The organism is Sphingobacterium sp. UBA7038 (assembly GCF_002494055.1).
Lineage (GTDB): Bacteria > Bacteroidota > Bacteroidia > Sphingobacteriales > Sphingobacteriaceae > Sphingobacterium > Sphingobacterium multivorum.
The window spans coordinates 1-57,671 of sequence record NZ_DLAV01000009.1; the positions used below are offsets into that span (position 1 = coordinate 1).

Below are 57,671 nucleotides of genomic sequence, written 5' to 3' on the forward strand. Positions count from 1 at the left end.
AAATCTATCGCATAGCCATATTTAATAAAAAAGCTGCCTCAATAAAATTTGAGACAGCTTCATTTATTACAACAGAAGCGTTAAGGCTTAAGCCTTCTCGAAACTCCACTTCACATAGTTAATGTTCTTGTCATGCGCCAAATACTTCCGCTCGTAGTATGTTTTAATAGATAAAACGTTATCAACCAAGTCTGAATGGTAAAGATCTGTCGTTTCCTTATATTTTTTCAAACCCTGTAAATCGATCTGCTCTAGTGTGTAAGCATAAAAACCGTCATTGTCTGTTTTCAAATTCATCATCCCTTCAGGCTTCATAATGATTTTATAACGATCCAAAAACTTTGGCCCGGTCAATCGTTTCTTTTCTCGGCTATCTTGCGGTTGCGGATCCGGAAAGGTAATCCAGATCTCATCAATTTCATTTTCAGCAAAATGTTCAAGGATAGTCTCAATTTGTATCCGAAGAAAAGCAACATTCCGAATTCCATCCTCCAAAGCTGTTTTGGCTCCTCGCCAAATACGATTACCTTTAAAATCGATACCGATGAAATTTTTCTCCGGAAACAATCTCGCTAGATTAACAGTATACTCACCTTTACCACAAGCAAGCTCCAAAACAACCGGATTATTGTTACCAAATTGCTTCTCAGCCCATTTTCCTTTATATTCTTTGCCTGCGTCGAGTTGGATTACATTTTCAAAAGTAGCAACTTCAGCAAATTTACGTAGTTTGTCCTTTCCCATTTTTTAATAAATATCCCGCAAAAATAACCTTATATTCCCGCTAAAAAAAATAAATCTGAGAGACAGCACGAATACCGGTAATTACAGAACAATCCGAAGTCCTATAGCATACACCGTAACGCATAAATTGTATCCACAATGGCGAATTATATTGCATATAAAAAGCAATTTATCTAAGTTTGCAGGAATCAATAACTTATCGTGGAGAAAGACGCTAAAATTTATATAGCAGGCCATCGTGGAATGGTCGGATCGGCAATTCATCGCAAATTATCGGAGCTTGGGTACAACAACATTGTCACACGCACATCTTCCGAATTAGATCTGCGCAATCAGCAAGCAGTGGCTGATTTTTTCGATCAGGAAAAACCGGACTATGTTTTCTTAGCCGCAGCCAAAGTTGGCGGGATCATGGCGAACAACACCTATCGCGCTGATTATATCTACGAGAATATGGCTATACAGAATAACGTCATCAAATCTTCCTACGATAATAAGGTTAAAAAATTAATGTTCTTAGGCTCAAGCTGTATCTATCCAAAAATGGCCCCACAGCCTTTAAAAGAAGACATGTTGTTAACAGGCACCCTAGAGCCGACGAATGAGCCTTACGCAATCGCCAAAATTGCCGGTATAAAAATGACAGAAGCCTTCCGGGATCAATATGGCTGCAATTATATATCCGTAATGCCAACAAATCTTTACGGAATTAACGACAATTACCATCCGCAAAACTCACATGTATTACCGGCGTTGATTAGAAGATTCCATGAAGCTAAGATCAATCAGATCGCTGAAGTTATTATATGGGGAACAGGAAGCCCGTTACGGGAATTTCTATTTTCCGATGACTTGGCAGATGCCTGTATTTTTTTAATGAATCATTATAACGACAAGCAATTTGTCAATATCGGTATAGGTGAAGATCTAAGCATCAAAGATCTCGCAGAGTTGATTAAAGATGTAATTGGTTACACAGGTAATATCGCTTTCGACAGTTCCAAACCGGATGGCACACCACGTAAACTCATGGATGTATCAAAGATACATGCACTCGGATGGAAGCACAAAGTCGACCTTCGGGAGGGCATTCAACTAGCTTATGCGGATTTTTTGAAGAAAGAAGCAAATGCTTCTGAATAAATCCAACGCGATCGCATTAGTAGGTCTCGCTATATGAAGGAATTCCGTACTCGTTAACCTCATCCTTGATCACTGCATTTTCAGCTTCCGCAGCTTTATTTTTCTTCTTTTTCTTGGGACGAATAAAGCTCGTTAATTTACCGATGAGACCGGTGATTTTATCTTGATTGATCTGGCCGACAGCACGCTCTGATAACAGCAACATCAGCGCTTTCTTTAAAACGCCCGTATTTTTTAGGAACAACCTATTCATAACAAAGGGCACGCCGATACGTAAGGTCTTCGTTAGCCAATCGGAATCTGGATTATTACTTTTGGCAAACATCTGCTGTATAATATTCGCACCCGGGATATTATTTTTTAAGGAATTAAAAAAACGGATGGGGGCCTCTATTTTATTGTTAAGCAATGTAAATTGAGCCTTTAGATATAGCTCCTGCTCATTCTTTAATGTCTTTAAGCGCAATATTTCAGCTTTAAGTTCCTGTAAATTACGTATTTTGGTCTGTTTATTGTTCATTTGTAGCCCTTTCTCTATCAAGTTTTTCTTTATGCAGTTCTTCCTCTTCTTGCTCAATTTCATCGTTCCATTTAGCCAAAAAACGTCGAATGGAGAGATCCATAAATTTTGATTCCAGCATAGGCTCAAAAACGCGGATTAGGATAATGATCACTAAGAAGATACCTGCTGTTGCCAAAAAACCTAATGAATAACTACCCAATAACTCTCCCAGCCAAAAACCTAGTGCTAAGCATAAGAAAAACAGAACAAATAAAGTAAAAATAAGCTTAGTTGCATCTACCACTAAGCTTGCAATTAAACGAGATGATCGTTCAATTGTTTTTAATTTAACAAGTTTAAATTGGGAGTCAATATACTCCTTGGTCTTTTGAAACGTACCACTTAGTGAAAATTTTTCTTCTTCCATGCATCTAAAATTTATTCAGGCTATTTCAGCCCATAACTAAAAAAACGAAAACGCTGTATCTTATAACCGCAACACAGCACTACTCTATACCCATGAAGAGCGCGCAGCTATCGTAAAAACAGCTATCTCGCGAAATAGCCTGATAATATGTACTCTACACCAATTATTCTTTTGAATAATCTGCGAACTATGCATGTTCGATGATATCATCATCCAGCACTTCTTCTGCCTGATTTAACTTCCCTTTTAACGTAGAAACAATCTTCTCTTTGAAATCATTCAACTGATCAAATTGCTCCTCTGCTCTTTCCCGAATAGCATCACTCAAATCGCTTAATGAATCATTTATTTTATCTCTTGTATCCGACCCTTTGTCTGGAGCAAATAAAACTCCCAAAGCTGCACCCGCGGCAAGACCGGCTAATAACGCCAAAGCTACTTTACTTGTGTCATTCATTTCTTTTTCTTTTAAAGTTCTAAATCTATTACGAAGAATCTAGTCCTCGTTAATAATACAATTAACAAAGCAAATCGTTTGCCAAACAATGCTTTTTATCCGTTATTAATAAGGAACTATATTAACAATATAATCATTTTTTTCGGTAATCTTGGATCCTCCATCAATATTTCACCCGACAATTATTAACTTACTCAATTTTTTAGTATCTTTAAATCAGTCGATTATGAAAATTATGCTAAATAAAACCTATTGCAGCGCCGTCTATGGGATAAATGCCTGCACTATTACCGTCGAGGTAATCGTATCTACTGGCCTCCATTATTATATCGTTGGCCTGCCTGACAATGCCGTTAAAGAAAGCTTAAGACGTATCGAAAGTGCCATTAATTCCTGTCAACTTCACATGCCACGCCAAAAGATCGTTGTCAACTTGGCACCCGCAGATATTCGTAAAGAAGGTTCAAGTTACGACCTATCAATTGCAATAGGCATATTAGCATCTTCCGGCCAAATCACAAATATCCGTCTGGAAGACTATCTTATTTTAGGCGAGCTATCATTAGACGGAAGTATTAAGCCCATACGTGGTGTTCTACCAATTGCATTACAGGCGCGCAAAGAAGGGTTTAAAGGAATAATATTACCTAAAGCCAATGCAAAAGAGGCAGCTATCGTCACTGAAATCGATGTTATTGGTGTAGAAAATCTGACCCAAGTAGTGGAATTTCTCAATCATACTGTAACAATCGAGCCTACAAAAGTTAACATACAAACATTTTTTCAGGATGATACGGCCATTTATGACGTCGATTTCTCTGATGTACAAGGACAGGAGAATATCAAACGAGCGCTGGAAATCGCAGCATCTGGTGGACATAACCTTATTTTAATAGGTCCACCAGGAGCAGGAAAAACCATGTTGGCAAAAAGACTACCAACGATCCTTCCCCCACTCAATATGACCGAATCGCTGGAAACGACCAAAATACACTCTGTGTCTGGAAATCTAAAGGCGAAAGACTCCCTCGTCACTGCACGGCCCTTTCGTTCTCCACATCATACAATATCCGATGTGGCCATGGTAGGGGGCGGCTCAAATCCATTGCCGGGTGAAATTTCTTTATCCCACCATGGCGTATTATTCCTTGACGAATTGCCAGAATTCAAACGGAGCGTCCTCGAAGTCATGCGTCAGCCACTTGAATCGCGTCAAATTACGATATCAAGAGCTAAACTTACCGTCGAGTACCCCGCAAGTTTTATGCTCATTGCTGCCATGAATCCCTGCCCCTGTGGTTATTTCAATCACCCCGAGAAAGAATGCATCTGCGGCACTAACACCGTTCAGCGTTATCTAAGCAAAATATCAGGACCACTTTTAGACCGTATAGACCTCCACATCGAAGTCACCCCCGTGCTATTTGATGAATTGAATACAACACGTTCTATAGATGATAGCCGCACGGTACGCCGTCGAGTCATTCAAACACGCGAAATTCAAAAGGAACGGTTCGATTCTTTTCCAGACATCCATTGTAATGCCCAGATGAGTACACAATTGACCCGAGAAATATGTCAGATTGATGAGCCCGGAAGGAAGTTACTTAAAACGGCTATTGAACGTCTGAGCCTATCTGCAAGAGCATACGATAGAATACTGAAAGTTGCACGCACGATCGCCGATATGGAGCGGAGTAAAGTGATCGAAAACCATCATCTCGCAGAAGCAATCCAATATAGAAGTTTAGACCGGGAGAACTGGGGCGCGAGGTTTTAGAACGTGTGGGATATGTACTTGCAGGCCGAAGAGATACAGGCACTTTTTCCTCGCATATACTGCTATAAGTCTGTCATGGTTTTGACCCGAACACCATGTTGTTTTTGATAAACGACGATAAGTTCAGATTCAATTGATAACAGTTTGCGGCAAAGTGCGAGTAGAATGGGATAGCGAGTAGAATGGGATAGACTGCTGTCTGTTACAGCTCAACTATTAGACAGTTGGAGGGTATGAGGGTGAACTAAGGACAAAGTACAGGAAGTTTATATTAAACAGCGTGCAGTCTGTTGCAGATGCATGGTAAAAGCTTGCAGGTTTCATGCAGCTTAGCATATTCTGTCTGGAGCTTGTGATAAAATATAAGGAGTCTGTGTTGGCCTGCTTAGAGTCTGAGACAAGCTGCTACCTGTTTATACCGGGTGATGTCCAGACCAGCTGTCATAAACAGCTGATCATCCAGGCCTGGAGCTCCTTCAGCTCTTACTGAACATCGTCAAATCTATATTGCTTCTTCACGTTGTTACCTACATCCAAATAACATTTATATAATATTTGTGTATTATAGGCTATTGAGGACATTCTAAGAATATTTCGTGGAAATCCCAATAATTTCGGTTTGGCATCCTTTCATAATAATCGATTTGGGCTTAATGGCTAGTAAGCTACAAATAAGCATATTATAAAAGGAATAATTTCGACCAACTCCATTTTGACCTATACCTAATACCACTTTCTCTCGACAAGGAATCCTGTTGCGCTTAAAGCACGACATCCGCTATCGCCAGACAAAGTTCCCAACGATAGTCATACCAAGCCCACTGGAATTTGATGTTCCTTTTTCGCTGGGATGGATCACGCGCTTATCTTCCCCTGGGTAAACCTTGTAAACCTGACCATCCGCTGGTATCAGGCATAGATGGAATGTATTTTCAGAGCTACCTGGTATTTCCGGAGACCTGGGATTAGCTGCTATGGCTATAAATTTACTGTCTGGACTAAAGCTTGGCATAATTTCTTTCTGATTGCTCTCAGTTATAGCATGAAAATCACTGCCGTCACTATTCATAAGCCAGATATGATTTCCCGCTGGTATAGCGATCTTTTTACCATCAGGGCTTGCTGTGGCCTCACCGTTCCAGTCTGAAAATGGTATCTCGCGTACTTTTGTTGCCCTAGAAAAATCGGACAAAGTACGCCATAGGCCACCATATTTCTTAAAGAGAATACTGCCCGAAGGCTCCCAGGCAATGGGATCCAGATACTCAAAATTATGACTGGAGCCATATCCGGATATATTTCTGAGGACTTTACCTTCCATATTAAGGACAACCAGACCTTCATTTAGTGTGGGGCTTAACGCAAGCAGAGTTCCGTCCGGCGACAAATATGGGAGACCTCCGCGGTAACCCGCCGGTTCATACTTGATCTCACGAATTGTAGCACCATTCGCTACGTCAAAAATGATATATCGCGTATCATAACTTGCCGGTTCCTCTTTTTTTACACCCGTTTTACCACTCCAACCAATATCCCAGCCTGCGCTAGGCCAGGCAGGCAAAACATCTGAAATCTCTCCATTAGAAAGGTTGAGCTTCCTGATGCCCTGAAGGCCTAGCTTATTGAAAATATATCCGACTCCATAGTTTTTGCCACCTCCATCCGGATTAGGTTCGTTGTTTTTGCTGCATCCACTCAAAAGAAGTACAATTGCAATTACGATATAGAATAGCTTATTCATGCTTATAGATTTTAACTGTTCGAGTTCTTACCTGTTAGTCTATTTGCCGGGATGGTCATATTAAGCAGATCCCACTTTACCTGCTATGATCATCAATAAGACAATAAATAATTTCTTTCCATAACTATGCTATAAAGGTTTATGCTCTGAAAATATCTATTAACCAAAATTATCCCCAATTTGTCCTTGAGGCAATACTCCTTAGGGAGTATTTTCCAATTGCATACGAAAGGATATTGGATATTTTATTTCTACAAAATCACTTCAATTTCCGCGTATGTCATTTAGATGCTTCTTCTGCAAAATGGGCAATTCCGCGCTGTAAATGGCCGGTTCCGCACAGTAAAATTGCGTTGCAGTCCCATGGAACATTCGCGAAGTCTTATGACTGCTACAAACAAACCAATGGAATTTTAATTTCCCCACGTGGAAAAATGAATCAGACGGGTGTTTGCCTCATTTTTCCGGGTAACTGCATGAAAAACTCCCCTGACTACTTGGTTCTGCCGGGAGAGTTTTTCGTTCAGTCGACTGACTGTTCGATTTCCCTACGTGGAAAAACCGAGCAGTCATGGCGCAGTTTCATACTTTTAGGTTGGTAAACTGCAAAGATACTGCGCGGATTGACAAATCCATCCCGCACCATCCATCCGAAGAAGACGTTCTGATCAATTTGACCCCTAATTAACGGTTATCGAGACGACCTGTTTAACGAGTCTTTTCCATCTGTCTTAATTTAGGTGCTCCACCACTATTAGCGCTTCGTCAACATCATCCCGTAGTGCCTCTTTAAAATAAGCGCAATATAAAAGATAAATAATGCACGGGCTTTAGAGTTTTCCCAACAACTGATTCCGGTATTGCCTCGGAGTATAGCCAGTATTTCGTTTAAAAAAATGATAAAGGCTCTGGCTGTCTGCAAATCCTAAATTATCAGCGATATACGCAATGGTGTTATCTGTATCAGCAAGAAGTGTCATCGTTTCTTTGATAAGAAATTCGTTGATAATCTGCAATGAGGTTTTTCCCATTGTTTTTTTTACTACGAATGAAAGGTGTCGTACTGTAACACATTGACGCGATGCGTAAAATGCGACATCTTTTTGTTGCCTGAAATAGGTTTCTACATTTTTCAGAAATGTTAAAGTGAAAAGCTCTTCTCTTGAGGTAATAATTTCGATTTCATCAGTGCGATATAAATAATCTGATATCGCCAGTATAATGCAGTAGAAGAGATGTTCTGTAAGCTCATTTCGCTGAGGCTGATGCGTATCATTTTTAATAATGCGGTGGAGAGCACTTACGAGAAACATAATTTCCTCCAGCTGTTTTTCCGGTAAATGATAAGCCTTACCAACACTATTTTTTAAGTATATGATTAGCTTAAGAATATTAAACTTATTTGAAAACAGCTTGAAAAAGTTTAAAGGAATCGATATTACATATCCGTCCAGATCATCACTGATTTCCAGATACTCATAAACAGAAGTTGCATTAAAAAAAGCAATTAAAGGTGTAGACAGTTCTATTTGCTGTAACGCCTTTCTAAAAACAACCCTACCGCTTTTGAGAATAAATATCGAATAATGTTGTGGAAAAAAGGGCCTGTTGAACACGATCTGCTGTTTATATTCCAAACCACTAAAAACTTTTATAGCCTCTGTCTGTTGCATAGATACGTTCATTTCAGAAGTCTAAATTAGGCAATAATATAATACGGTAACAGTACAATTTAGTAAAACACCAGCGCGGGAACATTTGCATTTCTAAACACAAATTGAATACATTGAGACAAAAAACTTGTTATTGTGATTGGGTAAATTTGTAATAAGATTAATACACTATGAATCAGTTATTTGAAAAATCAACAAATGAGCGTCCTATGGTAGTTTTGGGCGCAGGGACTTTAGGCAGGCGTATTGCCCTGATGTTATGTACACAAGGTGCTGAAGTTAGAATATATGATTAAAGCACCAATGCGCTGAACGAAGCAAAAGAATTTATCGAACAAAACATTCAGGAACTTTTAAAAACAATACCTTCCGGCAGGAAAGGGGTAATTACAACTTCAACCGATTTGCAGGAATCTTTAGAAAATGTGTGGTTGGCCATTGAAAGTTTACCTGAAATTCCTGAACTGAAGATAGAAGTTCTTGGTCAGGTAGATCGTATGCTTCCAGCTGACGCTATAATGGCAACAAACTCTTCATCTTACCGCTCTAGCCAACTTTCCGGTAATGTAAAACACAAAAACAGGCTGCTTAGTATGCATTTTATGATGCCTCCTGTGGCCAGAGCCGTTGAACTGATGACATGTGGGGAAACCGACAAGGCCATTTTAGAATTTCTCACGGTTAAGTTAAGAGAATATGGGCTTTCCCCCTATTTGGTAGAACGTGAAAGTACTGGATTTATTTACAACCGAATTTGGGCAGCTATAAAAAGAGAGTCATTATATGTGGTCGCTCAAGGGGTAGCTTCACCAGAAACAGTAGACAATATATATAAGGAAACAATGGGTACCCAGCATGGACCGTTCCGCCTTATGGATCAGGTAGGTCTGGATGTGGTTTTAGATATAGAGGAACATTACGCAAAAGAACGTGAAGGAATTCCAGAAGAACCTCGTGAACTTTTAAGAAAAATGGTTGCCCAAGGCAAGCTTGGCAGAAAATCCGGAGAAGGATTCTATAATGATTACAACAAGTAAGGCCATGAAGTTTTTATTGTGTCTGCAGATAGATCCTCCACAAATCATAAAAATTTCATTGGAGGACAATAGAAAAGAAACCCTTTTGGAGATTACAAATGGTATTCCTGATGGTATTTCTATTGATTATCAAACACAGAAAATATTTTGGATCGTTATGGGTAGATTAACGGATCTGCCAGAAGGTTTTTCCGCAAAAGATGGATCGGTAGAATCTTGTAATTTTGATGGCACCGGGCACACTGTACTTCTGGGAAACGGACTAATCACTACCCCGAAGCAGCTTATTTATCATCATGAAACAGATCGTTTATATTGGTGTGATAGAGAAGGAATGGCTGTCATGACTGCTGAAAAGGACGGATCAAATCTAAAGGTTCTGGTACAACATCACAACGATGGTTTAGCTGACATTGAAAAACAATGCGTTGGAATTGCAATAGATCCTAAAAATGAATCTTTATACTGGACGCAAAAAGGCCCCTCAAAAGGGGGTAAAGGAAGAATTTTCCGTATCCCATTGCCCCAGGGAGATTCAGCAGACCTGTCCCGGATAGCATGTATTGCAGAAAACCTTCCTGAGCCCATCGATCTTGAATTTGGCGCAAAGACAGGATTGCTTTATTGGACAGATCGTGGAGCCGCCCCCGAAGGAAACAGTCTTAACAGTGCTATAATTGCTGTAGACGGAAAACTTTCCAACCATAGAATTATAGCCAGAGGCTTAAAGGAAGCAATCGGATTAGCAGTTGATGAAGATGAAAATGTTGTTTACACATCTGATCTGGGTGGATATATCAGGAAAATTAATCTTACAGACGGTTCCGAAAATATTATTTTACAGCTTGGGCCTACCACCGGTATTGCACTTTTAAAAGATTGAATAAGACGTGATGATCTTTAATTTATAGTGACTGCCCGCTTGAATTCAGATGGTGACATACCTTTTAACTTTTTGAACTGTCTATTGAAATTCGCTATACTGTTAAACCCACAGATATAAGCTGCTTCAAGTATAGATTTGTCTTTTTCTGAAATCAGTTTGCAAAAATGTCCGACTCTGATCTGGTTGACGTACTCAACGAAAGTCATTCTATACTGTTCCTTAAAGAAGTTGCAAAAGGTAGTTGTCGCCATATGGGCCTCCTCAGCAACTTCCTTTAATGTAATTTGCTTGTGGAAGTTACGAAGTATATAATCATTGATCCGGCTATGTCTATTTGTTTCTTTACTGCTACTATATATAAAATTTGGGCTTGCTAATACTTCATATTCATTCATAGAACATATGAGATCAAAAATTTCGAAAATTGAACTCAGACGTTTTAATCCATTTTCATCTATCATTTTATTCATAATGTCCGCTATCTTGCATGCTATTGATTCGTGGATGTGAATCCCTCTGGAAGATAAGTTCAGAATTTCACAAAATGTCGAGAACTCTGGGATGTTAAATATATCCTGGCCTATAAAATCTGGTGTAAAATGTATCACCGTTGCATCTGAAGCTGTAGGATCTTTCATTTCGAGAAATCTATTATCACTTACCCATACGTGTGGTAAATTTGGTCCCATTAATACTAGATCCCCCTCGTTGTAATAACCAATGTGGTCGCCTACCATTCTTTTTCCGGAACTTTTATTAACTAGTACAAGTTCAAATTCTGGATGATAATGCCAGGGACATGGAAAATGGGTACCCTTCTCATTGAAAACAATAAATGATTTATCAAACTCTTTAGGTAGTCTAAATTCAATGGCTTTCATAAGTATATATTTTGGTTGTTAATAGGAAATTACGATTTTTAATGACAACTGCCAAGTAAAGTTGCTAAAAGTGAAGAATAGTATCAATAAAATAGAAAATTGGCGCTTATGAAATGAAAGTAAAAAATGCGAGTACTCGGTGAGTAGGAAAATGTGTAGAAGTCAAGAATTGGCTGCTTTTTTATTATTTCAATGACCGAGGGGCAACGATCAAAATTTAATCATGTCCGGTCCAAATACTGGTGGAGCATAAAAGCAGGATTCCTTTAAGCAGCCGCTTGTTAATAAGGTCACAATGGAGTGAAGTATTACTGACACATCCAAATGGGGCAAATAACGAATCGACCTAAAGGTTATAAATTGTTTGTTTTTGATTTATGCATTCAGCCCACCGTCCATTAAGATATTCTCACCATTGACATATGCTCCTGCCTGTGAAGACAATAGCACAATCAACCCTTTAATATCATCCTTATTAGCGAGTCTTCCCAATGGAACTTTAGCACAATAATTCTCAAGAAACTTCTCATTCTGATGATTAAATAAACCACCGGGGCTGATGCAGTTAAACCGGATATTTTTACCCGTATATTTTTTGGCCATAAAACGATTCAAATTGATCAGACCCGCATTATGGAAGAAATAATCCGCAGAGAGGTCGCCCATTGCCGTACCGTCATAATTGGAATAATCAGGTCCTTTCATCCCCATCATGGATGCGATATTAATCACCGAACCTCCTCCGGTAGCGGCCATATGCTCCGCCACCAACCGCAGCAGGTAAAACATTCCGGTAGCATTTACTTCCATCGATTCACTGAACCGGCTTATATCGTCTGCGTAACCATTCATAGGTCTTGATACCGCATTATTTACAAATATATTCAATCGCGGAACCACGGCTAATATTTCTTTCATTCCTGAATCCAAAGAGGTTAAATCTTGTTGATCCATTTGGACTACAGACCATTTAGCATCAGAAAAATGCTTCTGAAGTTCAAGTTCCGCAGCTTTTTTATCTCTGGAACTCACGATTACTCTTGCTCCGGCTTCCAACAAGGCCTCCACGATGCACTTCCCATAGTTACCTGCACCACCAGTCACTAACGCATTTTTTCCCTGTAAACTGAATAACTCTTTAATATGCATACCTAAAAATATATTCGTTCATTATTTCTTTCCTTACTACGCAAAGCCGCTGCAATAATCTTAATTACATTTTGCGTTCTATCAAAATCTAACGTAGGCCGCCCCTGCTGTACAGACTTGACGAACTCCAGTATATTTTCCTTAAACATGCTATAGAAATTCCGGATATCGATCAGCGCCCAGTCTTTTTCTCCATATATTGATAATTGAAATGTGGGCACGATATCCGCTATCAGATGGATACTCGCAAAACAGTTTGGATTAATTTCCAGTAAAACAAGATCGTAATCTGATTTCCCTAAGTACTGTACCGATATAGGTTTAGGATCATCGAGCACACTCATTAACGCTTCAACCATATGCACTCCGTATTTCCTCCAGTCTTTTTTTCCTACAACTGTAAGTAAATGAATTGGTCCCAGTTTACTTATACTCGCCTTTGCAGCCAAAACTTCTGCAGCATAACGCATGGAGGAGCATGACATTAAAAACTTGCCCTGATCCACGTAAGCCTCATATCGATCCAGTTCATCCATACGGACTGTTAATGGTTTATCTACAAAAATTGGAATTCCAGCATCCAAAAACGGAACAGCCATCTCCCAATGCCGATCTGGGTCGTCTCTCGCTAGGATTACAGCATCTACTTTTCCGACCATGTCGGACAGATTATCTACCACGGTCCCGATTTGTCCCGATCGGGCAATTGACTCCGCCTGATCCTTGTCTTCACACCAGATATGGGTGACCTCAGCCCCCATCACCCCAAGTGTTGACTTGTTGGCATTCAGATATTCAGAAACAGCCGGAAATCCAGCGTTATCTATTTCTTTAGAATCAAAAGCGCCATTGATAATTGCAGTCCATGAGTAAGGATGTGCATTGCCGGCACTCATTCCAATTATTCCTATCTTAATCATAACCAGCCATTTTTATCCCATTTCGCCAAATTTAAAAATTCCTGATCTGGAAAAGATAGCTGTCTTGCTCTATCGAGCTCGCTTGAAGTCAGGTATCTATCCCTAAAATAACATAATGCCTCTTCCAGATACGACTGTTTATCTATCCCGATCAACACCGATGACACAGCTTCATGGGACGCTACAAATTGCATCGCCAGAGCGGACAGGCTATCTCTTCCATCAATGAACAAATCTTTAAACAAATGAATATGATCCTGTACATCTTTCAACGCGGGGTGCAGCTGAAATGATTTATCTGTCAACAAACCGCGCATCAGCACCGACCTTGCCACGATAGCCACCCCCGCTGCCTTGGCCTTTTCAAAGTATGCAGATTGCCTTTGATCCATGAGATTAAAAGGTAACTGTATGACTTTCCAAAAACCTTTATTGAGTGCAAGGGCTGTTTCAGCAGGTTCGTAAACCGAAATGCCGGGGACACGAATCAAGCCGGAATTTACCATCTCCTCAAAAACTTCATACAATACTTCTATATTCAATATTTCCGCATCTGCATAATGCAACAAAAAAACATCAATGTAATCCGTTTTAAGGGCCTTAAGAGACTCCCGGATAGATTCCCGGACAATTGCTTTCAATACGTTTGAGGCAGGTAAAGTGCCATCAGGCAATCTGAGGTGCCGGCATTTAGAAGCTAAGGTCACTCTACTCCTCATTCCCATGAAAGCATCTCCCATAATTTCTTCACTCCGGCCATACAGACGTGCTGTATCAAAAAAATTAATACCCTTATCCAGTGCGCTATGTAATAGCTTTATGGCATCCCGCTCCTGCATGGGTTCATGTGCCCCCTGCATGCTCAATCCATAGGGCATTCCTATTTCGACGCCCCCAAAAGCAATTTCAGACACTTGGATTCCAGAATTCCCCAGTTCTTTGTATTTCATACTTTCTATACGATTTAAACGATATACTTATGCGTTCTTTTCTAAATAGCCGGAGGTTGTTTCTTTCGTATCTTTCCGGCCAAAAGCTCGGACGATAGAAAGACAATAATTCTTTATTCCGATAACATCAGCCCCCACACTTACAAAATGATAGCCCATATCGTACAGTTCATGAAGACTATCCGGAGTTCCCACTGTTGCGGCGTACTTTCCGTATTTATTTGCAAGTTCTGCAATCTGTTTTCTGGTTTGTATAAGTAGCGGATTTTCCCAATCGCCGGGAGCGCCTATGCCCTGACTGAAATCACCTGGTCCAAAAAAAAGCATATCATAACCAGGTAATGCTGCTATCTCCTCCAGCTCCGACAAGGGTTCGGGGTCTTCAATCTGCAACACGACAAACCGTTCACTGTTGGCGGTCTCTATATAGCTATTAAAATCAACCGTAGTATATCCACCATCTGAGTTACCACCATCTACGGGCCGCCGTCCCAGCGGATGAAACCGGGTCATATGGACCACATCTTTGGCATCTTGGAGGCCCATAATATGCGGCACCAGAATCCCTGTTGCATCCATTTCTAAAGCTCTGATATAATTGCTGTAAGAACCTCTTGACACGCGAACCATCAGATCCACATCCTGACTTTTGGTGGCCCATACATGCGCCTGCAAAGTTGTCCAATCCTGGCCAATGTGTTCCTGATCGACCCAGATACAGTCAAAACCACACATTGCGGCCAATTCAGCAACTTGCGCATCTTTTAAATTTACCTTGAAACAGCTTGGCTTCTGGCCAGTTTTAAGCATTTGTAAAACTTTACTTCTTCTCATATTGGCTTAATTTGATCAAATACTATCTACCGGAATTCGCTTTTAGACGAAACAATAACAATGCACAGACTACCATTGTCAATGCAGCAACTTGAAATACAAGACTAAGTTTTACCTGTTCATCTCTAAGTATCCCAGCCACATAAATGCCTATCCCACCTATTATACAACTAAATAAATTCAAAAATCCGTATCCTGTGGCTAAATATCTCTTATCTGTAATCATCCCGAGAATAGGCATCATGTTGGCGTCAATAAAAGGTCTTGTAACCGCGTAGACCAAAAAACCGGCTACCGTTGCCCATAATGTGACTGTATAACTTGCTATAAAAACCCCCGGAACGGCAATCAAAAATCCGATGGCAGGAACCCACATGCGAGCTCTAGATTGTATCTTTGACCACCTATCTGCCAGCGCGCCTCCCAATATTACGCCAAATAAAACTGCCGGAAAGAAATATGCTGTTGAATAAAGACCTGCTTCTGTCTGGGAGAGACCAAATGTCTCTTTATAATACGTAGGTAGCCAGCTATTTACCATCCAGCTTACTGCTCCGGCAAGCCCCCAGATAACAAGTACCCATAAAAAGGCTGTATTTTTGAATAAACTTAAAAGGGCATCCTGAAAGCTTATGCTGTCATTTGAATAGCTGTCTTCCTTTTTTTGAGAAGAAGGAAGTTTATTTTTATCCTTTAGGAAAAACAGCACTATTACAGCGTAGCAAACACCAATTACCCCAAACAGACTAAAGGCATAATGCCAGGTATGTGATTCTGCTATCCATGCACCGAGAAAGCCGAGACTCTGACCAACGGTAACACCAGCGACATGAATCCCCACGGCAGTGGATTTTGTCCTTTCAGAATGCCAGTCCATAATTAGCGCCATGGCAGCCGGAATATAAAATGCCTCACTGAGCCCCATTAATGCCCGAGCGGTCAATAACTGTTCAAAGTTACTGGCTCTAGAAGTCAACCAAGTTACTATAGACCAGATAAATAGACTCGCAATAATCACTTTACTTCGCCTAAATCTGTCCGCAATATAGCCCGCTAAAGGACTTGAAAAGCCGTATACCCACAGGAAAACGGAAGTCAATAATCCGAATTGGGCGTCTGACATCGGAATTTCATCCACAATACTGCTCCGCATGGTCACGATCATCATACGGTCCAGGTAATTCAGGCAGCCAACAATGCAGAGCATTGCAACCAATAGCCAAGGATAAAGCATACGGTTCGTCATAAATTTAAAATCTTTAGGCCCTCAACCAAAGGTAACGGAAAGGTTTACATTGTTTATATCCGATCTAACAAATTTTTAGTATTATTTTACAGCAATTTTGACTACTGCTCTCCAAGTCTACTTAGTACTTTCCATAGCATGTAGGCAGCTGATACGTGCAGGTTGCTATCGTACGCCAAGCTATTTTTATTGCTGCATAGATCATATAACTGTCGCACCTGTGCTAAATCTTTATGCACAGCTTTTTCTGCAAATCCCAATAGAATATTATTCAAGCATCCATCCTCATCTATTAAGGCTAATAGGCTTTTCTTTAAATGATCAGATCTATCTACAGCTTCCTCTTCGGGTAATAATAGTAATAATGTTACTAGCAAGTTACTCTTGATAGCAGGCGAAAATTTACCCCCGCTAAACCAATCAGAGAGAGAATTATATTGCTCCGTCGATAGAGGGCCAATATACCGAAGAATATAAGAACTCACCAATATTTCCAATTCAGTCAAATTTTTGTGCAATAGATCAGCGATAATGCGTGATTTCACTGCTTTTCGTTTTTCTTCCGCACCGAAAGCATAATTCCAAAGCGAATATAATCGCATCGATCCCTTTAGGCTTATGTCCATCTCTTTTACAACTGGCACTTTCAATTTAGCCAATGTTTCTATTGCATGAAGTCTATCTTCGCCATTCCTATTCTGATAAGCAGATATTATTTTCTGCACCCAATTAGATTTATTTTCTGGATCAGATTCACATTGTGCGAGCACCCTCCAGATTCCTATCCGATATTTGGGCGTATTGGAATAAAGCAGCTCCTCTTTTAAGAACTCATTTTTCACCACATCTATCTGATGTCCCTCCCATATCAAAAACTCCGCAACGTGTATTTTTACCCATTCTTTCTCAGAAAATAGTAGTTTTTTCAGGTCCGATAATGCTTGTGCTTTATTTTGACTCATCGTAACAAAAGGCAAAAATATAAACAAAAAAAAAGGAAGTCCGATTTTCGACATGGCAAAAAATAAGATTTATTTAAAGAGTTGTTTTTTCAACTTTAAAGTTGATCCAAGATCTTCTATTTCAAATATCAACATGCGCTCACTACCGGCTGGACTATTAGGGCCATGGAAAGTAAGCATCAGTTGCCCCTCAAAGGTTTTAAATAACATACCATGTCCCCCATTTTGGGAAAATAACAGCTCTTTTTGTTGAATCCATGGCCCGGAAACTTTGCCCGTGACAGACTCTGCTATTCCTATAGCATAACTATTCTCTTTAAAACTTGACCAGATCATTAACAACTTGTCCGTTTTTGTTCTATACAAGAAGCAACCGTCCGTCACATACGAGCTTGGTCCCATTTCTCTATGGGTACCCGTAGACCAAGGCGCAACGGATGCATTAAACAATTTTTGTGATACTCCGATCACTTTCGATAGATCCGGAGCCAACTGAATCAGTTCCATAGCACCATCTTCGATTTGGACCCATTCATGACAATATATCATATAAGTTAGACTATTTTCCTCCCACAATGTTCCGTCCAATGCCATTTTATCCATAGGTGTATGTGGCATTTTATCATCAAATGGCAAAAATGGCCCCAAAGGACTGTCTGCATAAAAAATCTGCGTCCCCCTGAACGTATAGGCAGGCCAGTTCTCCCGTCGCTTCTTCCACTCTATTTCCGAATTTAATGTGGCGAATAAATAATACTTTCCACGATAATGGTGAACTTCCGGAGCCCATACTACCCCATCTATCCAATTATCAGGGGGAATGGCAAATACGTCATAAGGTCCCTCCCATTTTTTCAAATCTTCACTTTTGTATGCCTCCACACCATTCACCTCTGAACCATCACTTCCTTCGACCTTTCCCGCTTTATACAAGAAATAAGTTTTCGCTTCAAAATCTGCAACAATAAACGGGTCACGTATATAAAGGTCTTTGATATCTATGACCCTTAATTTTGGTGGTGTTTGTCCCTTAGCAGGTAACACCGCTACTATCATTGCAATAGATAGAACCAATATAAGCTTTACATGTATTAACTTCAGCATATTATTCTTACTTATTTTCTAATTTAGTCCCTTCTCGACAGATGCTCCATCAAATCTATTAATTTTTCAACTTCAATGTCGTAATATTAGCCAATGACACAATTGTTTCACTGTCTTTAGCGAGGTTACTCTTCCCAATAGGTCTTCTATCATCTTTTATCCAGGTTATTATACGGGTCTGAAGTCTGGCTTCCAAAACGATTCCTGTTTTCCGATCCACCCATTGTTCCCGCTTGAACAAAATTTTGCCCCCCCTGTTATGCAAGAAGTTATAATGCGTGCCTCCTACCTTTTTCACCTCTTCCTCCGTTAGAATATCATTTACCGTTATACCCCAGTCGGACAGCCAGGCCTCTCCTGTAGAAACCAGTAAGCGACATGGCTTATCATTACGCTCCTGATCATCCATGTATAAAATTTCGAGATTTTGCATTTTTACAAAAGGAAGATCTGTTGCCCGTATAGCAGGTATTCTAATACTTTCCATCGATTGCCAAGAATCTCCAGGCTTGACACCTGTTGTGGGTAAAATAGCAGAAATCATAGAAATATCGGGAGCGATCCACGTCGCATGCTTCCCTTTTGGTTCGATCTGAGCGACCTTTCCTTGCTTGCCGATCAATAAAGAAATAACATTCTGTTCATGATCTTCATCGGACCGATCAAACCATTTAAAATCAACAACTTTAACATCTGCCCTTACAGCTCCTAACATCGTATCTCTAACAGCATTTAGCACCAATCTAGCTGAAGCCTCAAAAAAAGGCATCTGTGTAGTCGGTCTAGGGTTGAATACCTCATACTCGGGCAAGGGTATTTTTGAAAGTGTATTTGATCTAGGTACAGCTTGCAATCCTGCAACCTGCATTTCATACTCTAGATTATTAAACGTTGACAAATCAGCCGTAAGCTCCTCATTATCGGGCTTCATAAAGCGAAATAATTGAGTCAAAATTTTTGCGTTGTCTGCCCAGGGTCTTGATATATTACCTGTCCAAGAATCTGCATCCCCCACTAAAATCACTCGCCCTTTACCAAACTTAACTCGGACTATACCAGGACCTGACACGTTTCTATCAGTATAAGTACTATCTGAATAAACATCCAACAATACCTCCGGGGTATCCGCTTCGGGTAAGATGTTAATGGTACATCCAGCGCCATAGTGAAATACAGGTACATCGTAAAAATAGGGATGTCCCAAAGGTATTGAAATATCTGAGTAGTGTGTATCATCATTGTTCCACCCCAAACCAAAGCCACGAAGTAACTTCTTCGTTTGTCCCATTTCAAAAGATTCATTGAATCTATTTTTTTCGACAGCGTTCAGCATCAGCATTAGACTGCCTCCATTTCTGACATACTTTTGAAGCACTTTTATTTCGCTATCGCTCAGAACTTTTGCATTTGAAATAAGGGAAGGATTATCTAACGCAAAAATAACCACTCCATCAATCCCTTTTAGTAGCATATCACTATACGCAGCACGGCTCATCGAAATGGAATACTCCTTTGACAAGATAGTATACGCGTGATCTAACGTATTGGTATGGACAAAATCATCCCAACCATATCTTCCGTCAGAATCAATCCAGCTTCCAGTCAATATGTGATTACCAACCTTAGTGGACGGCAGATTATGGTGATAATAATCAAAGAGAAGTTTAAATCCTTTATTGTTATTATAATTAATAATATCGCCATTTTGCCCCATTAATATAGAAGCAGGAAACAGGACAAAGATTACTATCAAAAGTTGCTTTAGATTGGTGTTCATTTCGTACGGTCTTTTTAGCGTTCTCGTCAGTCTCTCATACAACTTAAAATCCACCTAAGGTATGTCAAAATGAGTTGTTGCTATATGTGTATTCACTCCATCTGTCGTTAAATAATAAATACAAAAGATAGAGCCATCGGAGAGTTGCTTAACTAAAGGGTAACCTAAATCTCCCCCACTCCCTAAACCATCATTCCTAATGATCATTTCTTGGCTCGTGCTCCATGTGGTCCCATTATCTGAGCTTACAGCAGCGCGGATTCCCATAGGGGCTTTTCGATAACCATATGCACATAACAAGCGTCCGTCCTGTAGTTTTATAACATGTGGTGGAAAGCCCCACATAGTAGTTTTTGTAGGCGTAGACCACGTCACCCCATCGTCCGAAGATTCCGATTTCCATAAATACCCCTCCGGTACAGATCGCATCAAAGCAATAATTTTACCATTGCCGGCCTGTACGATTGACGATTCGTTAAAACCTTGAACCTCCAAACCTGAAACTCCACTGGAAAGCATTGGAAAAATTGACCAAGTAAGGCCATTATCGGTTGACCGCATCAGGTAAGTTTCATCCTTTAGGTTATTATTAAAATTCGCCTTTCTTCTACCATATACGATTCTAAGTCTAGTTCCCGAAGAGGTAACAATATAACTGGCTTTGGTATGATGGTTATAAAGCCCAGAGCAATCTGTAGGAAGCGCTATACTACTGGTAGTCCAACTTGCGCCATTGTTTGCAGAACGTTTGATCACTGTTCCCTCGATATAAGCAATCGACCCTGGCTTTACCTCATTAATTATCCGTTTCTCCGCAATAAGCGAATCCCGCAATGTATCAGACACTTATATCCACCCTTGTACATCTGGCACTACTAGATTGCTTCCCGAGGTACGCCATAGCTGATCATAAGCAGCGCTTGTGGAGTTGCTCCAACTGATTCCGTTATCATAAGAAACTAGACTTTTACTTCCTCCTTCCGGATCAATATGACTACGGTTTATGCGCGTCGAAAAGGATGTATAAAGTACAGAGTCATTATTAACGGATAGGCTTGGAAAAGCCGCGTAGATACCGTCTACCTGATACACTACCCGATGGTTTGCATTCACAATATTTTCAGAAACCACGGTATCCACTTTCCCCCCCAACAAGGTAAAAAATCTGGAATCATGCACATATGTACCTGTCTGCGGTCTATTATGCCAGCCCGTCTGAAAATAATAAGAGACCGTATCAATAAAGTCACGCGGATCGAAAGTATAAGTAAAGACATTCGTGGTACTATCCTCATCCCTTATTCCATTATCGATCAAATTCAAATCCTTAGTAGGTGATGATTCACCGTACAAATAACGGTATCCATTAGGATTTAGATAGAAGTTTGGCAACATAGGCCCAGTCACTGGGGGATTTTGACGCACATAAAATGAGCCCAACTCAGGATTTTCACCCTCGACCTCAATACGTATCCTTGTTGTCGAATCATTCACGGTCTGTACACTAAATGTTTTTATCCGTGGTGGTCCATCATAAACGGCCATCATTTTCACCTCCGAACCTACAGAGAGTAGATTTTCCTGACAAGATAAAAAGGTAATAACAACAATTACAGAGAAGAATGCTTTTAAGTTTATTATCGTTTTCATGGTGTTTATATTTAAAGTAGGCATCGTTATAACAATTATTTGAACTTCACAGACCCCATTCGCTCTTATCCGGTATATGATACCCTTTTTGTTTCCAATGTTGGAATAAAGGGAGAAGGTTCTTTATGAACCTGTTATAGTCCTTGGTTTGAGGGGGAGACCATGCGGTCTCTGCGTAGGCAGCAATACGCGGAAAAGTTTGATAGGTTACCTCATTAAAACTGGGCGTCCATTCTCCCCACATCTGACATCCCAGACCAATGATATTTTTTTGTTTTATGCTATCCAGCCCATCTGGAACTGGATCAAATTGGTAGGCCTTACTCAGACCGATTTCCTTATAGGTATAGTCTATATATGTTTCTGCATGGTTTGAGTTTACAATCTGGTAGCCACGGGCTAATGCTGTATCAAAGTCTTTTGTCGTACCCCTCCAAAAATGAATAATGGCATTTTTCGAAAGTTGAGTAGTTGCATTTTTAGCATTTTGGTAGGCATGTGTCCTTAGTCCCATGATTTCGTTCCATCCCATCGTCCGCCGATTCAGACTCTTTTCGATAAAGTTGGAAATATTATTGGTAAAAAAAACCTGCAAATCACTGAAATCTGCTAAGTTATTCGCTCCCATATATGCATTAATGGAAGCGGACTCCTTCCATTGATCGTATTTTACCTCATCACCGCCAATATGGATTACCTCTCCAGGAAATAGCCCCGCCACTTCTTCTAGCACTTCATGCAAAAATTGAATAACTTTCGGGTCAGAAACATCAAAAACGGTAGTTACGACACCAAATTTTGTGGGTACCTTAATCTTTTCCTTTGAAGTGCCTAACCATGGGTAACTGGCTACCGCGGCAGAAGCATGCCCAGGCATATTAATTTCCGGAACGATAGTTATATTGCGAGCTTTAGCATAGGCGACTATCTCTTTAATCTCCTCTTGTGTATAATAGCCCGCATGCACCCGTCCATCATAAATCTTACTTTCCCATTTCTTTCCATTAACATTGATTTGCGAACTATCTCGTTTGCTGCCGACCTTTGTAAGCAGTGGATATTTTTTAATCTCAATACGCCACCCTGCGTCATCTGTGAGATGCCAATGGAAAACATTCATTTTTAACAAAGCCATTTCATCTAATAACTTTAAAACAGCCTCCTTTCCTTGAAAGTACCGACCTTCATCCAGCATGTATGCTCTCCAGGAAAAACGAGGCTCGTCCTTAATTTCCAGAATTGGTAGCCGATCGGTATATTGAATCCCCAATTGTAGTAAGGTCTGCAAACCGTATATTAGTCCCGCTTCCTGAGGAGCTTCTATATAGATTCCTGAAGTATTAACACGGATTTTATATGATTCCGGGTGATCGCTGTCCCCAACAGCCAACATCATTTTAAGTGGAATTCCGCTTTTGGTGATTTTCCAACCCAACCTATCCCTTAGGCCCGTTTGAACTAACTGCTCCACGCTTTGGGGCACATCGATATGCACCCCCTTTGCCATATCTACACCTCCTGCCTTAACAACCACTTCCTTTGGAAAAGGCACTAATGACAAATTCGATTGTGCAAACGCTATTGTACCTGACAAAAGACAGCTTACAATTACAAAAAGACTTTTCAATTCAATCATAACATGGTTATTTATTTATATTCTTTTAACTACGATTTTACGCACTTTAATCGCCTTTCTAACCTCTCCATTATCATTTTTGTGCAGAAAATCACTATAAATCAATAAAAAAGACTGGTCGTCTAAACGCAAAATTTCAGGATAACTACAGGAAATTTTATTTTCATGAATACCGGCGTCTATAGGTAGCATTTCGAAAGGATCAGACCAGTCGTTACCGCTTTTGTCCAACGCAAATCTTAGCTGTAGGCCCGGTCTTCCTGATGCCAATACCAGCTCCCCATTTCCGAGTTGCCTCAACTTCGGCAATACACCATTTTTTGTAAATGCTACCGGAGTTGACCAATGTTGGCCGTTATCGGTCGATCTACTGATATACATGGGGCTATTTCCTAAGCCGTCTGTTGTGCGCATCACGGCCACGAAATCTCCGTTTTTCAAAACCTCGAATGTGGGTTCCGTATAGCCCAAGGCTTTTCGCTCTCCACCTTTTGGATCCAATACCTCATCATAGGCATACGGTATACGTCCTATAAAGTTCCAGCTTCTTCCTCGATCCGACGAGCTATAAAAAGGCACATCCGAAGGAGGAACCTTTCCATCTATCTGTGTAAATCCGGGATACACCCCAGCTACAACGATGCCATTTTTTAGCACTTTCATATCCCCCCACCACACCAAGGGAAGCAGATTATCGTCCGAATAACGTACCAGATTCCTTTCATTTAATGCATTGTGTTCCAGCGCCCATCTCGCATCACCTTGCTTCCTTCTGTTGATATAAATACCTTGAACCTCGTTGGGTAGGTCCTTTATATCCCAAAATCGAAATGTTCGCCCATAATCTTCCTTTGCCGTAGCCAACGGCAAAGGAAGATTCAGGTCTTTTAGAGGTAGCGCTACCGGAGTATGTATACTAATGAATTCGCCATTCCCTACAGCCACGCCCCCCCCTACGGGCGGCCGTTCTACTATTTCCCAAGTTCTTCCATTATCTTTTGAAATAGCATAACCCGCTCCGCCCTTACCGTAGCTTTCAGCATGGTCGGCCCCCATATTCCATTGTGCTACGATCTGCCCGCCATCAGTTCGGTATAACGATGGAAATTGAAAAAATCCCCACCCGTATGACCTATCGGCCAAGGCAACGACAATCGGTTCGCCAAAGTCAACTTTAAAATAGGACTTCTTATTTTTTCTATAGATAAATTGAGACTTGCCATATGCCGCGATACCTTCTTTTAACTTCCCCTTCGTTTTGTCTAGGTTATTGTGATTTACCTGAACAGCATGGTGAGAAGATATACAGGCGGATAGTATACAAGTAGATAAACCAAGGAAAACAGCTGAATCTCCTACCTTTTTAAATCTTATCTTTTTCATCAATATATAGTTTTTACAGTCACTTTTCTAACTTTGATAGCCTTGCGTATGAGACCTTCTGTGCCCCCAGAATCGGAGCTAACAGCATAAAAAGAAACATCAAACTAAACGTCAAAAAAATACTAGGTTTAGATAATTGTCTCATAAATTTAAGTTTGGTTATTTTTCCATTTTAGCATCACTGCTTAAACTATTCATTTCGTAACACCCAAATATAAAGCGCTTTACCTCTTTTACACTAGTACTTTCATATAGGATACATATACAATATTTCAATTGAAAATATTATTTATATCAGAGATGTTTTAAACCTAAATCGAACAAAAAACCGAATAATATTTAAAAAAAATAGGTACACTTCAACATTTTAACCCATATTTTATACCCCTCTTCTGTGAGATGCACACCATCCCAAGTCAGGTTCTTACGTAAATAGCCATCCGAATCCACAAACTGCGAGTAGAGATCCAAATAATGAGCGCCTTTCGTTTTTGCTATTCCCTTCAACATGCAATTCAAACCAGGTATACGTCCCGCATGTTGCGTGTGGCTACTCAGCTTACCCATTGTTGGATTTACAGGTAGAAGACTTTGTAGGACCAGTTCAGTTGTAGGACTTTGCTGCTGTATACGGTCAACTATTTTATTAATATTGTGAACAATAAGCTCATCCGGAAATCCCTGTGCAAGATCATTAACACCGATCATTAAAAAGATAAGCTTGGGTTTATGCACCAAAATACCATCCAGTCGTTCCAATACCCCATAGGTATTATCCCCCGCTATTCCCCTATTTTTAACCGTCATATTTTGCAAACGTTCGGTCCAGTTGCCCCAAAACGTAATACTATTTCCCAAAAAAACGACACTTTCCGTATCCATTGGCATGCCATTAAACATGGCTATCTGACTAGAAAATATTTCTGGTGTTCGCAGACTGTCCACCTGTTGTGAAAAGCCCACAATAGGAATAATCTTTACCACCAATAAAAGGGCCTTTAAAACGTTATATACTCTACACATGTTCGATGTTTTTTTTAAATGAATAAACAAAAAGCTGCAGGATTATTCATCCGATGCAGCTTCCTAATTCATATGTTCATAACATGGATACTCTATTTTTGCAATTGTAATATGGTTCCTGCAATATATCGCGTGCCGTTGTTTTTATTAAAGTAATAAGTTACCAAAACCCTATTACTATCCAGCATAACAGCCCACGGGTAACCGATATCACCAGAACCGCCATCTTCGCGGATCACGATCTCTCCCGAACTTTCAAAATCTGTACATTCGGCATTCAGAATCCGAGCACGTATACCGTATGGCTTGTGTCGGTATCCATACACAATCATGACCCTATCGTCAGGTAACCGAAGTGCCTGTAACGGGTGTCCTTTAAACCCCATACTTTTCCATTTGAATGTCTTTCCGCCATCTGTAGACCTCGCGATACAAGCATGATCATTGTAATCTGCTGTACGAAGAAAAGCAACCAGAGCCCCCTTTGGTGTTTCATAAATAGAAGTCTCATTAAATGATATTTTAGGGTCTTCTGCTACCACGGAAAGATAATTCCAACTTCTCCCCTTATCATCCGATACCATCAGGTAGTTAGATGTCTTTTTGGACTGCGCATTGTCTGTAGCGGCAACTACCCAATATAGACGACCGCTCTTACCTTCAACCATTGCTCCTCTGTTATACACAGGTACTTTTTTGCCGTACATGTCATGATGAACCTCCTGCGAGATGGCAGGTGGATATATAGGTCCTTGCCAAGTCTTTCCATTATCATTGGATGAAAGTAGATAACCCCCTAAAAAAGTCCCGTCACTCGACTGAAAATGGATTCCTTTTAATTTCTTTAGACCATCGTCTCTCAAAAAAGACCATCCATAGCTCGCGCACAAGAGCGTGCCATCCCGTAGTCGCAGTAAACAAGGATCCTGCGATCCACCAAATGCGTGTGCATATAATAACTTCGGATCTGTCGGCCATTCTTCACCATCTTTGGACGAAAGCTGTACTAGATAGCTATTGGGATCGACATGCATGGTATGACTTTCTCCAAAAACCCGACGTTCGGGAGCCCTTCTGAACGCCAGTAGAAAAGAATTATCCTTTGTTTTAACAATCGAAGGAAAAGCCGCGTAAAATAAGCTATCTTCATAAATAACGATATCCTTGATCTTCGTAGCCCCTTTCCTTGCTTGCTGGGCATATCCTGACCCGATAGAGAGTATAGCAATGGTCAGTAGCGAATGAAATATTTTTTTCATTTTTACAATCATTTTTAAATTAATATCCCGGTGTTTGTATCACTTGCGGTTCCAAACTCAGCACCTGCTCGGAGATTGGGAAATATTCTAGGTGCTTCTCCGAAGCCCGACCAGACAAAGTAGGCACCAGTTCAAACGTTTTTCCAAAACGTACCAAATCCCACCAACGCTTACCTTCGAATACAAGTTCTAGCAGTCTTTCCTTGAGAATCAACTCATCATTCTTTATCTTATCTGTATGCACAAACCTAAACTCGTCGAAACGCATATCAAAGGCCCTTTTCCGGATTCGGTTCATCTCTTCCGATGGATCAAGATCCAAGGCATTCTTTGCCTCTGCCTTCATCAGTATAACATCTGCCAGTCGATAAATGACAAAATCGCTTGTAAAATGCCGTAGACCTGACACAAGCGTACCCCTGCCTTTAATAATCATAGTAGGGTATGCAGGAGTCGACGGCCATTCCATAAAGGAGGCATTACGCCTTTTATCTGCTGGATTAAACTGATTTTTTACCAATTCAGTAACCGTCCACACGATTCCTCCAGCCACTTGGCCAATTACTTCGCCCGTCTGAGGATCTACATCTGACGCTAAGCGTGCAGAGTACATATTAGAAAAATAATTTCCACCTACTTCCAGTTCCTTATTGCCAATCGCAAAAATTACCTCCTTATTATTCTTGTTAGCATATTTAAATAGATCTGCGAAGTTAGCGAGTAGACTGACATCAGCTTTTTCCACTTCCTCACATGCCTTTATTACTTCCTGGTAGTCTGTAGCACCACCGTCCAATTTTTTCGCGGTCCATAAATACACGTCAGCTTTTAGGGCCTGCACAGCGGCTTTAGACCAGTAATTTCGATTCCTAATAAATGAGTAATTCGCAAATAGTTTATCGGCCTCGTTAATATCATTTTTTATTAGCGAAAACACGTCAGACTGCGCTGCTCTGGGTTTGTGGATAACATCTGGTGACGCGCCCTCCACGGGCTCGGTACGTATAGGTACCTCTCCCCACGTTCGTGCCAAAACAAAGTACAGGAAAGCCCGTGAAGCAAATGCTTGCGCAAGAATATTTTTTTTATCTTGCTCGCTACTAAAGCTAATGCCGGGTACATACTTTAGAATCAAATTGGCATCATTGATAGCAGAGTACACCGACTGCCAGCTTGGCCCCGCAGACGTACGGTTCAACGTATTCAGGTAATATCGGTCGTAGTCTAGTGTACCACTTATCTTACTCCATTCCATCACTTCGCTGCGCGCCTCTCCCCAAACAAACAAATTAAAATTTGCTAAGGCCCTTTGTTTTACATACAGTGCTGTAAGTCCTCCTTTTGCATCGTCCTCACTTTTCCAGAAAGACGCATTTGTAATCACACTTGTCGGATCCAGATCCAAAGCGCTGTTACAGGAGGAGAAGGAAAGTGTAATGGCCAATAAGGAAAATGTTATTATATGTTTCGTTTCCATAACGTGCGATTTTGTGTTTATTAAAAGGATGCTTTTAGACCAAATGAAATATTACGTGGTATTGGGTATCTTCCCTGGTCAGTACCACCGTCTTCTGGATTCATACCGGTGTATTTGGTAAAGTAATACAAGTTGCTACCTGTAATATTCATTCTCAGGTTCTTCATTTTGATTTTATTTGCCCATGACGATGGGAACTTATAGCTCAATGTCACCTCACGGAGTGATAGGTAATCTGCTCGCTCATAAAACTCAGAGTTTGTCGACGTCAAATGATAGGCACTTCCTCGCCAATAGCTATAGTTTGCGGTACCAGGTACATATTGCGGTCTATCTGCCCGATCTCCAGGTTCCTTCCAGCCGCGCTCTATCATCTCTTGTGGGATATTTAGATGCGGAGCCCACATACCGCTCAAAAATATCTTCGCATAATTGTAAATCGTATGCCCTTTGGTGTAATCCATGCGCACATATAGCGAAATACCCTTGTACGATACTGATGTCGAGAAACCGCCCGTAAGTGTAGGATAAGGATTGCCTTGATAAGCTAAATCCCGAGTATCCAAGGTATCGTTACCGTCTAAATCCAAGTAATTGACGTCACCCCCGTATTTCGTTTTATCGGCAAATGGCATCGTTAGATCCACCGGTGCATTTTTTGCTTCTTCATCGGTTGAGTAGATACCAGCCTGTTGCCATGCATAAAAATCGCCGATACGCCCCCCTTCCTGAAGGCCACCTAGCCAGTTATAAGCACCTATGCTGGCATCCCATGCGTAGATACCTCCTACCCGATTATTTTTAGCACCATTTTCAGGCAATTTTAAAATTTTGGTTTTGGTAGTCGAAACATTAAACCCAAGATCCCATCTCACTGCGGCATTACGCGGTGTTAGTCCAGCATTAAACTCTAATTCGACCCCTTTATTCTGCAAGCTTCCCAGATTGGTCGATATACTAGAAAATCCAGTAGATGGCGGCAAGGTCAGATTCGTTATCAGATCATTGGTCTTGCGATTATAATAATCAAACAAGAATGTAAAGCGGTTGTCGACTAAGCCTAAATCGAGCCCCAGGTCAAAGGTATTGGACTGTTCCCATTTCAAGTTAGGATTGGCCAAGACCGAGTTTTCAACGGCCGACTCCCCTTGATATCGGCTCCCGACAACATAGGCTCCCTGTGCGTGGAAATCAGACAGTCCCGAAATATTTCCATTCACGCCATAGCTCATCCGCAATTTCAACTGGGATACGACTGGTCTAATAGAGGAGAAAAACGGTTCCTTATGCATATTCCATCCAGCAGATACACCTGGGAAAAAACCCCATTTATGATTCTGCCCCAAGTTAGATGCCCCGTCATAACGGGCGGTTAGCGAAAGTAAATACTTCTGCTGATAGTTGTAGTTTGCTCTTGCGAAGTATCCTACCATAGCAAATACACTTTCGTTTCCGCCCACGCTTACAGGCATAGAAGAAGCATTCAGCGTAGGGATCAAATCTGTCGCGGCCCCTTGTCCTGACGCACTTAATCCAAATATGTAGCGTTTAAAATAAGAGAATCCTCCCATTAGGTCTACGCTATGTCCGTCCCAACTCTTGGTATAGTTGGCCGCCAAGTCTGCCTGCGTCTGTATAGTCTTATTGTAAGCCGAGGATGCGGGTCTTGTTGTATTAACGTTGTTCACACCGTTGGTATAAGAATGAATAAACGCATAGTTATCGCCAGCTATTTTGTACAATGAAGCTTGCGGTGAAATAGTCAAACCATTTAGTGGACGCCAATCTGCAGCAAGCGATAGGCTCAAGTTCTCGCTTGTATTTTTATTATCCCGTTTATTAAGATAATAGATAGGATTCCCCGTGTTTCGCCCAGCACCAGGCGCCAAGGTTCCATCCTCAAAAACATATTTTGCCGTTGGGGCTAATCCAGCCGCCCGAAAAAACAACTCCGTATCACTGTAGACACTGTTATTGGTTGAATAAGTATACAGCATTTTACCGTTCACATCCAACTTGTCATTAACTTTCAAATCCGAGCTCAAATTGGCTGATAAGCGGTCATAGAATGTCGTTATGGCGATACCATTGTTTTTCATATAGCCTATACTACCATTAAATGTGGCTTTATCACCTCCGCCCGATACAGCAAGATGATGATCATGGGAAATGCTTCGCTGGAACAACACATCCTGCCAATCTGTCTCCTGATAGATGATTGTTTTGCTGGGATCGATAGGATCCGGCATGGATTGCCAGCCTTCATTCAGCTTATGTCGGTTCGCATCATTCAGATATTGTGTCGTGAAGCCAGTGTTTTTCGTTAAGTCATTGCCTATACCAAAACCACCGGGTTCCGTGAGGATACGAATAGATCCGGGCACCTTTCTTTCGGCAACCAATGCACCGAGTCTTCCATAATAAATATAGTCATGTGCCGAAGCCATATCATAGGTTTTCCCTACTGTAGCCAAAGAAAGATTATAAGAGTAGTCAATACTTGTACGGTTTGCCGTACCTGATTTTGTCGTAATAATAACAACCCCGTTTGAACCGCGAGCACCATAAATAGCGGTAGATGCCGCATCTTTCAAAACTTGCATCGAAGCGATATCATCCGCATTAATATCATTCATATTAGAACGGATAACACCATCAATGATATAAAGCGGAGCAGCGCCATTTGGATTATTGATGGAAGTTCCACCACGTACGATTACCCGGGGTGCTGCTCCGGGTTGCCCAGAAGTACTCTGCACCCGAACACCAGATACTGTCCCTTGTAAGGCCGAAGCTGGGTTTGCATAAGATACATTTTCCAACACTTTATCATCCAATTTAGAGATAGCGGTCGTCAGTGATTCCCGCGACTGGGATCCATATCCAATGACCAGTACCTCCTCTAGCTTCTGCTTCGACTCCTTCATTACGACTTGCAACATAGACCGCCCATTTATCCCCACTATTAGCGTTTCTAAACCAATACTGTTAAAAATTAACGTATCTCTGTTTAGATCCCCAACCGTAATTCCAAAGAAGCCCATATTATCCGTTTTTTCAGAAATGGATGTATTTTTTAACGATACCGTTACTCCAATTAAAGGATTATTTTTTGAATCCCTTACATAGCCATTTACCTTCTGTTGGGCAGACAATGGACTACACATACACAAAAACACCATTAACATCATAATTCGAAACAAACTGTTGTGTTTCTTTAGCATTTTGCAACATTGAAACGAGAACTCGGTTGCTTTCACTGAAAATTTTATCATCATATTAGTCGGTTATAAAAGGACAAAAAGACACCTTATCTTGGTTCAAAGGTAGCTTATGATTTCTTCTGTCACTACTACTTTCATGTACAATAGCTATACAATATTTCACGATGATTTACTTATTCAATATCGCTGTGCTATCACCCATTCCCCAGCAAATTTCCCCGCTTTTATTACTTGGAATCTTGGGTATTTAGCTACTGTGGGACAGATATGATATGGAATAATATACTGCATCTCACCAACATTAACGTTGTCCCATTCAGGTTCTGGAACTTCAACAATGAGGTGTTCTTCCGATTGGGAAACGGCTTTCCAATCCTCATGTCCAAGGAAATGCATCCTTCTTTCTATGGCGTTCTCAGCGGCTATGGCTTTATGCCCCAGATCGAGGCATAGTAATGCGTGAGCTGGTTTGGAAATCACCCTTGATACCAGCACTGCGCCAAAGTGGAAGGGCTGTTCTTTTAGGATAGAAGCATACCCCCAATCCCACAACATAAAGGTACCGGGACTACATTCCACGAACGACAATGCTCTATATATAGGAAATGTATTGGCACCGCCCAGCACAAGTTTTAGCTTGCGGTACAGTGCCTCCTGTAACTGTTTATACAATTGGAGTACCTGTTCAAGTAGCGGTTTCACTTTTCTAAATCTCTCATTAAGACCGTAGTCTTGAATATGGCCGTCATAGCCGTGCAGCCCGACAACATTCAAATTCGAAAATTTCGAAACTTGTAAACCGAAGTCAAACCCTTCATCCACAACAACCCCCGTTCTGTTCATCCCCAAATTAAGATCAATAAACACATCGATATAAACTCCTCTAACAGCAGCTTGTTCATTAAGAACTTGTACACAGTAAACGGAATCTACCAATACTTGAAATTTTGTTCGGGGAAACAAAACGACAAGATCCAAGAACGCCGAAACGTTAGCCCCCACAAGTGGATAGGCAAGTAGTACTTCACCCGCCGATATTTCAGCAAGCAGCTCAGCTTCTTTAATCGTTGCACATTTAAACTTGGTAATTCCTGCTTTCAATAGGAGTCCGACAAGTTCCCTGCATTTGATCGTCTTGATATGTGGTCTTAGATTTTCAGCCCTACAATTTTTCAGAGCCATCGCTATATTTGCTTCAACCAGCTTTGGGTAAAGCAAAATATTAGGTGTCAGCATAGAAGCTTCGTCTAGCAGCTTATAAGTTTCCATCTTCAGCTTAACTTCTATGATGGGTTTCCAAAAGTTGGACCAGACTATTTTTAATGCGGTCCTCTGCCTGTTCCTCTAAGAATGAAGATCTTGCCCGCCAGGTTTCATAACCCCCAAAATCAAATTCATGGGATGGCGGGACATATCCTACATAATCATTCGCCATCGATATGGTAAAATACTGGGGGAATAATGATTTTAAATCCAGGCCTGTAGCCGCGAAAAACTCTCCGCCGAGTGCTCCGATCAGCGTACCTCCTATTTTGAAAGTTTGGATCGGAAACAGAACCGAATCCGGATACGCTTCCAAAAGCACCTGTTCACGGGCATATACCTTTTCATAAAGATCTTCATCCAGGTAAGTCAACTCCTCATAATCGGTACGCTCTACCACCGATTTTGCTTTTTCAAGCAATAATCCCGGAATGGGCCGCTTACGGAGCTCAATATCGGTAGCGCTGCATCGAAGATCGGGGTCTTCATCCCACACCAAATGCTTTAGCTGCCCCTTTAGCGCCGCAGCAAGATCATCGGCTATAAATTTGCTTTTGGCATGGTCTTTTTTGGGATATCGGTCTTCATCTATAAAATCCCAGATATTTACCTCACCACTGGTTCCATTGCTCATAAGAACCACCAAGTCTTTAGCGTCTAACTGCTGTTGAACGGCGGTAGCGAAGTATCCGAAGTAATCCGCAGAAATCACATTGCGGGGACAGTCTCCCACATAGTGAAGGCCATAATTTGCCAATATGGCAAGCCATTCCCCCGATAAGGTCTGTATAGCGATAAAACTGAGTTCACCATCGGGAACCGAATTCCTTCCGATAATATTTTGTTCTGCACCGAAAGGATTTGTTTTCACCTGATCCAAGGTGCCGGACACTGGGTTTACTGCCCGATAGGAGCTGTCCATCTTATAGCGCCTACAGGTGACGTGTTCGGGCTTTTGGACCCGACCAAATGCAACTTTAGCCGCTTTTGGACCTTCACTTACCATTTCGGCCAGCTCGACCAGCTTTTTTGCTAGCTGCTGCCGGTATGCAAGGTCAGCATGTGCCAATAAAAGATCGGCGACTGCTCCCGTGGAATGTGAATGTGTGCTCGAAATCAGCTGATTTGAGACAGGAATACCGATCCTCTGCTCAATTTCTGCTTTAATCGGGTCAAGAAATTCACGTTTCATGACACAGATATCAACGACAATCAATAGTATTCTCACATTTTCGTATCGGAGATAAATAGCTTTAGCATATAATGGGTCTGCTATTTTACTCGCGTATCGACAGGTAAACTCTCCATTAATCACCGTTCCCAATGAAGGTGTGATGTCTATTTGATCTGCATTCGCATATAACATAATCTTCGGTGTTAACTTAAGTTATTTCTTAGAAAAGATAACCAATTGCCATGAAAAATACGGTCTATATCCGCATCGGAATATCCTTTTCCAGATAAAATATCGTCTAATCTTTGTAGATCTGCAATACTGTTTAAGTCCCATGGACACTGCTCCGTCCCAAATATACCATCCAAATCAGATCCTATACCAATGTTTTGCGCATTTCCCGCTATCTGACAAATATGATCCCAATGATCTACCAGTTGCTGCATTTTAATATCCAGTTGCCAAGGATCAGAAACCGCATCAATGAATCGGATATCCATTGCCCAGCAGTCCAGCATCCCGCCGATAACGGCTCCACGGGCCACCAATTTTTTTATCTGTTCATCGGATAGCTGCCTTTGATTCGGCACGATCTTCCTGACATTATGATGTGAAGCCCAAAGAGGTCCTTCATATATGTCCATCACCTCTTCAAACCCTTCATCTGTCAGGTGTGTCACATCCAATATCATATTAAGCCGTCCCATCTCCTTTAAAAGCTCATGAGCTGCCGGTTCCAGACGCCCTGTCATCTTTGTGCCCGGCGCATAACGGCCCGGACCGAAATGAGACAGCCCCACAGCACGTAAACCATAGGCATGGGCCTCATGCAGATAGTCAACATTCACCAAAGAATCTGCCCCTTCCAAACTTAAGATATAGCCTATCGCCTTGTCCGTATTCGGGCTCCCATCATTCCAGTAGTTCAAATGCTCTTCAAGTTCGGATTTATCCTGGATCATTTTCATTTCTCCAAGCTTCTCCATCTCTTTGTACCAAAGCAATTGCGCCTGAGTCATTGCCCACGCTTGTTGTGGAGAATGCCATCCCGGCAATTTCGATCCCACAGGGGATACTCTGGACAACTGGGTAGCGACCACCAGACCTATATTTCCTTTTCGCAACTCCGGAAAGCATACCGTACCATTCCCACGATCCGCTTTATCTGGTTTAAATAATTCACGCTTCCGAATTGCGTCCAAGGGTTGCGTAAGGTCTCTATTCCATTCCATAGCGTTCATAGCCAGATCTAGGTGCGCATCCACCAAGAATCGCTGATTGTGATTATCCCTCTGCATATTCCTTTTTATATTTGGTTATTAGCGTATTTATCTCTTTAGAAAAACCCCTGACAATAAATTCCCATTTCTCCAGATCCCCCTCCTTATATTTATACAGGCCGGAAAGACTTTTCATACCAGTCTCGCCATTTTGGACCATACGCTCGAACCAATCAGGTACATCCTGACTATTGGATAACTCGGGATTGAGATCCTTCATGACCATAGCATAGGCAACCGTTCCCATCAGGTCCATATACAGGTAGTTGCCCGTAAAAGGGAGATAGTAGCCCGCATCGTTTCGGCAAGCCCGGTCTATACTCTCTACACTCGCATAACCTTTATCAACCAAATAGAATGCTTCCCGCGCCATTGCCGCCAGCATATACGCCCTGACACTGATGCCACCCTTAACGATATAGGGATCCTTCTTCAACCGTTGCTTTGCCCAGTTAAAGAGTCCTTCAACGTACCCGGCCTGATTATGTTTGGTTTCAATAATTTCCATAAACGGTGAAGCTGTGACGGGATAACAGAAGTTGACACCTACGACCTCCGCATTCACCTTTTCCTGAATTTCACTGAGTTCAACCCCGTCCACATTTACGCATATAAAACCTTTGGCTGAAACGGCATCTTCCAGCTTGTTAACCCAAAGACACTTTTCCATTAATTCATCTTCTGTAAAGACAAATATTAAATCATATGCTGAGTCCAGGGGCAAAGGTGCGTCGACAAATTCAACATCCAACTGATCCTGACGAAGCTCGTCATAAAAGTCCCGGGCAATAACAGATGATCCGGCAACCAGAAGACGGGGATTTTCAACATTGTACATACACCATCCTTTTAGCTAATTGACATTTCTTTAAATACATCCTCAACCGCGGTGAGTGCAGCATCTACATCCTGTTCAGAGGTTGCCGCAGAAATATACCATAATCCTCTTCCGATCACACGTATTCCCCGGTCATGAAGTTTTGCGATAAAGGTTCCAAGTTTTGCTTTATCCGACTGTAATACGTCCCTAAACTCATGCACCTCTTTTAAGTCTGTAAATGAGGTATTCAGCATGGGACCGGGTCCTTGCACGAGCATATTTTGCTGATAGGCATTATTTAATGCGATCAGGCCTAACTTAAGCTTTAGGCCCAATTCAAAAATGCGGACATAAACTGCTGTATCTCTCTCCAGTATACGGATAGTCGAAAGCGCGGCGGCAACAGTGGGGTTTGATGCATTCATAGTACCCGCATGAATTACTCGTCCAGAAGAAATTTCATTCATCCATTCCTTTTTCCCTACAATTGCCGAAATCGGGTATCCCGACCCCATGGCTTTAGCAAAGATTGCCATATCAGGAACTACACCAAAATAGCCCTGAGCACCGGACAATCCCATCCGAAAACCTGTAATTACCTCATCCATGATAAAAGCAATGCCAAACCGTTGGGTCAATTCTCTCATTTTATGGAGATAGCCGTTCTTAGGCATTATACAGCCATTATTGCACATGATAGGCTCTGAGATCACTGCTGCTAACTGATCCTTATATTTAAAGATCGTTTCCTCAAGAATCTGCTCGTCATTCCACGGAATCACAATAAATTCTGTCCGGCTGTTTTCGGCCAAACCAGCGCTCCAGGGAAATACATTGGGTTGATCTCGTGCACCCGGATTTGCTCCTGCAGGATAGCTTAAACCATAGGCAACATTATCAAGCCAGCCGTGGTAATGACCTTCAAACCTCAAGAAAAGCTGCCTTTGCGTCTTGGACCGTGCAACTCTTATCGCTGTCTGTACCGCTTCTGAACCGTCTAAACAAAACCGCATCAGTTCCGCTGAGGGAATCAAGCGGTTCAACGTTTCCGCCAGTTCAATTTCCTGCAAATGCTGCCCGGCAAACAACTGCCCGACCTCGCTGTAGTTGGCGATATCACGCAGTAATTCGGGATGGGAATGACCAAGAATCAATGGCCCTTGGCTTAGTGTAAAATCAATATATTTATTGCCATCAACATCGTATATTTTTGACCCTTTGCCGTGGGTATAAAATAAGGCATGTGGATGATTATATTTTCTAAATTCGGAAGATACGCCTGATGCAAGTACCTTGCTTGCTCTTTCTAACAATTCCTTTGATTTTAAATACGAATAATTATGCATCCGTTTATAGATTAAGATCGTTTATTTTTTTTCTATACTTATCGGACAATCGGTATATTTCTTCATTGAAATTGGAAAAATCCTGTTCCAGCTTCTTTGCTGAAGCCTCCGTATGAGGGTATAGCCCGGTTAAATTATGAATACCCCGCCCGCCTTTTTCCAAAATTTTCTCCATCTGCATCGGTACCCCCTGCAGATTCCCCAGTTTTGGAAACAGATGTTTATAGATATTCAAATAATCTGACAAACCGATAAAATCCATCCGCCTAAAAATTCCCATTATTGTGATCCAAGCCCCCATATCGTGCTGAAAACACTTATCTAGACCTGACATGGAAATATGTCCCTTATTTATTAAGGAAAAACCTTCTCTGTAGACTGCATACATTAATCTGTTGGTGATAAATCCACGAATATCTTTGTACAACAGCGTCGGCTCTTTCTCCCAATTTTCTGCCTCATCCCTAATCCTCTCAGCGAGCTCAACCTTGGTTTCCCTGCCACAGGTAATTTCTAGAAAGCGGGTGGCATAAGCTGGTTCTGCCCAATGAATCCCCATAAAACGTGTAGGCAATTTCAAATATTGCTGCAGGTGGCTAATTGGAATCGCAGAAGTGTTGGTTGCTATAATAGTATCTACACTCACTTGCCGTTCGATGTGCTGATACACCTGCTTTTTTATCAGCTCAACTTCAACCACACATTCGATGACCAAATCACAACCTTTTAATAAGCTATAGTCAGCTGTCACCTGATACCGGGACGCATAGAAGGATAATGCTTCCGGCAAAAGCCCCATCTTCCAGCAGAGAGAAAGCTGTTCTTGGATCCGTTTACTACCAATCTCAAGCTCTTCGGGCAAGGGGGTCAAAGCAACAACCCTATAACCGGCCTTTAAAAATGAAACTATAATACTGCTGCCCATTAAACCCAATCCGACCACAGCAATGCTGCTCCTAAACGATTTTTCTTTCATCAGCCCTTGTATACGATGCAATCAATCTCAACTTTTATTCCCTCAGCAAGGACAGACTGAACTGTGGTTCTTGCTGGCCTTATGTTGGTAAAATAACGTCCGTATACTGTGTTGAAGCGATCAAAATCGGCGATATCAGCCAGGTGAACAGTACATTTAACAACTTGATCCATTGTAGCACCCGCGTTTTCAACTATAGCTTTTATATTCTGTAACGTCTGCTCTGTTTCTTCTTCAATAGATCCCAGTATAAATTTGGATTGTTTAAAATCAACACTAGCCTGTCCCGAAACAAATAGCATCCCACCTACAAAAACAGCATCTGAATAGGCTCCCGTTTCAAAAGCTGAATCCCTATCTGGGTGACTAATTTTTTTCTTTTGCATAATTTCTATTTAGTTAACCAAAATTAGCGGACAGAAAATCGCAAAACCTATGTATTTATATCTAAAACTTACACTATTTTTCAATAATATGCGTGCGCCTTTTCCCATTGTTGTGCAGTTCTTGGGTTGATTTTCATTAAGGTAGCAAATTGCTTCCGGCTTAGACCATTTATATATATGAACGCCTTTATTCTGCCCTCGAATGCTGTTAAGTCTAACTCGAATGGATAATAACCTAAGAATCTAATTAATGCTGGATAATAGTGGATTTGAGGAGTACTTCGATTATTTTCCCCATAACTATCCAACTGAATGGTTCAACCAGAATGCTGAAGTGATTCGGGGACAATGACAATAATTCAAAAGGATAAATATTGAGAAAATAAAACAAAGCAAAAACATTTTAGCGATTTTGGACGATAAATTTTAAGCATGATCTGGAGATAGACGGAAGTGATTGACAAATATATTAGAATCAGTTTAGATAGGTCAACAGAAAAATAAAGATGAAATATTTAATGCGAATTGAAAGAGGAAATATTTGTTTTCTCAGATTATTAGGTGATAAAAGATCGCAATACATCCAATACTATTATTCCTCACCATATTCTTTCGGTGAAACACCAAATTGCTTCTTGAAGCTTGTTGAGAAATGCGACAACGTACTGAAACCCGTCATGTCGGCGATCTCCGATACATTAAATTTCCCCTCCGACAGTAGCTCTGCGGCACGGTTCAGCTTGTACATTCTGAAGAATACGCTGGGGTTTTCGCCTGTGAGTCCTTTAACTTTGTAATAAAATTTCGTACGTGATATTTTTAACACTTCTGTCATACGCGCAACATTTAATTCAGTATTTGACAACTCTTTCTCCATCAATTCATACAAACCGGTCATAAATGTATTATCTTGGGGAGATAAAATATTAGCACCAATTCTCTCCGTTTTTGTTGCTTTTCCCAACAACATCTTTATCTTTTCGCGATTTGATAGTTGGGACTTGATAAGTGCCAGCAAATAATTAGGTTCAAATGGCTTGGTTACATACGCATCGGCACCGATATTGAGACCTGTTACCTGATCTTCTACAGTAGCTTTTGAAGTTATCAATACTACAGGAATATGACATAACTGAATATCGTCCTTTACCCTATAGCAGAGATCGAAGCCACTTGTTCCGGGCATTACGATATCACTTAGTACCAGGTCGACTGCATCTTCCTTTAAAACCTTATATGCATTTTCGGCATCGAAACAACAAATAAGATTATAATAGGGTGACAGGAGTAATTTTAGATAATGCACGACTTCGATATCATCGTCGACTACTAATATAGAAAAACGTTTCCGGTCAGAAATACTTTTTCCGTCCGAACGATGATGTTCATTAATCTGAAGCGGGAAAGATTGTTCCTGATTTATTTGTTCATGATCTTTTTCTTCTTCGCGATAGGTTGTGTTATCTACTGGCAATATAAAAATAAACACGGATCCTTTCTCATTCAGTTTATTAACAGCCTTGATATATCCATGATGGAGCCTGGCCAATTGACGTGCATAATAAAGTCCGATACCTGTTCCCCAGTTATAAGTACCTCGCAATTGTTCGTCGATCTGATAATAACGCTCAAATATTTTCTCTTGATCTTCTTCCCGAATTCCCGGTCCGGAATCAGAAACACTCACTTTTACGTACTCCGTGCTTATATCATCACCGTTCAACAAAAACAAATCCATAGCCTCATTTCGGGAAATTACATCAAACGCGATATCAATTCTTCCGTCGCTAGGAGTAAATTTAAGCGCATTGCTGATCAGGTTATTTATCATCCCTTCTATCTTATCAGCATCTAACCACATTATAAATATATCTTCCAGTCCATAAGTCTTAATTACTATCCCCTTGTCATTCGCGTTTACAACAAACACTTCTACTAGACGCTTCAGTTCCGATACGATATCAGTACGTTTCACTTTCAACTTCAATACATCGTTCTCCAGCTTGTTGAAGTCCATCAGTTGATTAACCAGTTTCATCATCCTGTTGACATTTCGCTGAATTAAAGAGAGTAACTGCTTATTTTCCCCCGTATGATATAAATGAGTTAGCGGGCCGCTAATCATCGTAAGTGGTGTACGAAATTCTGTGCAACATTGGCAAAAAAACTCATGTTCATTTTATTTAGACGTTGCTCTTGCCCCTTCTCCAATTCGGTTTGTGCGGTACGCAGTTTGCTCAACTGATTACGATTATATAAACGAAGTATGATCAGCACAATTATTCCTACTACCAGAGCGTATAAGATATACGCCCACCACGTAGCCCAAGGGGCAGGTTTGACAGTAATTGATATGGCATTTTCCGCCTCTACTATAGACTTGTCATTGTTTGTTATCCGGACTTTAAAAGTATATTTCCCCGCAGGGAGATTTGAGTAATATGCCTCCCTGCTATTTCGAGCATCTATCCAGAGTTTGTCAAACCCCTCCATTAAATAATGGTAATGCACCCTTTCGTATTCAGAGTAATCCAGCGCCGCAAATGTAATTACAAAACTATTCTGATCGTGCTTAAGCCGGATTGACGGATTGTAAACAAGATTCTTATCAATACAGTCACTTTGGAATGGACGGATCAGCTGATTATGTATTTTTAAATCCTCGAACAGCAACGGAACATCCCGTTTTAAAGTTACATCGACCGGATTAAAAAACGTGAGGCCATGAGTACCGCCGAAAATAATTGTTCCATCCTCAAGACGGCATACAGCTCGTTCATTAAACTGATTGCCGCCGATTCCGTCGGTCTTATAATAGTTGGTAAACTTATTGATAGTCCGGTCATATTTGCTCAGTCCATATAATGTGCTTGCCCAGATATTTCCCTGCGCATCTTCTGTGATCGCCGAAATATCAGTGCAGGCAGCACCTTCAATTTTTTCTATTTTGCCGGTTCGACGTGAATATCGCAATATACCATTGGTAATTGTGCCAATCCAGATATCTCCATGCGAATCTTCCCAAAAACATACCGGAATAAACATCGTTGAGGGTGTGAGATGCGGGTAAATATCAATTTCTTTGATTTCCCATGTATGCGGGTCTATCAATCGCGGATTATACGGATAAGAGCCGACCAATATTTCTCCGGTTGAAAGTGTCGTCAGGGTATTGGTAAATGTAAAACTCGGTGAAAAAAGCTTCAATTCCTCAAATTGTTCAGCCCCCCGGCGCAATGCATATATGCCATCGCTATGGGATGCAGCCCAAATGGTTCCATTGCTGTCTTGCGTAAACTCCGACTTAACCTTCGGCAGCCAATAAGCTTTTTCCTGTATCAGTTTATTATTTTTCTTGTCATATCGAAAACGGATTACTTTAGCACTTGCACTGAGCCATATTTTATTTTCATTGTCGACAAAAATAGACCTCACTTCGGTGGGGAGATATTTCTTCTCCGGGAAGAAATGCTCCGTTTCTACCGACCTTATAACTTCTTTGTCCATATCATAAACAAATAACCCATCAACAGAAGTGTTTATCCACAATTGGTTATCATGATCCATTTTCAAGGAAGTGACCGATAGATTCTCGGTAAAAGTGCGCAAATAGTTATTGTTGTTGAAACGTTCCTTGTAACTATAATAAGTAACAAAGCTCTGATCAAAAGAGCCAATCCACAGATTTTTTTGCGAATCGGTAAACATGGAAGTTACCTTGAATTTCGGCGGTTCAAAGGGAAAGCCGGCCTCATCTTGATAGACTACCTTCTCTTCGGCATAATCATATAGAAAGAAACCATCTTGTGTATAAAGAAGCAATGTTGTCGAACTGTAAGGATGAATGTACTCGATTATTGCATCCGCCAATTTTGGATGATGGCGTATTGCTTCGGGCTTTTCCTTCATCTTCCCAGAGCGTGTGTCAAAAATAAAAAGCTTATTAGAGGAAGTCAGCCATATTTCCCCATTTTCGCGCATAAATGCGTATTGTATGTATTGACCGTGTGTACTGTAGCTGCCCTTCAATTCCAATGTTGTAGAATTGTAGCAACGTATCAGGTATGGATTAACGACCCAAAGATTATTTTCGCCATCTATAAAACACTTCACAATAAAAGAATTCCGATCGGTAAGGTCCGGGATGGCTGTACGAAATTTATTCTCTCCGGGTACATATTCAGCTATCTCTATTCCAAGGTTCAATAAAAGACGACCATCATGATTTTCCAATATCTGCTGTACATACTGCCCGTTACCTTCAATGGGTACCCGTTCAAAATAATCCTGTTCAGTATACCTGCAAATACCACTTACAGTACCGATCCATAAGCGTTTTTTTGAGTCACTAAGTAACGAACGTATCTGATTGTTGGGTATGCTCAACGTATCGCCGCTGTTAAAGTATTGATGATATTCATGTGGATTATATTTGTTCAACCCCCGAAATGTTCCAATCCAGATGTGACCAAAACTGTCTTCCATAAATCCGGTTATTTGCTGATTAGAAAGGTCCCCGGCTATTACATAACCAGAATCGACTTTGGGACTCTCTTTTTTCGTTTTTTTACATGAAAGAGCAATGCCAAACAGGACAAGAATTATGAGAAATCGGGTATGATGTTTCATACGTGTTAATTCAGCGATGTGGAATTAAATATTAATTGGTTTATATCAAAGATATGCATTAATTCTACGCTACTCAAGGTAGAGTTGTTCAAAAAAACTGTCACAGACTAGATTTTGAATAAATCAGCAAACTTTTGAACAAACAGAAAACCAATTTTGAACAAACTTATAAACATTATATACGCATCAGCAAGTCATCTGAACGCCTTATGTATAATATTGCAATATCAATTTATCGGAGTTGTTTTAAACCTAAATATATGTGAACACAATAGACCTTCTATAACTATTGTTTTCAGCTTATTTATTTCGTCTGCAGGAGCAAGCCAGATATCGGCGGCGTATGCAAATAGAAGCTTTATCCATCGGACAAAGGCACAACAAATCACGACAAAGAGCTGCTTGATATCGTGCTGTCGTTCGCTGTTCTTGGATTTTAGTTAACCAATTATATTATAAACAAACTAACAATTATTAAATGAAAAGTAGTATGAAACGCACAGAAATGAAAAGGTTGGTGGCACTAGCACTACTCTTCCTTATCGGGATACCTTATCTGCTTGCCCAGAGTCAGATTAAAGTATCAGGCAAAGTTCTCAAAGGGAATAAGGAAGCATTGATTGGAGTAAGTGTCGTAGAGAAAGGAACTGTTAATGGAACCAAAACCGGCACCAACGGAGAGTATTCACTTTCGGTAAAACAAGGTTCTACTCTTGTTTATTCTTATCTGGGTTATGTACCCCAGGAAAAACCAGCCATTAATGAAACAATAAATATAACCCTGCTTGAAGAAACCCGTGTGCTGGATGAAACAGTGGTAGTGGGATATGGCATACAACGGAAAAGCTCCGTAACCGGAGCCATATCCCAGGTAAAAAGTGAAGACATCCGAAACCGTACAATCAGCAATGCTCCCGCCGCTCTACAAGGAAAGACCGCCGGTGTACAGGTTATTCAGACTTCTGCTGCTCCCGGTTCTTCACCGACAGTACGTGTACGGGGCTACTCTTCCAATGCATCTTCCAACCCGTTATATGTCGTTGACGGCATCCGTCTGTCAGACATCAGTGGTATTGACCCAAACGACATCTCGTCTATAGAAGTATTGAAGGACGCTGCGTCTGCGGCTATTTATGGTGCCGAGGCAGGTAACGGTGTTGTCCTTATTACCACGAAAAAGGGAATAGCGGGACAAGGAAAAATCACCTATGATTTTCTGAATTCTTCGCAATCATTAGCCCGTATCCCAAAAATGCTGAATGCAGAAGAATATATCAATTATATGGCAGAAGCGAAGACTTTTACAAGAGATTATCTGTTGAAAAACTGGAATGGCAGTACCAATACCAACTGGATTGATGTAGCTTTTGAGCATAGCAAAATGAAGAAACACAGCATCGCATTCACAAATGGAGGACAGGAAAGCAATTACTATCTCTCACTAAACTATCTGGATAATGATGGAATCGTAAAAGGAGATGCAGATATTCACAAACGTCTGACGGCTACCATCAATTCGGAATATAAAATAAAACCCTGGTTAAAAGTAGGGACTACCAATCAGATAGAAAGGTATAACGTTCGCAGTGTTTCCAGCAACAATGAATATGGCAGCTTATTGACCGCTATATTGCAGCTTGACCCACTTACACCAGACACGTATTCCTACAATGACCTGCCACAGCATATGCTCAGTGCCTTGAAGAGTGGAAAACATTTGTTGCAAAACGAGTATGGGGATTACTACGCTGTCTCCAATTATTTTGCAGGTGAACAGTATCACCCCATGATTATGCGTGACAATAACATTGGGAAGAATAGTGGTTACAATGTAAACGGTTCTATTTATGCCGACTTCAGACCAATCAACAATTTAACATTCACTTCCCGTTTTGGTTATCGCTTGTCGGGCACCCGTACATCTACAACATCTTTGCCTTTCTATGGAAATGCAACACAAAGTCGCGATTATGTAGGTCAGGACAACACCTCCTCTACTTCAATCTACTACCAGTGGGAGAACTTTGCCAATTATACAAAGACCTTTGGCCGACATAATCTTACCGGTATGATCGGGATGTCTTTTCAGGAATCGAATTATGATTATGTCAATGGCAGCCTTTCTCCAAACGAAGAAGACGCTTTAAAGAAGAATGATCCACTATTTTACTATTTAAATTATGGTTCAGCTTCTGCAACTAAAGGAGTAGGCGGCGAAAACACACTTTCGACAAAATTATCTTACTTCGGTCGTGTAGGTTATGAATATGCGGGCCGCTATATGGTACAAGCTTCTTTGCGGGCCGACGCAGCCGACCTGTCCTTGTTGCCTTCCAGTAATCGTTGGGGATATTTTCCAGCTGTTTCTGCCGGATGGACTCTTTCAGAAGAAAATTTCTTCGCATCATTAAAAGATAACATCAATAGCATGAAGCTACGCGCCAGTTGGGGGCAAAATGGTAGTTTAGCTGCCTTGGGCGGATATGCATATAGTACAGATATGACATTGGGGGGCTTTTATCCATTTGTGCTCGGTAATACATATATTACGTCTGCTGCTCCTTCTACAATGGGCAATGACGGGTTGAAATGGGAAACTTCCGAACAGATAGATATTGGTCTAGACGCTCGTTTTTTGCGGGACCGACTGACTTTGAGTGCAGATTACTTTGACAAAAAGACAAAAGACCTGTTGGTCACCGGTACTACTCCCTCGCTAATTATCGGTGGTACAACCTCCCCCATGAATGCCGGTAATGTTAGCAACAAGGGTTGGGAGTTCGAACTGGGCTGGAAAGATCATGTAGGTGATTTCAATTACGCTATCCTTGGCAACCTGGCGACCCTAAAGAATAAAGTCACCTATATAGACCCTTCCATCACCCGCTTGTCAGGAGTCAATTTCCACACCAGCACCATCACTTATTTTGAAAGAGGTTATCCAGTTTACTATTTTCGGGGATATCAGTTTCAAGGCGTTGACCCCGAAACCGGTAATCCTACTTTTTATGATCTAGATAAAAGCGGAGACCTGAATGACGGGGATTTGACCTATATAGGTGATGCTATCCCGGACTTTACTTATGGCGTTACGCTGACGTCAGCATGGAAAGGACTTGACCTGACTGTCTTTGGAGCAGGCTCCCATGGAAACCAAATCTTCAATTGTATCAACCGTCCAGACTACGCTGCATCAAATAAGCTGAAAGAGGTATTCTACGACAACCGTTGGACGGCAGATAATAAGATGGGTACGGTGCCTCGCGCCGGTGCAACAAATATGGATAAGTATCAAACCTCTGATGCTTTGGTTTACGACGGCTCATTTTTTAAAATCAAGCAAATTCAATTGGGGTATACACTACCAAAGGATTGGTTAAGGAAACTCTATATCAGTAATCTCCGTTTTTATACTTCTTTAGAAGATTTTTTTACGATAACGAAGTATCCGGGATTTGATCCCGAGGCGGCCGCGAATTCAACCTCCGGTATGGGAGTTGATAAGGGCTCTTACCCTTCCAGCAAAAAAATAGTGCTAGGTCTTAATATCGAATTTTAATTAACTTCAAATTGATACAAGCTATGAAAGCAAAATATTTTATGATACTAATATTGACTCTATTGGTCATCACTACCGGTTGTGAGGACCGTCTCGATATAGCGAAGCACGGAAATATGGGAAGCCAGGAAGATTTCTATAAAACAGACGACGATGCAACACAGGCATTGGCTTCTTTATACACAAGTTGGGCGAACAACTATTTCAACTGGTTTTTCACAAAAAACCTCTTGGCTGACGATGTTTGGACTGGTGGTGGTTCTCGGGGAGATAATTCCGGTATGGAACAGTTAAATGAGTATACGTTCGACACAGATCATGCAATGATACAAGCGCTATATTCGGGACTATATGCGGTAATTTATAAAGCAAACCTGATCATTGATTTTGTGGAACCTGATACCGAAGCAAAGAAACGGGCTATTGCCGAAGCAAAGTTCTTCCGTGCATGGGCTCATTTCGAGTTAGTTTCTTTATTTGGCACCGCTCCCATTGTAGACCACTTACTGACTCCTGATGAATACCGCAAAGGCAATAGTACAGCTGCAGAGATCTGGGCATTTGTGGAAAGAGATCTGACAGAAGCAATCAATAGCAATGTTCTACCATCTAAAACCAGTGTGACCGACCGTGAAACCGGAATCCGTATAACAAAGGAAGTAGCGCAATCGATGCTGGGCAAGACTTATTTATTTCAGGGCAAAAACAGCGCCGCCGCGGATATATTGGATAAGGTAATTGAATCGAAAAAATACGCACTATACACAGGTAACTATGATATGTTGCTGCATATTGCAGCTAATGGCTCCAGTGAATCCATGTTGGAAGTACAGAAGCGAAATGACTCGGAGCAAGCCTGGAACCAGATGACAATGACTTTCATCATGCAGGGCTGGCGTTCAGATAAATTAAATATGAGTAACGAAGCTTCCGCCTATATCGCCTCAGGCACCTATGGGTTTATGAATCCCCGTAAAGAATTATATGATGCATTTGTAGCGATGGAGGGTGAAAATGGTTATCGCCTGAACAGTACAATCCGTACTGCATCTCAAATGGCTATGTTAGGAATCAATATACAACCAGGAGCGAATATGGTTGGCCACGAAGGCTATTTTATGTGGAAAAATCGTGCCCTGAAAGAAGATTGTGTATATGATGCGTCCTATTTCCAAGCATTGCAATACATTAACCTGCGTGTAATGCGCTATGCCGAAGTTCTGTTAATGGCAGCTGAAGCACACGTAAAAAATGGTAATAGCAGTAAGGCCTTAGACTATATCAACCGGATACGTTCCCGTGCTCAACTGAAAGATCTGACTACAGTAACTTTAGATGACGTGAAAAAAGAAAAGCGTTTGGAACTTTGTCTGGAAGGTGTTCGCTATCAGGATTTGATACGCTGGGGAGATGCAGAAGCAGCGATGAGTAATCAAGGCAAAAAAATACCAAGCTACTCAGCGGCGGGTGTTTCTTTTGAATTTGATAACACTACTTATGGCTTTAGGGCAAAACATAAATTATTGCCTATACCACGCAAGGAACTTGAACTGAACCCGAATATGGTACAAAACAACAACTGGTAACTTGATCATGTGTACGCAACAATGATGGAAAAAAATTGCCTTGATGTCTCTGACTATACGAGTAAACATATAGGAAACAAGGCATTAGACCAAAGACCAGGCACGCTTTGCGGAGCGATAAACCAAAGTAGTAAATTGTTAATGAAAATAAAACATGAATAAAATGCGTATAGAGAACCTTTTAATTACTTTATTTGCCGTCTTTTCCTTGCTAGCGGCAAATGCACAATCTTCCCGCCCACCCCAAAGCAAGGTAATAACGGATAGTATCTATAGTGGGGTACTGAAAGCCCATCGTGCCTATTCGATTTATCTGCCGAAGAGTTATGAGGTCGATAAAGCAAAGAAATATCCTATCCTTTACCTGTTGCATGGGATGACGGGAGTTAATACCAGCTGGTTCGAAGACCAGCGTTGCAAGGATGTAATGGATCAGCTGGTCTCCTCAGGTGAAGCTTGTGAGATGATTATTGTTTCACCCAATGCCGGAGGTAACATCTATGCTGGTGTCTGGAACGGATACTTCAATATGCCCGGATGGGCATATGAAGATTTTTTCTACAAAGAATTTCTTCCTTATATAGAGCAGACTTATCGAATAAAAAATGACAAACAGCATCGGGCAATTTCCGGATTGTCAATGGGCGGTGGTGGAGCAGTTTCCTATGCTCAAAGACACAGCGATATGTTTTGTGCCGTATATGCTATGAGTGCCTTAGTGTCTATTCCTGAGCAAGGAGCCGTAGCACCACAGCAAACTGATGACAAGGTGGCCCTATTAACTCAATCGGTCATAGAAAACAGTTGCGTAAAATATGTAGAAAAAGCTGATGACCTTCACAAGAAACAACTTCGGGAAATTGCATGGTTTGTCGATTGCGGTGACGATGACTTCCTGCTCGACCGTAACATCGAATTCACACAAGCTATGCGTCGGGCAAACATCCCGTTTGAATTTCGGGTCCGTGATGGTGGCCACACTTCCGAATACTGGCATTCTGCTCTGTACAGCTGTTTACCATTCGTAACACGTTGTTTTGGCAAATAATATCACTTAATATTTTTTTAATCAACAAACAAGAACAACAATGAAAAGATTATCAATTCTATTCGCCTTGCTTGCACTATTTATTACATCTTTCGCACAGCAGGCTCTGTGGGGAGGCCCGCAAGTAGTATCTCCCGAAATTCATGGGAACAACACCGTAACTTTCCGCATTAGAGCTCCAAAAGCAACTAAAGTGGAAATCACAGGTGACTTTCTGCCTACCCAAAAGAAGGACACACCATATGGCAAATTTGATGTTCCCGGAGTAGCGGAACTGAAAAAAAATAACGAGGGTATATGGGAATATACCACGTCCGATCCGCTGAACTCCGAACTTTATAGCTATAATTTCATCGTTGACAGCATACGTATGAATGACCCCAGTAACATCATGATGAAACGCGATGTGGCTTCAATAACCAACTATTTCATCATCAAAGGTGAAAAAGGCAATTTATATAGTACAAATACTATTCCTCATGGGACGGTAGCGCGAAGATGGTACAGTAGTCCAACATTGAAGGAGGAACGCCGCATAACAATTTACACTCCGCCGGGCTACGAAAACGGTAATCAATCTTACCCTGTATTTTATTTGCTTCACGGCTCCGGCGGTGATGAAGAAGCGTGGATAGCACTTGGACGCGCGGCGCAGATACTCGATAATCTCATTGCACAGGGAAAAGCTAAACCAATGATTGTTGTTATGCCAAATGGCCATACGCAAAACACAGCATCACCTGAAGAAACAAACAGAGCATACACCCCTGCTATGGGTGGTGGTCCGAGAGAGGCTGTAGCAAGTATGGAAAATAGTTTTGGAGACATCCTGAAATTTGTAGAAGCCAATTACAGGGTTAAAGCAGGTAAAGCAAATCGTGCGGTAGCAGGTTTGTCAATGGGTGGAATGCACTCTTCAGCGATCTCCGCCCAATATGCCAATACGTTTGACTTCATCGGTATATTTTCGGCTCCTCCTCTGGCATCAATGATGACAATCGGTAATCCGAACGCAGCAGATGTACAGAAAGCTACGGATGAATTTGTAAAGAAATTAGAAGTACAGAAAAAGAACGGCTATAAATTATATTGGATCGCATGCGGAAATACAGACTTCCTGTACAAAGGTGTTATGGACAGTATGAAGAAAATGGACGAAATAGGTTTTAAATATACATACAGAGAAAGCGGAGGCGGCCACACATGGGACAACTGGAGGATCTATCTGTCCGAGTTTGCACCAATGCTCTTCTAAATTATGTCCGAAAGGAACTATCGTTAGTGTACGGCATTTTCGAGAAAACTCGAAAATGCCCCTTTCGGGTATTTACGACTTAATAAGTACACTCAAGCCTTTATTCTTAAAAAGAAAAATTCTTCACTTTAAGTAATGAAGATCAAAAATTATATTGACCATCATAGCACCTGTTTTACTTAGGGAATCATTTGAGGAAAGTGATGAGATGGCTGCATTCATCAGAGATGTAAGAGCAATATAAAATGCTGAAGTGGCAGATACAAAACAAATAAAGTACTATCATGAGAAAATATTATTTATTCTTTATCGCCTTAGTTTTAATAACTGGCGTCAACGCACAACAAAGCAATATCTCCACGACCATCCGTCAGGATAAGGATGCGGAAAGTAAGATTGAAAACCTGATAAAAAAAATGACGCTCGAAGAAAAAATCGGACAGATGACCCAGTTGACCGTCGATGTCATAGGTAAAGGAATGAATATTTTCCATACCGTCATTCCCTTCGAGTTTGATGCGCCACTTACTGATTCAGTAATGCGCAAATACAAGGTAGGCTCCATACTGAATGTACCTGGCAGTACTCCTCAAACCCCTACAGAATGGACTTACATCATCTCCGGACTGCAAAAGATTGCGATTAAGGAAACAGGTATCCCTATTGTCTATGGTGTTGATCAAATACATGGGACCACTTACACGCAAGGAGGCACTCTGTTTCCTCAAAATATCAATCTCGGAGCCTCTTTCAACCGTGAGCTTTCCTCCGAAACCGGCCGCATATCGGCATACGAGACGAGAGCAGGAAATATCCCCTGGACATTTGCTCCCGTGTTAGATCTTGGTCGCGACGCTCGCTGGCCTCGTATGTGGGAAACATTCGGTGAAGACGCTTTCCTTGTATCCGAGCTGGGACGTGAAATGGTTACCGGCCTTCAGGGCGGAAACGGCTCATCTATTGATAAATATCATGTGGCCGCCTGTTTGAAACATTATATGGGGTATGGCGTCCCCTTCTCTGGTAAAGACCGTACACCGTCCTATATTACCGGCTATGATATGCGCGAGAAGCATTTTGCCCCCTATCTTAAGGCTATACAAGCCGGTGCGCTTTCAGTAATGGTCAACTCGGCTGTAGATAATGGCATACCTTTCCATGCAAACTATAAATACCTCACTCAATGGCTCAAACAAGATCTCAATTGGGATGGAGTAATCGTGACTGACTGGGCGGATATTAACAATATTTATATGCGGGACCATGTTGCGGCTACAAAAAAAGAAGCGGTTAAAATGGCAATCAATGCCGGTATAGATATGTCTATGGATCCGTATTCGTGGGATTTTTGCGTTTTACTGAAACAACTGGTTGAAGAAGGCGAAGTATCGATGGCCCGTATCGATGATGCCGTTAGCCGGATATTGCGTATGAAATTCCGTCTCGGATTGTTCGATAAATCTTACCGTGCCATCGAAGAATATCCAGAGTTCGGAAGTAAAAAACATGCAAAAGTCGCCCTTGCAGCCGCTGAAGAATCTATTACTCTATTGAAGAATGATGATCGTCTTCTTCCTTTAACACAAACGAAGAAGATCCTGATCACAGGTCCGAATGCCAATTCCATGCGTTCGCTAAACGGTGGCTGGTCATACACATGGCAAGGAGACAGGGCTGATGAATTTGCTGCCGATCACAATACTATCCTTGAAGCTTTTCAGTATAAAGCCGGTACTCAGAATATCATTTATGAACCGGGAGTTACATACAAAGTACGTGGTTCATATTGGGAAGAAAATACACCTGAGATAGAGAAAGCTGTTGCCGCCGCACGCGATGTTGATGTAATCATCGCTTGCATTGGCGAAAACTCTTATTGTGAAACTCCGGGCAATCTGGATGATCTGACCTTGTCTAAGAATCAGCTTGATTTAGTGAAAGCATTAGCACAAACCGGAAAGCCCATTATCCTGGTATTAAATGAAGGTCGTCCGCGCATTATTAATGAGATCGTCCCATTGGCAAAAGCTATTGTCCACATCTATTTACCGGGGAACTACGGCGGTGATGCACTGGCTAATGTAGTGTATGGGGATATCAATCCAAGCGGCAAGCTTCCTTTCACCTACCCGCGCCATGTAAATTCGCTCATTACCTACGACTATAAACCGAGCCAGAACCAGGATCGCATGCAAGGTGCTTATAACTATGATGCCGTAGCATCTGTGCAATGGGCTTTTGGATATGGATTAAGTTATTCTTCATTTAAATATAGTAATCTGAAGGTAGACAAAGCCTCATTTAGCGATACAGATGAATTAACTTTCACTGTTGATATAAAAAATAGCGGTCCTGTAACGGGAAAAGAAAGCGTATTACTGTTCATTAATGATAAAGTTGCTTCAATGACTCCCGATGTACGTCGTCTACGCGCTTTCGATAAGGTTGAATTGAAAGCTGGGGAAAGTAGGAATATTACATTAAAAGTAAAAGGGAGTGACCTTGCATTTGTCGGCGCTGACGGGAAGTGGGTACTTGAGAAGGGAGAATTTGATGTTCAGTTGGGAGATCAAATGTTGAAATTGAATTGTACATCAACGAAGAAATGGGATACACCCAACAAATAATTGTAGTACGTTCTTTCAATTATACTATTGGGGGTAACAATGAAAAATGCCGATCAGCTGTAAAATGCTATCGGCATTTTTCATAAACTCAAGGTGTTGATTTATTCGTATTTAGTTATAAGTTTTGATCTAAGATGAAACCGCATGGTTCAAATCAATTTATTTCACCAATCGCTCACCATATCACTCATTTTGTTTGCCTTGTTTTCAACCTAATCAGCATTAAAATCATATTTCGATAGAAACCTCTCCATTTTTTCTCGCTTGGGCCGTTTTCCTCGACCATTTTCCCACCCAATTACTGTCTGTGGATCAACCACCATTAATTTTGCAAAATGTTTACGACTAAGTCCATTTAGATATCTATAGGCTTTTATTCTGCCTTCGAATGTTGTTAAGTCTAACTCGAATGGATAATAACCCAAGAATCTAATTAATGCTGGATAATATGTGATTTGAGGAGTACTGCGATTATTTTCCCAATAAGTGATACAGTCTTCACTTACCCCAAAAAGAACAGCGAGATCTTTTTGGAAAAGTTTTAATTCCATTCTTTTCTTTCTTATATGCTCGCCAATAGAAGTAGGATTTTTAGGATATGAGTTATCCATCGGTTTTACTGTTTCTGTTTCAAAACGCAAACTAGGCAACGCAGGAATGTCCCTGTGGCTATTTCAATCACCCCGAAAAAGAATGCATATGCGGCAGTAATACCGTACAACGTTATTTAAGTAAAATATCGGGGCCCCTTTTAGACCGTATCGATCTGCATATTGAGGTGACACCTGTACTTTTTGACCAACTGAGTACGACACGTATAGCCGAAGACAGCCGTACTGTGCGAACTCGAGTCATTCAAACACGCGAAATTCAAAAGGAACGGTTCGATTCTTTTCCAGACATCCATTGTAATGCCCAGATGAGTACACAATTGACCCGAGAAATATGTCAGATTGATGAGCCCGGAAGGAAGTTACTTAAAACGGCTATTGAACGTCTGAGCCTATCTGCAAGAGCATACGATAGAATACTCAAAGTTGCTCGAACAATCGCTGATATGGAGCAAAGTAAAATGATCGAAAATCATCATCTCGCCGAAGCGATCCAGTATAGAAATTTAGATCGGGAAACCTGGGGTGGAAAATTTTAAAACTGAGCCAAACAATGCTTAATAACCCAAGGGAAACAGATAATCGTCAAGATCAGACCCGACAATGCGCCAAAGAAATGAGCATCGTGATTTATACCATCTTGCGCTTTTTTTGACGCCCACACACAGTAACCTAAAAACAAAAATGCAAACAGATAAGCCGGCATCGGTATAATCATCATCACACCAATGGTAATTTTCGGATCGAAAAGAATGTAGCTAAACAGAACCGCACAAATCGCACCTGAAGCGCCTAAACTATAGTAACCGGGGTTATTTTTTTGCTGGATGATTGTTGGAATATCGCTCAAGATCAAACTACCGACATAGATTACGGCAAATAAAATATGACCGTATGGACTTGCTTCTGCAAGTATGCGCTCCAAACCAAATGCAAAATAATAGAAGGTAAGCATATTAAACAGCAGATGCCCCCAATCTTTATGCACAAAGCCACTGGTAAGGATGGTATACCATTTTCGATTACGTGCGATACTATACGGATGCAACATCAGTTTACCGTAAAGTTGTTCATGTGAAAACGTATAGATACTGGTAGCGAGCGTAAAAAAGAAAATAATACTCGCAACAGGCATTTCTGTTAGATAATATAATAGCATAGTAATTCCTAGAATCGATCCTCTAAAAGTAAAACGTAAAGTTCTTTTGGTCCGTGTGCACCCAAAACCAATCTTTTCTCGATATCAGCCGTCCTGGAGGGGCCGGTAATTGTCGAAATCATTGTCGGGATTTCCTGACCGTAACGCTTCTGCATATAGGCTAAAGCATCCTTTAGATCCCAAACCAATTGCGAAGCTTTGGCAATGACAATATGAATTGGAGGATATATACTCAACCTGCGTCCTGAAGCATTTGCATTACTCACCATAACACTTCCATTACGTGCAACCAATGCTTCACATGAGGTAATGCTCGCATTTGCTGATTCAAAATCTTCCGCTGTTTTTAAAAAAGGGAAACCATATGGACTGAGTAAATTTTGAACACCTTGTTCCCAAGCGTATATATTTTTGATATTATTCTCCTCGGTCAATAAAATCAGATTTTCAATCAGACCGATCTCGCCATCACAATACAGAAACTTGCCTCCCGCAGCAGTCAATTCGCGAACAAAAACAATATCCACCAACTCATCCTCTTCTTTATAAAGCGGCGTTTCTTTGAAATTGGGATGTGGATTATCGTTTTTCTGTAGTAATGCCTGACGTACCCGTTTTAACATTATCTCTTTCGCTGTTGCGTTCTTCACGTTCATGGCGCAAATATATATAAATGCAGCGCTAGAGTGATCTAGCGCTGCAGCATTCAAATTAATTCAAATTATTGGAGGGTGTTTCTGAACTCTGCCCTTCGTTAGATCGCGCTTCGTCCGGATGAACATCCAACGGTAAATCTGTCTGTGGAACTCCACCACCATCAGCACCATTCACAAACTCCTCGTAAGTAGTCTTGGTTTCAAATGGACGTTTACCTAATATCTCTTCCAAGTCCGACTGAAAAAGAATCTCTTTTTCCAATAGCTTTTCTGCTATTTTAATCAAACCCTCACGTTTATCCAGCAATAACTGTTTGGTACGTGCATAGACGTCATTAATTAAGTTACGTACCTCTGCATCAATCAGCTCTGCCGTTTTGTCAGAATATGGTTTTTGGAAAGATGCTTCAGAACTATCTCGGAAGGAAACATTGCCAACTTTATCATTCATACCGTAGATTGCTATCATCGCATACGAAAGTTGCGTGATACGCTCTAAGTCATTTTGAGCACCTGTTGAAATTCTTCCAAACGTAATATCTTCAGCGACACGACCACCCATAGTCATACATAAACTGTCTATAAGCTGTTCTGTCGTATATAGGAACTGTTCACGGGGAAGGTACTGTGCATAACCCAAAGCAGCGACACCACGTGGCACAATAGACACTTTCACCAAAGGATCGGCGTGCTCTAAAAACCAGCCCGCAATAGCGTGTCCAGCCTCATGATAAGCAACAATACGTTTCTCTTCCGGAGAGATGATTTTGTTTTTCTTCTCAAGACCACCGATCACACGATCAACGGCATCCTGAAAATCCTGCATATCAATCTCGGGTTTATTTTTACGGGCAGCAATAAGGGCTGCTTCGTTACACACGTTGGCAATTTCAGCTCCCGCAAAACCAGGTGTCTGCGCCGATAATTTTTTTGCATCGACCTCAGCCGATAATTTCAACGGCTTTAGATGCACTTTGAAAATTTGCTCACGGCCAATCAAATCCGGTTTATCAATAGAAATTTGACGGTCAAAACGTCCTGGACGCAACAATGCTGTATCCAGTACATCGATACGGTTAGTAGCCGCTAAAATAATAACGCCTGAATCCGTACCGAAACCATCCATCTCCACCAATAATTGGTTCAATGTATTTTCACGCTCGTCATTACCGCCCATCATCGAGTTTTTACCACGAGCACGACCTATAGCGTCAATCTCATCGATAAAAATGATACATGGTGCTTTCTCTTTCGCTTGCTTAAACAAATCGCGAACACGCGATGCACCTACACCCACAAACATTTCGACAAAGTCAGATCCGGATAGCGAGAAAAATGGCACTTGAGCCTCTCCGGCTACCGCTTTAGCCAATAAAGTCTTACCCGTTCCCGGAGGCCCTACAAGCAAAGCGCCTTTCGGAATTTTACCCC

At 41.2% G+C, this 57,671-nt stretch carries 47 protein-coding genes and 2 pseudogenes (1 of these 49 running past the window's edge); 12 read left to right on the forward strand and 37 right to left on the reverse strand.

The window, feature by feature from the left end; translation table 11 throughout:
• Positions 1-87: 87 nt before the first annotated feature.
• Complete coding sequence (gene trmB, locus B3H30_RS04150) at positions 88-744, reverse strand: tRNA (guanosine(46)-N7)-methyltransferase TrmB (protein ID WP_286833378.1); 657 nt, start codon at positions 742-744, stop codon at positions 88-90.
• Between the two features lie 201 nt (positions 745-945).
• On the opposite strand from trmB, the gene fcl reads away from it, so the two are divergent.
• The gene (gene fcl, locus B3H30_RS04155; protein WP_286833380.1) at positions 946-1,887 is read left to right on the forward strand and encodes a GDP-L-fucose synthase; all 942 of its coding nucleotides are present in this window, start codon (positions 946-948) and stop codon (positions 1,885-1,887) included.
• Between the two features lie 16 nt (positions 1,888-1,903).
• On the opposite strand, the gene B3H30_RS04160 is transcribed toward fcl, so the two are convergent.
• The 3 genes from B3H30_RS04160 to B3H30_RS04170 form a co-directional block, all read right to left on the reverse strand.
• Complete coding sequence (locus tag B3H30_RS04160; RefSeq protein ID WP_286833381.1) at positions 1,904-2,407, reverse strand: hypothetical protein; 504 nt, start codon at positions 2,405-2,407, stop codon at positions 1,904-1,906.
• Positions 2,397-2,816: a hypothetical protein gene (locus B3H30_RS04165; protein WP_286833383.1), complete on the reverse strand. Its 420-nt coding sequence runs from the start codon at positions 2,814-2,816 to the stop codon at positions 2,397-2,399. Before B3H30_RS04165 ends, B3H30_RS04160 begins: the two co-directional genes overlap by 11 nt.
• A 187-nt stretch (positions 2,817-3,003) precedes the next feature.
• The gene (locus B3H30_RS04170; protein WP_070561440.1) at positions 3,004-3,273 is read right to left on the reverse strand and encodes a YtxH domain-containing protein; all 270 of its coding nucleotides are present in this window, start codon (positions 3,271-3,273) and stop codon (positions 3,004-3,006) included.
• A gap of 235 nt (positions 3,274-3,508) precedes the next feature.
• Here B3H30_RS04170 and B3H30_RS04175 point away from each other — a divergent pair, with 235 nt between their 5' ends.
• Positions 3,509-5,053 carry a YifB family Mg chelatase-like AAA ATPase gene (locus B3H30_RS04175; RefSeq protein ID WP_286833469.1) on the forward strand — a complete coding sequence of 515 codons (1,545 nt, stop codon included), beginning with the start codon at positions 3,509-3,511 and terminating at the stop codon, positions 5,051-5,053.
• Positions 5,054-5,831: 778 nt separating this feature from the next.
• Here B3H30_RS04175 and B3H30_RS04180 read toward each other — a convergent pair.
• Both B3H30_RS04180 and B3H30_RS04185 read right to left on the reverse strand, forming a co-directional pair.
• The gene (locus B3H30_RS04180; RefSeq protein ID WP_286833384.1) at positions 5,832-6,794 is read right to left on the reverse strand and encodes a hypothetical protein; all 963 of its coding nucleotides are present in this window, start codon (positions 6,792-6,794) and stop codon (positions 5,832-5,834) included.
• Positions 6,795-7,624: 830 nt separating this feature from the next.
• Positions 7,625-8,467 (reverse strand): helix-turn-helix domain-containing protein, encoded by an 843-nt coding sequence (locus B3H30_RS04185; RefSeq protein WP_286833385.1) that lies wholly within the window; start codon positions 8,465-8,467, stop codon positions 7,625-7,627.
• Positions 8,468-8,637: 170 nt separating this feature from the next.
• Here B3H30_RS04185 and B3H30_RS04190 point away from each other — a divergent pair, with 170 nt between their 5' ends.
• From B3H30_RS04190 to B3H30_RS04200, 3 genes are read left to right on the forward strand one after another with little or no spacing between them, the layout of a single operon-like run.
• Positions 8,638-8,763 carry a hypothetical protein gene (locus tag B3H30_RS04190; RefSeq protein ID WP_286833387.1) on the forward strand — a complete coding sequence of 42 codons (126 nt, stop codon included), beginning with the start codon at positions 8,638-8,640 and terminating at the stop codon, positions 8,761-8,763.
• 12 nt (positions 8,764-8,775) lie between these two features.
• Positions 8,776-9,504, forward strand: a complete 729-nt coding sequence (locus B3H30_RS04195; RefSeq protein WP_286833472.1) for a 3-hydroxyacyl-CoA dehydrogenase family protein — start codon at positions 8,776-8,778, stop codon at positions 9,502-9,504.
• 4 nt (positions 9,505-9,508) lie between these two features.
• A complete protein-coding gene (locus tag B3H30_RS04200) occupies positions 9,509-10,387 on the forward strand; it encodes a hypothetical protein (protein ID WP_286833388.1) in 879 nt (292 codons plus the stop codon).
• A gap of 17 nt (positions 10,388-10,404) precedes the next feature.
• On the opposite strand, the gene B3H30_RS04205 is transcribed toward B3H30_RS04200, so the two are convergent.
• The 27 genes and pseudogenes from B3H30_RS04205 to B3H30_RS04330 form a co-directional block, all read right to left on the reverse strand.
• The gene (locus tag B3H30_RS04205; protein WP_286833390.1) at positions 10,405-11,271 is read right to left on the reverse strand and encodes an AraC family transcriptional regulator; all 867 of its coding nucleotides are present in this window, start codon (positions 11,269-11,271) and stop codon (positions 10,405-10,407) included.
• A 375-nt stretch (positions 11,272-11,646) separates the two neighbouring features.
• Positions 11,647-12,420, reverse strand: a complete 774-nt coding sequence (locus B3H30_RS04210; protein WP_286833393.1) for an SDR family oxidoreductase — start codon at positions 12,418-12,420, stop codon at positions 11,647-11,649.
• Between the two features lie 2 nt (positions 12,421-12,422).
• A complete protein-coding gene (locus B3H30_RS04215) occupies positions 12,423-13,340 on the reverse strand; it encodes a Gfo/Idh/MocA family protein (protein WP_286833394.1) in 918 nt (305 codons plus the stop codon).
• The gene (locus B3H30_RS04220) at positions 13,337-14,290 is read right to left on the reverse strand and encodes an aldo/keto reductase (protein WP_286833397.1); all 954 of its coding nucleotides are present in this window, start codon (positions 14,288-14,290) and stop codon (positions 13,337-13,339) included. Before B3H30_RS04220 ends, B3H30_RS04215 begins: the two co-directional genes overlap by 4 nt.
• A 27-nt stretch (positions 14,291-14,317) precedes the next feature.
• Entirely contained in the window at positions 14,318-15,124 is an 807-nt protein-coding gene (locus B3H30_RS04225; protein WP_286833399.1) for an HpcH/HpaI aldolase family protein, read from the reverse strand.
• A gap of 22 nt (positions 15,125-15,146) precedes the next feature.
• Positions 15,147-16,370, reverse strand: a complete 1,224-nt coding sequence (locus B3H30_RS04230) for an MFS transporter (protein ID WP_286833400.1) — start codon at positions 16,368-16,370, stop codon at positions 15,147-15,149.
• 101 nt (positions 16,371-16,471) lie between these two features.
• Positions 16,472-17,332: a hypothetical protein gene (locus B3H30_RS04235; protein ID WP_286833402.1), complete on the reverse strand. Its 861-nt coding sequence runs from the start codon at positions 17,330-17,332 to the stop codon at positions 16,472-16,474.
• Positions 17,333-17,401: 69 nt separating this feature from the next.
• A complete protein-coding gene (locus B3H30_RS04240; protein ID WP_286833404.1) occupies positions 17,402-18,436 on the reverse strand; it encodes a glycoside hydrolase family 43 protein in 1,035 nt (344 codons plus the stop codon).
• 58 nt (positions 18,437-18,494) lie between these two features.
• A complete protein-coding gene (locus tag B3H30_RS04245; protein ID WP_286833406.1) occupies positions 18,495-20,213 on the reverse strand; it encodes a hypothetical protein in 1,719 nt (572 codons plus the stop codon).
• A 54-nt stretch (positions 20,214-20,267) separates the two neighbouring features.
• The gene (locus tag B3H30_RS04250; RefSeq protein ID WP_286833409.1) at positions 20,268-21,059 is read right to left on the reverse strand and encodes a sialidase family protein; all 792 of its coding nucleotides are present in this window, start codon (positions 21,057-21,059) and stop codon (positions 20,268-20,270) included.
• Positions 21,060-21,863, reverse strand: a complete 804-nt coding sequence (locus B3H30_RS04255) for a hypothetical protein (protein WP_286833411.1) — start codon at positions 21,861-21,863, stop codon at positions 21,060-21,062.
• Between the two features lie 46 nt (positions 21,864-21,909).
• Positions 21,910-23,499: a beta-N-acetylhexosaminidase gene (locus B3H30_RS04260; RefSeq protein ID WP_286833413.1), complete on the reverse strand. Its 1,590-nt coding sequence runs from the start codon at positions 23,497-23,499 to the stop codon at positions 21,910-21,912.
• A gap of 15 nt (positions 23,500-23,514) precedes the next feature.
• Positions 23,515-24,882, reverse strand: coding sequence for a sialidase family protein (locus tag B3H30_RS04265; RefSeq protein ID WP_286833415.1), 1,368 nt, complete (start codon positions 24,880-24,882; stop codon positions 23,515-23,517).
• 339 nt (positions 24,883-25,221) lie between these two features.
• Positions 25,222-25,905, reverse strand: coding sequence for a GDSL-type esterase/lipase family protein (locus tag B3H30_RS04270; protein ID WP_286833417.1), 684 nt, complete (start codon positions 25,903-25,905; stop codon positions 25,222-25,224).
• Positions 25,906-25,997: 92 nt separating this feature from the next.
• Positions 25,998-27,164 (reverse strand): sialidase family protein, encoded by a 1,167-nt coding sequence (locus B3H30_RS04275; protein ID WP_286833420.1) that lies wholly within the window; start codon positions 27,162-27,164, stop codon positions 25,998-26,000.
• A gap of 19 nt (positions 27,165-27,183) precedes the next feature.
• Positions 27,184-28,641, reverse strand: a complete 1,458-nt coding sequence (locus B3H30_RS04280) for a RagB/SusD family nutrient uptake outer membrane protein (protein ID WP_286833423.1) — start codon at positions 28,639-28,641, stop codon at positions 27,184-27,186.
• Positions 28,642-28,661: 20 nt separating this feature from the next.
• Complete coding sequence (locus B3H30_RS04285; protein ID WP_286833425.1) at positions 28,662-31,865, reverse strand: SusC/RagA family TonB-linked outer membrane protein; 3,204 nt, start codon at positions 31,863-31,865, stop codon at positions 28,662-28,664.
• Positions 31,866-32,042: 177 nt separating this feature from the next.
• Entirely contained in the window at positions 32,043-33,134 is a 1,092-nt protein-coding gene (locus B3H30_RS04290; RefSeq protein ID WP_286833427.1) for an alanine racemase, read from the reverse strand.
• A 7-nt stretch (positions 33,135-33,141) separates the two neighbouring features.
• Complete coding sequence (locus B3H30_RS04295; RefSeq protein WP_286833429.1) at positions 33,142-34,494, reverse strand: hypothetical protein; 1,353 nt, start codon at positions 34,492-34,494, stop codon at positions 33,142-33,144.
• 11 nt (positions 34,495-34,505) lie between these two features.
• Entirely contained in the window at positions 34,506-35,600 is a 1,095-nt protein-coding gene (locus B3H30_RS04300; protein WP_286833431.1) for a dipeptidase, read from the reverse strand.
• The gene (locus tag B3H30_RS04305) at positions 35,587-36,420 is read right to left on the reverse strand and encodes a 3-hydroxyacyl-CoA dehydrogenase family protein (RefSeq protein WP_286833433.1); all 834 of its coding nucleotides are present in this window, start codon (positions 36,418-36,420) and stop codon (positions 35,587-35,589) included. The genes B3H30_RS04300 and B3H30_RS04305 overlap by 14 nt, the downstream gene beginning before the upstream one ends.
• Before the next feature lie 11 nt (positions 36,421-36,431).
• Positions 36,432-37,715 (reverse strand): aspartate aminotransferase family protein, encoded by a 1,284-nt coding sequence (locus B3H30_RS04310; RefSeq protein WP_286833436.1) that lies wholly within the window; start codon positions 37,713-37,715, stop codon positions 36,432-36,434.
• 37 nt (positions 37,716-37,752) lie between these two features.
• Positions 37,753-38,724, reverse strand: a complete 972-nt coding sequence (locus tag B3H30_RS04315; protein WP_286833439.1) for a 3-hydroxyacyl-CoA dehydrogenase family protein — start codon at positions 38,722-38,724, stop codon at positions 37,753-37,755.
• The gene (locus tag B3H30_RS04320; protein WP_286833440.1) at positions 38,724-39,110 is read right to left on the reverse strand and encodes a RidA family protein; all 387 of its coding nucleotides are present in this window, start codon (positions 39,108-39,110) and stop codon (positions 38,724-38,726) included. The genes B3H30_RS04315 and B3H30_RS04320 overlap by 1 nt, the downstream gene beginning before the upstream one ends.
• 592 nt (positions 39,111-39,702) lie before the next feature.
• Positions 39,703-41,151 (reverse strand): hybrid sensor histidine kinase/response regulator transcription factor, encoded by a 1,449-nt coding sequence (locus B3H30_RS04325; RefSeq protein ID WP_286833443.1) that lies wholly within the window; start codon positions 41,149-41,151, stop codon positions 39,703-39,705.
• A gap of 12 nt (positions 41,152-41,163) precedes the next feature.
• Positions 41,164-41,235 (reverse strand): annotated as a pseudogene (locus tag B3H30_RS24825) (hypothetical protein); the annotation flags it as partial.
• Positions 41,232-43,739, reverse strand: coding sequence for a ligand-binding sensor domain-containing protein (locus B3H30_RS04330; RefSeq protein ID WP_286833445.1), 2,508 nt, complete (start codon positions 43,737-43,739; stop codon positions 41,232-41,234). The pseudogene B3H30_RS24825 and the gene B3H30_RS04330, both read right to left, overlap by 4 nt.
• Before the next feature lie 490 nt (positions 43,740-44,229).
• On the opposite strand from B3H30_RS04330, the gene B3H30_RS04335 reads away from it, so the two are divergent.
• The 5 genes from B3H30_RS04335 (at position 44,230) to B3H30_RS04355 (ending at position 53,814) form a co-directional block, all read left to right on the forward strand.
• Positions 44,230-47,298, forward strand: coding sequence for a SusC/RagA family TonB-linked outer membrane protein (locus B3H30_RS04335; protein ID WP_286833447.1), 3,069 nt, complete (start codon positions 44,230-44,232; stop codon positions 47,296-47,298).
• A 41-nt stretch (positions 47,299-47,339) separates the two neighbouring features.
• Positions 47,340-48,884, forward strand: coding sequence for a RagB/SusD family nutrient uptake outer membrane protein (locus B3H30_RS04340; protein WP_286833450.1), 1,545 nt, complete (start codon positions 47,340-47,342; stop codon positions 48,882-48,884).
• Positions 48,885-49,047: 163 nt separating this feature from the next.
• Positions 49,048-49,932, forward strand: a complete 885-nt coding sequence (locus tag B3H30_RS04345; protein WP_286833453.1) for an alpha/beta hydrolase — start codon at positions 49,048-49,050, stop codon at positions 49,930-49,932.
• A gap of 40 nt (positions 49,933-49,972) precedes the next feature.
• The gene (locus B3H30_RS04350) at positions 49,973-51,187 is read left to right on the forward strand and encodes an esterase (protein WP_286833456.1); all 1,215 of its coding nucleotides are present in this window, start codon (positions 49,973-49,975) and stop codon (positions 51,185-51,187) included.
• A 284-nt stretch (positions 51,188-51,471) separates the two neighbouring features.
• Entirely contained in the window at positions 51,472-53,814 is a 2,343-nt protein-coding gene (locus B3H30_RS04355; protein WP_286833458.1) for a glycoside hydrolase family 3 N-terminal domain-containing protein, read from the forward strand.
• Between the two features lie 212 nt (positions 53,815-54,026).
• Here B3H30_RS04355 and B3H30_RS04360 read toward each other — a convergent pair whose 3' ends face one another.
• Entirely contained in the window at positions 54,027-54,425 is a 399-nt protein-coding gene (locus B3H30_RS04360) for a helix-turn-helix transcriptional regulator (RefSeq protein WP_286833460.1), read from the reverse strand.
• A gap of 47 nt (positions 54,426-54,472) precedes the next feature.
• On the opposite strand from B3H30_RS04360, the pseudogene B3H30_RS24830 reads away from it, so the two are divergent.
• Together B3H30_RS24830 and B3H30_RS04365 are read left to right on the forward strand one after the other, a co-directional pair.
• Positions 54,473-54,592: pseudogene (locus B3H30_RS24830) on the forward strand (ATP-binding protein); the annotation flags it as partial.
• Positions 54,593-54,964 carry an ATP-binding protein gene (locus B3H30_RS04365; RefSeq protein WP_414713312.1) on the forward strand — a complete coding sequence of 124 codons (372 nt, stop codon included), beginning with the start codon at positions 54,593-54,595 and terminating at the stop codon, positions 54,962-54,964.
• Here the strand turns inward: B3H30_RS04365 and B3H30_RS04370 are convergent.
• The 3 genes in view from B3H30_RS04370 to ftsH are tightly spaced (at most 55 nt apart) and all read right to left on the reverse strand, a layout consistent with a single transcriptional unit that may run on beyond the window.
• A complete protein-coding gene (locus tag B3H30_RS04370; protein ID WP_286833462.1) occupies positions 54,961-55,584 on the reverse strand; it encodes a rhomboid family intramembrane serine protease in 624 nt (207 codons plus the stop codon). The genes B3H30_RS04365 and B3H30_RS04370 overlap by 4 nt on opposite strands.
• An 8-nt stretch (positions 55,585-55,592) precedes the next feature.
• A complete protein-coding gene (locus B3H30_RS04375; protein WP_070561445.1) occupies positions 55,593-56,240 on the reverse strand; it encodes a LutC/YkgG family protein in 648 nt (215 codons plus the stop codon).
• 55 nt (positions 56,241-56,295) lie between these two features.
• Positions 56,296-57,671 carry the 3' portion of an ATP-dependent zinc metalloprotease FtsH gene (gene ftsH / locus B3H30_RS04380; RefSeq protein ID WP_112375078.1) on the reverse strand. It continues 706 nt past the right edge of the window, so only the last 1,376 of its 2,082 coding nucleotides appear in the window; the start codon falls outside the window, past its right edge — the gene reads right to left on this strand; the stop codon is at positions 56,296-56,298.

Coding starts and splice junctions, on each gene's coding strand:
- B3H30_RS04160 (WP_286833381.1), bottom strand. CDS start 2,407: ATGAACAATAAACAGACCAAAATACGTAATTTACAGGAACTTAAAGCT.
- B3H30_RS04345 (WP_286833453.1), top strand. CDS start 49,048: ATGCGTATAGAGAACCTTTTAATTACTTTATTTGCCGTCTTTTCCTTG.
- B3H30_RS04240 (WP_286833404.1), bottom strand. CDS start 18,436: ATGCTGAAGTTAATACATGTAAAGCTTATATTGGTTCTATCTATTGCA.
- B3H30_RS04230 (WP_286833400.1), bottom strand. CDS start 16,370: ATGACGAACCGTATGCTTTATCCTTGGCTATTGGTTGCAATGCTCTGC.
- B3H30_RS04360 (WP_286833460.1), bottom strand. CDS start 54,425: ATGGATAACTCATATCCTAAAAATCCTACTTCTATTGGCGAGCATATA.
- B3H30_RS04175 (WP_286833469.1), top strand. CDS start 3,509: ATGCTAAATAAAACCTATTGCAGCGCCGTCTATGGGATAAATGCCTGC.
- B3H30_RS04340 (WP_286833450.1), top strand. CDS start 47,340: ATGATACTAATATTGACTCTATTGGTCATCACTACCGGTTGTGAGGAC.
- B3H30_RS04235 (WP_286833402.1), bottom strand. CDS start 17,332: ATGAGTCAAAATAAAGCACAAGCATTATCGGACCTGAAAAAACTACTA.
- B3H30_RS04320 (WP_286833440.1), bottom strand. CDS start 39,110: ATGCAAAAGAAAAAAATTAGTCACCCAGATAGGGATTCAGCTTTTGAA.
- B3H30_RS04190 (WP_286833387.1), top strand. CDS start 8,638: ATGAATCAGTTATTTGAAAAATCAACAAATGAGCGTCCTATGGTAGTT.
- B3H30_RS04335 (WP_286833447.1), top strand. CDS start 44,230: ATGAAACGCACAGAAATGAAAAGGTTGGTGGCACTAGCACTACTCTTC.
- B3H30_RS04225 (WP_286833399.1), bottom strand. CDS start 15,124: ATGAGAAGAAGTAAAGTTTTACAAATGCTTAAAACTGGCCAGAAGCCA.
- B3H30_RS04165 (WP_286833383.1), bottom strand. CDS start 2,816: ATGGAAGAAGAAAAATTTTCACTAAGTGGTACGTTTCAAAAGACCAAG.
- B3H30_RS04270 (WP_286833417.1), bottom strand. CDS start 25,905: ATGTGTAGAGTATATAACGTTTTAAAGGCCCTTTTATTGGTGGTAAAG.
- B3H30_RS04255 (WP_286833411.1), bottom strand. CDS start 21,863: ATGAAAACGATAATAAACTTAAAAGCATTCTTCTCTGTAATTGTTGTT.
- B3H30_RS04245 (WP_286833406.1), bottom strand. CDS start 20,213: ATGAACACCAATCTAAAGCAACTTTTGATAGTAATCTTTGTCCTGTTT.
- B3H30_RS04275 (WP_286833420.1), bottom strand. CDS start 27,164: ATGAAAAAAATATTTCATTCGCTACTGACCATTGCTATACTCTCTATC.
- B3H30_RS04265 (WP_286833415.1), bottom strand. CDS start 24,882: ATGAAAAAGATAAGATTTAAAAAGGTAGGAGATTCAGCTGTTTTCCTT.
- B3H30_RS04280 (WP_286833423.1), bottom strand. CDS start 28,641: ATGGAAACGAAACATATAATAACATTTTCCTTATTGGCCATTACACTT.
- B3H30_RS04285 (WP_286833425.1), bottom strand. CDS start 31,865: ATGCTAAAGAAACACAACAGTTTGTTTCGAATTATGATGTTAATGGTG.
- B3H30_RS04350 (WP_286833456.1), top strand. CDS start 49,973: ATGAAAAGATTATCAATTCTATTCGCCTTGCTTGCACTATTTATTACA.
- B3H30_RS04180 (WP_286833384.1), bottom strand. CDS start 6,794: ATGAATAAGCTATTCTATATCGTAATTGCAATTGTACTTCTTTTGAGT.
- B3H30_RS04260 (WP_286833413.1), bottom strand. CDS start 23,499: ATGATTGAATTGAAAAGTCTTTTTGTAATTGTAAGCTGTCTTTTGTCA.
- B3H30_RS04370 (WP_286833462.1), bottom strand. CDS start 55,584: ATGCTATTATATTATCTAACAGAAATGCCTGTTGCGAGTATTATTTTC.
- B3H30_RS04330 (WP_286833445.1), bottom strand. CDS start 43,739: ATGAAACATCATACCCGATTTCTCATAATTCTTGTCCTGTTTGGCATT.
- B3H30_RS04315 (WP_286833439.1), bottom strand. CDS start 38,724: ATGAAAGAAAAATCGTTTAGGAGCAGCATTGCTGTGGTCGGATTGGGT.
- B3H30_RS04305 (WP_286833433.1), bottom strand. CDS start 36,420: ATGTACAATGTTGAAAATCCCCGTCTTCTGGTTGCCGGATCATCTGTT.
- B3H30_RS04355 (WP_286833458.1), top strand. CDS start 51,472: ATGAGAAAATATTATTTATTCTTTATCGCCTTAGTTTTAATAACTGGC.
- B3H30_RS04185 (WP_286833385.1), bottom strand. CDS start 8,467: ATGCAACAGACAGAGGCTATAAAAGTTTTTAGTGGTTTGGAATATAAA.
- B3H30_RS04220 (WP_286833397.1), bottom strand. CDS start 14,290: ATGAAATACAAAGAACTGGGGAATTCTGGAATCCAAGTGTCTGAAATT.
- trmB (WP_286833378.1), bottom strand. CDS start 744: ATGGGAAAGGACAAACTACGTAAATTTGCTGAAGTTGCTACTTTTGAA.
- B3H30_RS04290 (WP_286833427.1), bottom strand. CDS start 33,134: ATGGAAACTTATAAGCTGCTAGACGAAGCTTCTATGCTGACACCTAAT.
- B3H30_RS04205 (WP_286833390.1), bottom strand. CDS start 11,271: ATGAAAGCCATTGAATTTAGACTACCTAAAGAGTTTGATAAATCATTT.
- B3H30_RS04325 (WP_286833443.1), bottom strand. CDS start 41,151: ATGATGAAACTGGTTAATCAACTGATGGACTTCAACAAGCTGGAGAAC.
- B3H30_RS04300 (WP_286833431.1), bottom strand. CDS start 35,600: ATGCAGAGGGATAATCACAATCAGCGATTCTTGGTGGATGCGCACCTA.
- B3H30_RS04295 (WP_286833429.1), bottom strand. CDS start 34,494: ATGTTATATGCGAATGCAGATCAAATAGACATCACACCTTCATTGGGA.
- B3H30_RS04200 (WP_286833388.1), top strand. CDS start 9,509: ATGAAGTTTTTATTGTGTCTGCAGATAGATCCTCCACAAATCATAAAA.
- B3H30_RS04215 (WP_286833394.1), bottom strand. CDS start 13,340: ATGATTAAGATAGGAATAATTGGAATGAGTGCCGGCAATGCACATCCT.
- B3H30_RS04210 (WP_286833393.1), bottom strand. CDS start 12,420: ATGCATATTAAAGAGTTATTCAGTTTACAGGGAAAAAATGCGTTAGTG.
- B3H30_RS04375 (WP_070561445.1), bottom strand. CDS start 56,240: ATGAACGTGAAGAACGCAACAGCGAAAGAGATAATGTTAAAACGGGTA.
- B3H30_RS04170 (WP_070561440.1), bottom strand. CDS start 3,273: ATGAATGACACAAGTAAAGTAGCTTTGGCGTTATTAGCCGGTCTTGCC.